Source organism: Brevundimonas basaltis (assembly GCF_014202075.1).
GTDB lineage: Bacteria > Pseudomonadota > Alphaproteobacteria > Caulobacterales > Caulobacteraceae > Brevundimonas > Brevundimonas basaltis.
Genome location: NZ_JACHFZ010000004.1, coordinates 165,789 through 223,149, shown reverse-complemented (window position 1 = coordinate 223,149; position 57,361 = coordinate 165,789). Strand labels below are relative to the sequence as shown.

The following is a 57,361-nucleotide window of genomic DNA, read 5'->3' as shown; positions in this document are numbered from 1 at the left end:
TCAATGTCCGAGAACAGAAGACAGAAGGCATGATTGAATAGCGGACCTGAACCAGCAGTCGCTTGCCCGCCTTCGGCAGCTGTCCTTTGTGGACGCCGAATGTGTCTTCCATGAAGGCGTCTCCTGGCCGCCCACGCATTGTCAGCATCCGTTCCGCGCCAAAGGCCTCCTCCACTTCCGCATCGGTCAGTCGGCGGCGATCGAGGACCCGCGGCTCGACATGCGAGCCGGAGACGAAGCGGTGCGGGCCGTCGTCGTCTCCCACATCCGTCAGGTACAGGAAGAATTTCAGAAAGCGGATGCTGTCATTGTCACGGTGAAAATTTTCCGCTTCCTCGGGCTCGGTGTTGCCGCTCAGGGACCACCAGGCCTGGACGCTATCGACGTAGGGCCGGCTCCCGAAGTAGCGCGCCGCCATGCGGAGAAGGCTGGGATCAAACGCGATGTCATGGAGAGCGCGCAAGGTGGGTGCCGCTGGAATATCCGCGACGTGGGTGTTGGGTGGCGCATCCTCGACCATGAACGCGCCGCGCTCCGGCTTCCATGGGTCCTCACACTCGAAGGTCTCAAGCAGATTGCGCAGGGACGTTGCGCCCGCCGGGGCCAGATAACCCGGAAAATGGGTGACGCCGTCGCGGCGCAGTTCGCGGTCCGCTTCGGTCTCATCGGGACATGCGAGCGGGCGGCCGAGCGCGACCAGCCGCGCCAGGTGCGCACGGTGCTCCGGGTGCCGGATCCGCTCCTGCAAACGGTGGAAAGCTCGTATCCAGTAACGCGGCGGAACGCCCCGCCTTCCGACTGGCAGTTGCTCGGTGGAGATAGGATGTCCGCGCATGTCAGCCCGCAATCGAAAAGATGATGCCTACGTTGGACACCCGATCAACCAGTCCTTCAGCCGAGTGGGATACCCGCCTCGGTGCGTCATGCTCAAAATATACGCGGTCAAGTTGGTTGGCGAACAGGGTCCGGAAGTCGGCCGTCGAATTGAGCCGTCGTCCGATTTTGTCGAACTCCTGAAGTTCGTAGCCCAACAACTGCATTTCGTCCTCCGGCCCCATGTTCGAATACTCGACGCCGATCGCGATGAGACCGGCCGGCCTCGTGACCCGCACCATTTCCTCAGCCGCGCGCGTCGGGTTGGTGCTGTAGCTTATGGTCCAGCCGCAAATCACAGCGTCAAAATGATCGTTCGGAAAGGGAATGTCGTGCATGTCTCCGAGCACGATCTTGGAGCTGTAGCTGATCAGATCGAGTCCAATCACATTCTCGCGCTTGAAACCCAAGCCGACGAGTGAAAGGAGGTCGTTCTCGTTGCGCGGTCCGATGATGAGGATTCGCGCATTGCGATCGAGCGTCTCGATTACAGATAGTGGATAAATCAGCAAGTTCATCCGGTTGTTGACGCCATAGATCGACTTCATGTTGTGCATAATGTTCGCCTTGACGACATCTGCACTTTCTAAGGTCTTTAATTTTCTCAGAACATTGATCCGAATCCATGCGCGCGCATAAACGACATAATGTCTGATTGTCGGCTCTATCAGCAAGTTTATCCGCGAGAGTGACTTTACAAACTTGACAATCATGGGCTTGTTTTCGATTTCCTATTTGGAATGACTTCGCAATTTTACGGCGCTTCCATACAACTTGTATGGTTAGATTGAATTTCTCTGAAGATAAAACCGAAACAGGCCTAGTCGGGCCGAAGCAATACCAAGCCCAGTGATCAACTGCGAAACCACAGCGCCGGTCATACCGAACATGGCGACAAGGACGATGCCTAAGAGCAGCGATAGTCCGAGAAGGGCAAGGGACATTCGCATCAAGGCCCTGTCCCTGTGAGCCCCATAAAGCGCAAGATGGACCGGTTGGGTCGCCATTTGAGCGATTTGGCCAGTAAGCAGGAACAGCAGAATCCATATCTGGGGCAAATACTCCAGGTGTGCGGTCAGGACCGACAGCCCAATCGAGCCGCCCAGGATTCCGACGCTGGTGAACAGGCTGACCGCGACAGCCCGCTTGACCACGCGCATTAGGATGGCGAAGCGCTCGGAGCGAACCTGACCGAAAACGCCCAGCAAATTGGGGAGCCATAGATTGAGTACCGCAGCCTGGACGAAGGCGGGCAAGGTGTTTGCAAGGTTCTGGAAGAAAGCGAAGATGCCGACCGCTTCGGGGCCCAGGAAGCTCTGGATGACAAAACGCTCCATGTTGCCCTGAAGGACCGAGGCGCTCGCCGTGATGTGATAGTTTCGGGCGACATTCAGGCCATGGAGCATATAGTTTGGTCTGATCCGGTGGGGCCTCCAGACTGCGCTACGCAGTACCCAGACACCTAGCAGGAGACTTAGAAATGCGGCGATCGCCCAACACAACAGAATCCACTGCAAAGGGCTAGCCAGCCCGACGAACAGCAGGGCGACAGGCATCCAAACGGCTTGGCGGACAAACCCCACGGCGATCGACATGACCGGGTTACGCGCCATGACTATAAAGCGCGTAAGATCCTGGACAATCGTGCCTGTCGCAATGACCACCATGAACGCCGCAAGTTCGAGCGCTGAAAGTCCGATATTAAGGGCCCAGGTCGCAGCGCCCGATCCGATCATAGCTAGGGGCACCGACAACAGCAGGAGCCGGCGGTGACCGGCCAGGCTGCGCCCAAGGCTCTCTTCACTTGGACGGCGGGCGTATCGTCGCGTAGTGAAGGTATGGAACTCGAACCCAGCCAAGTAGATGGCTACGACCTCGATCGACACCAGTAGTCCGTATTTGCCAAGGAGCGCGGGACCGCTCCACAACAAGACCGCGAACATGAAGCAGAGGCGGATTCCCAGACCCATCCCATGCAGCATCGCCGAGGGCAGTCCGGGCCATTTCCAGAGTGCGACGATCGTCAGACGCAGATTTGGAGATCTCATAGCTTCTACGCTAGGAGTCCCCAGCTCACCGGCGTCCCAGCGGGCGCGTCGCGCGCGGCACGACGACCGATCACCGAATCGATGAACTTCGGCGGCAACCCGAAGCCAGGACGAACAGCACGTACATTCGTATCGTCGAACAGATCGCCCTTCTTTACATCCATCGAGACATAGAGAGAGCGGCGGAAGGCCAGCGACTTCATTTCAGATGGCGTCGGACCATAGTTGACCTGACCTAATGCCTGCCTCGCGTTCTCCACCTCGGCGCAGAGTTGCTTCAGCTCATGCGGCTCCATGGAAAACGCGGAATCGACTCCCCCATCGGCTCGCGCGAGCGTGAAGTGTTTCTCGATCAGTGAAGCACCCAGAGCCACCGCGGCGACCGCGACTCCGGAACCCATTGTGTGGTCGGATAGGCCGACCTCGCATCCAAACATCTCGCGCATGTGCGGGATGGTCTGTATGTTGGTGTTTTCAGCTTTTGCCGGATAAGTGCTCGTGCACTTGAGTAGCATCAGATCTGCACAGCCGGCGCTGCGTGCGGCGCGTACTGCATCGTCAATCTCGGCTGCAGTCGCCATGCCTGTCGACACAATCATTGGCTTGCCAGTTGAGGCCACCTTGCGGATTAGCGGCAGATCGACAATCTCAAACGATGCGATCTTGTAGGCCGCGACCCCGAGGGAATCGAGAAAATCAACGGCTGTCGGATCGAAGGGTGAACTGAAGCAATCCAGCCCTTGGGCTGCGGCCCGCTCCATGATGGGCCTGTGCCAATCCCAAGGCGTGCAGCCTTGCTCATACAACTCATAAAGTTGGCGTCCGGCCCACAGGCTGGCTGGATCCTCGATTACAAACCCAGGCATCCGCACGTTCAGCGTCATCGTGTCGGCGGTGTAAGTCTGTAACTTGACCGCATCGGCGCCATTCGCAGCAGCGGCATCGACGATCTCGAGCGCGCGATCCAGCGATTGATTGTGGTTCCCCGACATTTCGGCGATGACGTACGGGCGATGCCCTCGCCCAATAGTGCGACTACCAATTTTCATGAACCTGAATTCCGCTGGTGGATGGGTTTATCGTAGCGGAGTGGACCTCCGGAGTATCCACAGTTGATAAACAGCCTTGCCGAGGCTTTGTTCTCGCGGAGAACGGACGCCGTAAATCGCTTGAGGCTTGGCCGCTCCGCTATCACGGCACGCTCCCCCGCGAGCAGGAGGTGCGGACCCAGACCCAAGCCGGTGCAATCAGGGTCGAGATAAAGGGAGACCTCAGCGTCCCCATTCCCCTGCTGGTCGAATCGTATGCAGCCGGCCGCAACTTCGCCCAGCATCGCGACAAAAATCCAGCAATCATCTGCCGCGATCTTCCGCTTCAGCCAGTCGATGTGACTGGTGAAGTCTATCAGCCCATCATTGTTTGAGAGCGCTCGGACAGTGGGATGGTTTCGCCATGCATGGAGCTGGTCGCCATCGGCCAGCTTGGCAGGCCTCAACGTTAGAGATTCGCCAAGCAAGCAGGCCGCTACACGATCAGCGCCGCGAGCATCAACCATACTCATCCCCAGTTCGGAAAGGGTCTGACGAGCGGCGGGGTCGGCGACGAGGTCGCGGACGACGTCGGCCAGCTCCGGGGCGGACTCGAGCAAACTGGTTACCGGCTTGCCGGTAAGCCGTGCCTCACGGTGAATCCCAAGCGCGGTCAATTTGGGGATGACGGCCAACTGGTTGGGCGCGACTGCGAGCGCAATTGCAGGGGCTCCCATGCAGCAACGCTCGTAGGTAGCCGTGCCGCCTGCACCCACATGCAGATCGTGGCGCGCATAGAAAGCACTCAGATTCTGAAGATCCAGCGACAAGGTGGTATTCGGCGACGCGATGCAGGCTTGTCGTAGAGCGGCGAGGTGCGGATTAGCTGAAATCGACACGACTTCGATCGGGCCGCCGAAACCGGCGTCATTGCGACATACCTGGAGGACGTCGGCGCTGATGCCGCCGGGATCTGTTCCGCCCATGAAGATGCCGATGCTGCGAACTTCAGGATGAAACTGATGACGAGGCGCCGTGCGGTAATCTGCAGCCAACAGCGCATACCGCGGCCCGGAGAGAACACGGCACTTGCCGGTCAGCCAATCGCTATATTTTTCTTTTCCGCTTTCGGCGAGGTTGGCATCCACAAGAACTTCGACGGACAGTGGGCGGTCGGCAAGATCGTCAATCGCCGCCACCTTGCAATCGAGCTCCCGTCGAACCCGGTCATGCCAGCGGGCATCGAAAGAGTAGTGATCGACAACTAGCCAGTCCGGTCGGAAGTCGCGCAGCGCACGGATTGTCTCGTCGGCGTCGACTTCCCAGCTTGTTCCGGCCCAGTGTGCGTGGGGGGAGGCTGAGGGTGAATGTTCGACGCTCTCTTCTGAACGCGGCCGGTCAAGCCACGAGGTAGAGTGAGCTTGTTCACCGAAAGCGATCTCGCTTACGCGGTCATGACGTCGGGCGACGAACTTTGCGTCAGCGCCCATGCATCTCAAGGCCGCTGCCAACGACATGCAGCGGCGCACATGTCCTGTACCGATCGCAAGCGACGCGTCTACCCGTAAGCCGACCCGCATCGCTAGGCATCCTGACTGGGCTGATAGCTCTTTCGAACGGGAATGCCCGCCGCAGCCAAGGCCGCCTTGGCTCCTGCCGGAGTCTGTTCGGTGAAGTGGAAGATGCTCGCCGCGGCCACAGCCGACGCCCCTGCCTGGGTCACGGCGGCCACCATGTGCTCATAATTACCCGCTCCGCCCGATGCGATGATGGGGATCCGCACCGCGCTGGCGAGGCTTTCGACAAGCGAGAGATCGTAACCTTCCATCGTGCCATCACGTTCAATCGAGGTGATGAGAATCTCACCAGCGCCTCGGTCCTCGAGCTCCCGCGCCCACTCGACGACATCGCGGCCGGTATCCTTGGCGCCAGCATGGCTGAAGCAGCGCCAGCCGCCACCCGGCCGCGCTTTCGCATCGATGCTGGCCACAACGCATTGGGTTCCGAAACGGGTCGCGATCTCGGTTATCAGGTTCGGATTATCGTAGCCGGCGGTGTTGATTCCGACCTTGTCCGCCCCTGCCCGTAAGAGGCGTTGGACCTGTAGCAGTTTGGTGATTCCGCCGCCCACGGTCAGCGGCACAAAACAGTCTTGGCCAAAGTCGTTGACGGACTCGAAGTCTGGATCGTCTCCGGTATCGTGGGCGACGATGTCGACGAGGATGAGTTCGTCCACCTCGCGCTGATTGTAGACCTTGATCGCTGGTAGCACCGGACCGACGCGGCGCCAGCTATCGAAACCGATCCCTTTCACCAAGCCGAAATTCTTCCAGAGCAAGGTGGGAATGACGCGGACCTTCAGCATTGGGGCCCGGCCAGGAAATTTTGAAGCAGCCGAAAGCCGGCCTTCGAGCTCTTCTCGGGGTGGAACTGGGTGCCCCAGACGTGACCGCGCCTCACCGCCGCAGTCACGGGCACCCCGTAGTCGGCAGTCGCGAGAACATCCTCCGGATGCTCGGCGACGAAGGCGTAGCTGTGCACGAAGTAGAAGTCCGTACCGTTCGGAATGCCGGCGAACAGGCTGTCCCCTGGAGCGGTGTTCATGATCCCGTTCCAGCCGACATGCGGCAGGCGCAACGAACAGCCGAGGGTGCCCAGATGTTCGACCCTGCCCGGCACAAAACCCAATCCCGGGGTGCCTTCCGGATTCTCCGGACCGGCGCCTTCGAGACCGACATCGGCCAGCAACTGCATCCCGACGCAGACGCCCAGAAGCGGACGGTTGTAGCCCAACACCTCCTCACGCAGCGCATCAATCCATCCGCCCTCTGCAAGGAGACGCGCGCAATCAACGAAATTGCCTACCCCCGGAAGGATTAGGCAATCGTTCTGGTGCATGTCCACGGCCCGGTCTACCAGAACTGGCGACACATCGAGCTCTTCCACGGCCCTGAGGACGGAGCCAAGGTTGCCTACGCCGTAATCGAGAACCCCTACCTTCATGGGTTATCAAAGTTCAACTTGCTTAGGTTGCCGTCGCGATCCTTTACCAGCGCACCCGAGACGTCGCGTTTGAATATCTTCTTGTTAGTGAACTTGTCACAGACACGGATAAACTCGTCGACGGTGATATCCAACGGCCTGAGAATTTCCTCGAGGGACTTCCCGAGGTATTCCCAAGGGAACAGCCCATCCAGCCGCCGGACCGCATCAAGACCGTCCTGACGCGTCAGTCGGCCGCGCCGAATGTGCAGGCAGGCCAAGTCGGTAGCGCGTCCAAACCCGAACTTGAGGTACTTGAAGTAGTCGTGGATGCCGGTCTGATAGTTGTCGAGGTTTTCGTAGTTCACCATCGACCCCTCGACCACCTTATCATATGAGTGGAAGCCGTTGGCGGTGGCAATGAGCGTGTTTGCCAGACCATCCCAAGGAATATAGTGGCCCAGGAACAGCCCCGTCACGCCGACGCGCGCAAGCTCCTCATCGCTCGGATACGAGTAGTTAATAAGATGCTTGCCTTCGATACCTTCCTGTCCGATCAGATCCGAGACACGCATACCAAGCAAGCCTCCAAACTCCTCCAGCCAGCGGCGCGTGAGGATGTTTCCTTCGGCCGCCGCCGCGGGCCCCCCGTATTCGTTCTGGGAATTCTCGCCCCAGACGATCAGCGGAACATTGAACTGCACGGCCGCCCTCACTGGAATGGTGAAGATGCCAACGTGCTCAGGCCAGGAGATGTCACCAACCTGCAGCAGACCCACCCGGTTCAGCTTGGCGCGGACGAGCGGGTTGGGAGAGACCTCGATATAGTCGACGCCGAGGTGCTTCAAATTCTCGATGTTCTTTCGTCCCAGGTCGCTGAGATCGCAGGTCGTCGAGGTAACGCAGAGAGGATTCAGCCCGTACTGCAGCATACGAACGACCTGGTAGGTGCTGTCCTTGCCGCCGCTGACAGGCACAATGCAGTCCCAGTTGTCGCCGTCGGGCCGACGATACTTGTCTAGCAGCTTGACCAGTTCCTCGTGCCGTCGATCCCAGTCGACGACCTTGCGGTTTTCGTAGCTGCGACAGGCATTGCAGACGCCTTCCTCGTCTAGATGTAAGTCCGGCTTGGTGTCCGGCATGACGCAACGTCGGCAGTAATTGAGCATCGCCTGCTTGTCCTAGAAGTTCAGTGCTTTTCCATCAGGAACCACGTGATGTCGTCCTGGGGGAAGTCGGGATCGCGCCTGTAAGCGAAGCCATAGTCCACGAGTTTCAGTGAAGGATGGCGCTCCATGATCTCACCGGCGAAGTCGCGCTTGAACAGCCGGTCGTCGTGACCACGGTACGGAATCGCGACGGGAGTGGGATTATAATACTCTGCGACCACCAGATACCGACCGGTCGTCGCCACAAGCCGGTCGTAGACCTCCGTCAGTACATCAGGGTTCAGGTGTATCAGGACGCCCTTGATCAGTGTCAGATCATAAGTCTTGGCGGGCTTGAAATCTAGTATGGACTGGTTGAACACTTGGTCTGCGGGAATGCTCTCCGCCAGTTGCCTTGCAGCATCGACGTTTATCTCTATCGCCGAAGCGTCGATCTCCGGGTAAAGGAGCTTTAGAGCTCTCAGGTTCATGCCGATGTTGGCCCCGAACTCAATGCAGCTATCCGGGTTGCGCGCACCGCGTAACACCTTCGCAAAGAAAGCCAGATTGGAGGCCAGCAGCCGGTCTCCCTGGTTTCTTGCGATGTAGTCCGAGCCGAACTCACCGGCCCAGAACGACTCTTGCTCAGTCCTGAAATGGTCTTGTTTCATGGCCTTAGGCATTTCCCTTTTTTGATCGCGCACGGAGAGCGTTGAAGATCAACTCAGCGCGGTCCCAGTCCTCGATTGTGTCGATGTCCTGCACACGCTGGCGCTCCAAGGCAAGCGCCACTGATCGCGGGCCGAAGATCGGCCGACCGGCCAGCCAGGCGTCCGCTCGGCCCCAATAGAATTGGCCTGCATCATGAAATGCCGGCTCAAGATCTTGGGAGCGCGTCAACATATGCTTCGGCTGAAACATCGAAACATGTCCCCGCCCGTCGATCCGAATTGCACGCTGGACCGGAAATTCGAATGTCGTCGCCGCAAAGGCGTAGTCGGCCGCCTCCTCAGCGAGCAGGGTAAGACCGGCGCGCAAATCTTCCGCTTGTATAAAGGGCGCGGTGGCGTAGATGCAGCACGCTCGTTCCACCGGTGCCGTCTGTTGTTGCCACCGGATCGCGTGCGCGACCACTGGAACCGTCGGAGTGAAGTCGTCCGAAAGATCGGGAGGTCGGCGAAATGGAACATCCGCGCCACAGCTGACGGCGACCTCGCGGATCTCGTCGTCGTCCGTCGAAACGATTACACGGTCGAAGCAGCCGCTTTTTAAAGCGGCGTCGATCGACCACGCGATCATCGGCCTCCCGCAAAAGTCCTTCACGTTTTTCCGAGGTACACGTTTGCTTCCGCCACGCGCCGGGATCACGGCGATGATCATGCGCTCACCGCAATCCTGAGAGCGGCCACGACTTGATCCTGCTGGGCGTCCGACATCGCTGGGAATAGAGGCAGGCTAATAGCTTCGGCGTAGTAGCGCTCCGCTTCGGGATAGTCGCCAAGTTCGAATCCCTTTGCCCGGTAGTAGGGCTGGAGGTGAACCGGAATATAATGAACGTTAACCCCGATCCCGGCCTCGCGGAGGCTCTCGAACACCGCTCGCCGGTCTGCCTCGGGCACGCGAACCGGGTAGAGATGATAGGCTGAGTAGGCCTCTATCGTCTGCATCGGTCTGACGATCGGCATATCCGCGAGAAGCGCATCGTAGCGGCGGGCGAGATCGTGCCGGCGAGCGACATAGGTCTCGATCCGGTTCATTTGACTCACACCGAGGGCCGCCTGCATCTCTGTCATTCTGTAATTGAAGCCGAGATCGGTCTGTTGATAGTACCAAGGCCCTTCGGAGGCGCCATCCATCAACGACGGGTCGCGGGTAATCCCGTGACTGCGCAGAAGAGCCATCTTCGCGGCTAACTCCCCGTCATTGGTCAACGCCATTCCGCCCTCGGCGGTTGTGACGATTTTTACCGGGTGGAAGCTGAAGATGGTTATGTCGCTGTATCGGCAGTTTCCAATCAGGCCATTCCGATACTTGCCGCCGATCGCGTGAGAGGCGTCCTCGATCACGCGGAAATGAAAACGCTTCGCCAAATGAGCGATCGCGGTCATGTCACATGACTGGCCGCACAGATGGACCGGCACGACGATTTTTGGAAGTCGACCCTCACGTTCGGCCGTCTCAAGTTTCCGCTCAAGACTTTCAACGCTGAGATTGTAGGTGTCCGGATCAATATCGACGAAGTCCACGCGCGCTCCACAATAGAGCGCGCAGTTTGCCGACGCGACGAAGGTAATAGGAGAGGTCCACAGCCAGTCACCGGGACCCAGGCCCAACGCTAGACAGGCGACGTGGAGAGCTGAGGTGGCGCTGTTCATCGCAACGGCGTGAGAGGCGCCGACGTGATCGCTGACCACTCTCTCGAAGCGTGGCACTGCCGGTCCTTGGGTGAGGAAATCGGACCGCAACGTCGCGACCACGGCTTCAATATCCTCCGCTGCTATGTCCTGACGGCCGTACGGGATCATGGATCAGATACTTCCGATCTTGTCATTATGGTCGACGATCCAGGCCTGCAGTTCCTCCGGTCGCATCCAGTGAGGGTTGTTGTCGCTCGTATAGCTGAAACCGGGCGCAACCTTCGCGCCGTCCTTGATCCGCTGCTCGTCGCTTCCCCAGTTGTTGATCGCCGGCAGGATCTTGAAATGCTCGGGGTATTCGTAGGTGAAGTAAGAGTCCTCTTCGCTGATCATCTGCTCATGCAGCTTCTCGCCCGGTCGAATCCCCACGATCTCCTGCTTCGCTTCAGGGGCTACCACGCGGGCCACATCCACCACCTTCATGGATGGGATTTTCTTCACATAGATTTCGCCGCCTTCCATGTCGGCGAACGCGTGCCAGACCAGTTCGACGCCCTGCTCCAGGGAAATCATGAACCGGGTCATGCGTTCATCGGTGATCGGCAGGGAGCCCTGATCCCGAATAGACATGAAGAACGGGATTACGGACCCTCGAGAGCCCATTACGTTGCCATAGCGGACCACGGCGAACCGGGGGCCGTCCCCCCCCGCATATGAGTTGCCGGCGATGAAGAGTTTGTCTGAAACCAGTTTGGTGGCACCATATAGGTTGGCGGGGCTGCTGGCCTTGTCAGTTGATAAGGCGATGACTCGCTTTACGCCGCTGTCGATACAGGCGTCCACGAGGTTCATTGCGCCGTTAATATTCGTCTTGACGCATTCGAACGGATTGTATTCTGCGGTGGGGACAATCTTGGTTGCTGCGGCATGGACTACATAGTCGACTCCGTCCAGCGCGCGGTACAGACGGTCCTTATCCCTCACGTCGCCGATGAAAAAGCGGACACGCTCATCACCTTGGAACTTCTTGGCCATCTCCCATTGCTTCATCTCATCTCGTGAGAGCACGACGATGCGTTTGGGATTATACCTAGCCAAGGTCATTGGCACGAAGGTGTGCCCAAAAGAGCCCGTGCCACCAGTCACCAAGATGCTGGAATTTTCTAACACTGCTCGACCCCATTGATAAGGCTGCTTCAGGCAGCCGGATGCGTTGCCAGCCGGCGATCACGCTGGATCGGAGAAGCTGCAAACCGGATTTGACCGAACGCTTAAAGGAGTTTGTCAGGCTGGGAAAGCGGTGACGAGTTGCTCAGAGCCAAACCCCTCGCGCCCCCCCCTCCGCGCGTTTGTCTATCTCGTGACCAGGTTGCGTCGAGGCCTTTGTGGGCTAGCGAGCGCCATTTCCCGTTACCAAGGTTATGATGGTTCGAAGCAGGATCTGCACATCCAGCGCAAACGAGAGATTCTTGATATAGAATAAATCGTATCCGACCTTGACCTTGGTTTCCTCGAGATCTCCCGCGTACCCTGATCGCACCTGCGCCCACCCCGTGATACCGGGTCTCACCAGATGTCGATACGCGTAAGCCGGGAAGTGCTTTTGATACTCCTCACTGAGCTTGGTCCACTCTGGTCGCGGACCTATGATGCTCATATCTCCCTTCAGCACGTTCCAGAGTTGGGGAAGCTCGTCGATCCGAAACCGCCGGAGCCACGCGCCGACCGCGGTCACACGAACATCTCCATGAGAAGTCGTCTGCGCTTTCTCGTCTGGGCGCAAGCCTCTCATCGTGCGTAGCTTGTATATCTGGAAGGGTTCTCCCGAGACGCCGGTGCGGCTTTGAACGAACATGACCGGCCGGCCCATGCTGACGAGGACCGCAACGACTCCGGCGAACGTGAGGACCAAGGTGATCGGCGCGGTGACGACGATGAGCAACACATCCAGTAGGCGTTTTCTCAATCGGTAGGACGTGAGCCCGCCCAAGGGAAGGTGATCGAGATCGAAATGCTCAATCGAGACGATCCCGTCCGCCTCTTCCAGAAACTCGGCGACATGTCGTACTGGGACACCGGACAGCATGGCTCTGGACACAAATGACGCCCAAGATGGCGTAAGCTCGGCCATACTTGGCGTGAGAATGAGGTCGCATCGCCGGACGTCGAGATGGGGGTCTTCGAGGACTTTAACGTTCCCCTTGTAGATTTCAGAAAGTCGACGATGTGCGCCGGTTCTGGGGCCGATGACAGCCACCTGAGGCTGCGCGGTTGTATGTTCGAAAACCATATAGAGTGGTGCGAGCAGGGCGGACACCAGAAACCCGGTTATCATCACATGGTTCGAGTGGACAAGATGCAGGAGCAAGATCGAGAACGCGAGGGACCCGTGAACAAGTAAAGCTCGGCTGAGAACCGCCGCAAGTTTTCGGTCAAGGCGACCTTTCAGATGCGCAGAGGTCATGAATACGGCAAAATTGGCCGCGCAATTCAATAGAACATGGTCCAGATAGGGGCCCGGAAAGGCCAGCATATACTGGGGTCCGAATGCTAGGCGCCCATACATTAGCGGCAGCACAAGAAAGCAAAAAACTGAAGTCGGAATAGCGAGCAGCCATAGCGGCACCCGTTTCGAGGAAGCGGCCGCTACAAAAGGATGAGCCGGGGCGAATTTTTCTCGGGTCGAGAGTTGCGTCATCGGGCTATTCCGGTGGCTTGGCCCTGCCCCAAAACACGCCCCCCAAAGCGCGTTTCCTTTATCTCCGATCCAAGTCCGATCAACCCGTGACCCCAAGAACGCTTTTGCGCAGGTAGGCGCTGTAGTCGGACTTGCCGTATGCCTCGATCAACCGTTCCAACTGGGAGCGGTCTATCCAACCCTGCAGGAAGGCTACCTCTTCCGGACATGCGATCTTGAAGCCTTGCCGACGCTCCAGCACACGAACCAGTTCCGCAGCCTCAAGGAGACTCTCCGGGGTCCCCGTGTCCAGCCAAGCATAGCCCCTGCCCATCAACTTCACATTCAATCCGCCACTGTCAAGGTAAGCCCGGTTGACGTCAGTGATCTCAAGTTCCCCTCGGGCTGAAGGCTTGAGTGCACGCGCAATCTCCACGACGCTGGCATCATAGAAATACAGTCCCGTAACGGCCCAGTTGGATCGAGGCCACTGCGGCTTCTCCTCAATGGAGAGAGCCCGCATTTCGGCGTCAAACTCGACCACCCCGTACCGCTCCGGATCACGAACCTGGTAGGCAAAGACGGTGGCTCCTTGCTGGGCTTGTTTCGCCGTACCCAGCAGTCCCTTGAGGTCGTGGCCGTGAAAGATGTTATCGCCGAGGATCAGCGCCGACGGCTCCGTGCCTACAAAATCCGCCCCGATGATATAAGCCTGCGCCAAGCCATCCGGACTCGGTTGTTCGGCGTACGAAATCTGCAGTCCCCAATCGGAGCCATTACCCAGTAGCGCACGGAAGTTTGGCAGATCGCGGGGAGTTGATATAACCAAAATTTCCCTGATTCCAGCGAACATCAGTGTGGTGAGCGGGTAATAAATCATCGGCTTGTCATAGACAGGCAGAAGTTGCTTAGACATCACCTTGGTCATGGGATGCAGGCGCGTCCCCGAGCCGCCGGCCAAAATTATCCCTTTCACCAGCCTCGCCCTCCATTCACGTCCGCAACGATGTCGCCTATCGCCTCCTGCCAAGGCCTTAACCGTATACCGAAACCATCCGCGATCTTGTCGGTTTCCATTCGCGAGTTTTTCGGCCGCGCGGCGGGCGTCGGATAGTCCGCCGTTGTGATCTCCTCAACGACCGCACTGGGACCGTTGCTTGCGGAGCTCGCGGTGAAAATCTCTCGCGCAAGACCAGCCCAGTTGGTGTAGCCCCGGTTCACAAGGTGATAGACGCCGGTTGGTGCGGCCGCATCTTCGTCGAGGCGAGACATCACCTTGACCACCGCCTCGGCGATATCTGACGCCGAGGTTGGGGACCCATACTGGTCAGCCACCACCCGCACCACGTCTTGATCTTTAGCCAGACGAAGCATGGTCTTGACGAAATTGGAGCGGTGGCGGCTAACGACCCAGGCCGTCCTCAAGACTACTGACCTAGGGTGGGCCATCAAAACGGCGCGTTCTCCCGAGAGTTTCGACAAACCGTATATGCTCAGGGGGTTTGGGGTATCGGCTTCCCGGTACGGGCGATCCAGCCGGCCGTCGAAGACGTAATCCGTCGAAAAATGGACCATCGGAACGCCTGCGTCATGAGCGATCTCGGCCAGTCTCGCAGGCGCCAAGGTATTTGCGAGGAACGAGGCGGAAACATCCGTTTCGGCTTTGTCGACCGCCGTGTAAGCAGCCGCGTTGATCACCCCCGCAAAGGGTTTGGATGCGAGCACTGTGGCGACTGCTCCACTGTCACTGATGTCCAGCTCTTCGCGCGTCAAGGCATGCAAAATATAGTCCGGCCCCCACGCCGCTTCGCGCAACGCCAGACCGATCTGTCCGTCAGCGCCAGTGAGGAGGAGGTGTCTCGGCTTCGGAATCACCTCACGCTACTCCCAGCCGCATTGTGCTGTATCGGGCGTCCAAGATCGATTGCCACCAATGTCGGTTAGCGAGGTACCAGCGAATCGTCAGGTCGATGCCCTCCTCAAAATCGACCGAGGGTTTCCAGCCCAGTTCGGTGCGAATCCGAGAGGAATCGATAGCGTACCTCTGGTCGTGCCCGGGTCGATCCTGCACAAACTCGATCTGGTCGAGATAGGAAGCGCTATCGTTTCTGGGCAGAAGTTGGTCCAGCAGGGTGCAGATCGTACGGACGACATCTAGGTTCGTCCGCTCCGCGTTTCCGCCGATGTTGTACGTTCGGCCAGACGTACCTTTTTCAAAGACAGTCAGCAGAGCGCGAGCGTGGTCATCGACGAACAACCAGTCGCGAATATTCGAACCGTCACCGTATATTGGCAGCGTTTCTCCGTTGATCGCGCGAATAATAATCAACGGAATCAGTTTTTCTGGGAAATGGAAAGGGCCATAGTTGTTGGAGCAGTTGGTCACAAGTACAGGGAGTCCGTATGTATGACCCCAAGCTCGCACCAGGTGGTCCGCCCCCGCCTTGGAAGCGGAGTAGGGAGAACGTGGATCATAGGGCGTGGTCTCGCTGAACAGCCCCTCGTCTCCCAACGACCCGAAGACTTCATCTGTAGAGACATGATGGAATCGGAACGCGTTCCGAGCCTCGTCCGATAGGCTCCGCCAGTGAGCCGTTACCTCCTGCAGAAGAACATAGGTGCCGACCAGATTAGTCTGAATGAATGCGCCGGGCCCGTCGATGGAGCGATCAACGTGGCTTTCCGCGGCTAGGTGCAGAACGCCGTGTGGCTGAAACGCGCGGAGCGACGCCCCCACCGCTTCGGCATCGCAAATATCAGCGTGCACAAACTGGTAGCGGGGGCTGTCGCTTACCGGGCCCAGTGAGCTGAGGACGCCAGCATAGGTGAGCTTGTCGAATACGAGGACTTCGTGGTCGGTATGGTCTATCAGGCGTCTGACGACAGCCGACCCAATAAAGCCGGCACCGCCAGTTACAAGGATGCGCATCGGAAGACCTCAGGCGGGAAGTAATGGACCAAGTAGGTGTCCGTCGTACATAAACGGGCTGGTGAGGTCCGTCAGCTTAGGGAGAAGCAAATCCTTTTGCGACAGCGCCGGCGAGAGGGCCTCCAACGGCCAGTCAATCGCGATCGTCGGATCGTTCCAGATGACACCCCCCTCGCATTCGGGGGCGTAGAAGTCTGATACCTTGTATGCGACCTCTACGTCCGGCTCAAGCGTGATAAAGCCGTGACCGAAACCAACTGGAACGTAGAGTTGCTCTCCGCCTCCGGCGGTCAGCTTTGCTGATACGTAGCCTCCATAAGTGGGCGATCCGCACCTCAGATCCACCGCGTAGTCCATTATCGATCCCCGGAGACACCGCACCAGCTTGGCCTGCGCATGGGGAGGGCGTTGGAAATGCAAGCCACGGACGGTGCCGGAGGCTGCGGAGAAAGACTGATTGTCCTGAACGAATCGGGTTGCTATGCCGATCTCCGCATGGTGGCGCTCGGAATAGGTTTCCGAAAACCAGCCCCGGTCGTCCCCGAAGCGGGGAGGCTGCAGCAGTCTTACGGGCGAGGTTGGGTCGTTCAGCGTGCCCATGTTTGTCCCATTGGTTTATACCCATTCATATGACCGAACACGGTACCAAGCGAGGTTCTTGCAGGAGAAGGATGATAACGCCAGGCAGTGATCGAGCAGGCGAGCAACCTCCGCTCCGGTTTCGGCGCTGCAACAAATAACGCCAGGATGTTCGGTAAAACGCTCGCGGCGTTCTCAATCATCGGCGAAAAGCGGGGCAGCTTCGGGAACCTCCGCAAGTCCCCTTCACAGCGGTGCGTCTCCGGGAGATAATACCTTTCTTGCCTCGTGCTCGGAGGCGATCCTTCAACACAGAGTAGACATGACGGTTCTGTTGCTTGCCCTGAACGAAGTCAACGTCGACTATGTCCGGGCCTATGTGGCGAAGGGCAAGCTTCCTGTCCTCGGCCGGCTCATTGATCAGTACGGCGTGGCGGAGACAACCTCTGAGAAAAGCTACCATGAACTTGAACCTTGGATTCAATGGGTCACAGCCCATACCGGAATGACCTTGGCGGAGCACGGCGTGTTCCGGCTGGGAGATATCGTCCGTACGGACCTTCCGCAGATATGGGAGGTCCTTGAATCTCAGGGGCTCACGGTAGGCGCCGTGAGCCCGATGAATGCCAAAAATAGCTGCTATTCGCCAGCGTTCTTTATCCCCGATCCTTGGACCGAGACACCCGTAACCGGCTCGCTGCTGATGCGGAAGTTCCATAGGGCTGTAGCCCGATCGGTGAATGAGAATGCGGCCGCCAAGCTTACGGCATCTTCCGCTTTCTGGTTGGCGGTTGGGATGGCGGTCTACGCGAGGCCGGCCAACTATCCGCGATACGGCTCTATGATCCTGTCGGCCCTGCGGGGAAGATCTTGGGCCAAGGCGTTAATTCTGGATCAGATTCTGGCCGACATTTTTGTGTCTCAGGTGAGGCGAAGTGGGGTGGGGTTCGCTTCTCTGTTTCTGAATGCGGCAGCACATATTCAACACCACTACATGTTCAACTCGAGCTGTTATGACGGGGTTCATGTAAACCCGGACTGGTATATTTCCCCGGAGGTCGACCCAATCCTGCAGGTTTACGAGATTTACGACGCTATAGTTGATCAAATTCAGAATCTTGTTCCAAGTGCGCGATTGATTCTGGCGACTGGATTGCATCAGGACCCCCATTCCGAAACAACTTATTACTGGCGACTGAGAGACCACGCCGGTTTCTTGAAGCGGATCGGCGTAGTGATGGATCGGGTTCACCCGCTGATGTCCCGTGACTTTGTGGTGGATTGCCCGGATGCCGAGGCGGCCGAGGCGGCTGAGCGCCTGTTGACGTCTGTCCGAAGCGCAGACGGGACGTCCCTTTTTGAGGTTGACAATCGCGGCCGCGATCTCTTCGTCATGCTAACTTGGCCGCATGATATCCCATTAGACTTTGTGTATTTCGTCGACGGCGTGCCGCATCATGGGCTGCGTGAAGAGGTAGGGTTCGTGGCCATTAAGAACGGCAAGCACAATGGAATGGGTTACTTGGTGGATACAGGCTCCCCGAAGGTGGCGAACGAAGTAATACCATTAACGGAACTGCCTGCGAGAATCGCTGCGGCCTGCGGAGTTTCTTGGTCCCTCCCAACCGCTGAACGTCTACACTCTGCGGCGTGATAACCCTTAACCCTACGTCCTTCGGCTCTCAGCGCCTTGAAGCCGATTTAGCGCACCGTGGTCAGGCTCCCGTTCCGGATTCACTGCTTCGTTGTCCTTTTCGGGGAGGTCGGTGAACAGCCCGTCTCCGTCCATCCATTCAAGGCTCAGCCCCGCGATGCCGCCAGCCGAAACCGGCCACGCCATCTGAAGCGTCCGGCACTTCCGGCAAAGTGGTCACAGTCGACGAGACCCCGCGCGGGACGTTACCCGGGGACAGCCCCCAGCCCGCGATTCCGTGCGCGAGAATAGCCAGCTTGGTGCCGGCGTCCGGTCTCCTCGGCCGACGGGGCATCATACGAATCGGCCTCTCGCCGGCCCCAAGCCACCTCAAAGGCCTGCCCCTCGGCCAAACGATTGGGAATGAAAGTGCAAGGTGCCCGTAGCCGCCTTTCATCTGGGCTGGCGTCTCGGCCAGCACATCACGCGTCGGATTGCCGATCGCACGCCGGTCGAAACTGGAGTTCGACGAACTCAACACTTCCGGCGCTCCAATCAAATCTATTGCAGGTGGGAAGACGGCCGGCTCACATCTCGCCGCCCCAACCCCCCGCCAGCGCCTTGAACAGGGCGATTTGATAGGTGGTGACCAGGGCGTCGGAGCCGGCCAGCTGAGCCTCGGTGGCAGCCAGGGTGCGTTCGGCGTCGATCACCGCGAACAGGCTGTCTTCCCCCGCGCCGAAACGCAGACGCGTCAGCCGCGCCGCCCGCGCCGCCTGGTCCCGCGCCTTCCGCAGGGCCGTGCGCCGGTCCAGCTCATTGGCGTAGTCAGCGAGCGCCGTCTCGGTCTCCTGCAGGGCGGCCAACACCGTCTGGTCGAAGGTCGCCAGCGCCGCGTCGGCTCCCGCCCCCGCCTGTTCGAGTCGCGCCCGCGCGGCGAAGACATTGGGGAAGGACCAGCTGATCAGCGGCCCGACCGCGAAGCGGAAATTCTCGCTGTTTCCCAGGCCGCCGGCGTCCAGCGCCGTCGCCCCCAACGAACCGCCCAGGGTGATGCGCGGATACAGGTCAGCTGTCGCTACATTCACCCGCGCCGCGGCGCTGGCGAGGTTGCGTTCGGCCTGACGCACGTCCGGACGCCGCGCCAGCAGGGCCGCGCCGTCGCCGATCGGGATCGGCTGCGACAGCTGCGGCGGACGCTGACAGGCGCGGGCCGCGTCGCTGACCTCGCCCGGGGTGCGCCCGGTCAGGGTGGCGAGACGGAACAGGGCCCTGTCACGCTGGGCCCGCAAGGGCGACAGCGCGGCGCGGGTCGTCTCCAGTGTCGAGCGGGCGCGCGCTGTATCCAGCCCATTGCCCGAACCGGCGTCCAGCAGGCGCTGGGTCAGGTCGACGGTCGACGTCTGCAGCTCAATGGTTCGCTCGGCGACCCCGATCGAGGCGTTGGCCGAACAGGCGTCGGCGTATGCCCGGGCCGTTTCGGCGGCGACGCTGACGCGCACTACATTCAGGGCTGCTTCGGCCGAGTCAGCGTCTGCGCGGGCGGCGCGGATGGTCGACCCGACACGGCCGAGCAGATCGACCTCATACGAGACGTCCAGCCCGGCGTCATAGACATCGGCCTCAGGCGCGTTCGTCCCGGCCGACAGGCTGCCCGCGGGCAGGGTGGCGGCCGACGGACGGCTGTTGGCGAAGCCGGCAGAGGTGGTTGTGGCGGGAAAGCGGCCGACACGGGCCTCGCCGAGGGCGGCGCGGACGCGGCGCAGATTGGCCGCCGCGGCCTCGAGCTCGTTGTTCTCGGCCAGGGCCTGGCCGACCAGGTCGTCCAGCACCGGATCGTCATAGAGGCGCCACCAGTCGCTTCGCGCCGCGAACGGTGAGACGGCCGGGGTCGCGGCCCCGATGAAGGCGCCCGATGCGAGGGGGGGGAGGGCGGCATCGGGCGCCTTCGGCCCGACCGCGCACGAGGCCAGCAGCAGGCTGGCGCCGGCGGTTGCGGTCAGGAACCGGACAGGGGATCGGGTCGTCATAAGGCGTCTCCCGGCCGCGGCGTGGCCGGCGCGGGCTTGGCGTCATGCGGCGGCAGGCCATGGGTGGTCGGAACGGCGGTCGGCTTCTCCGGCCGCTGCGGCATCTTCGAGGCGAGCCAGCGGCTGACGACGTAGAACACGGGGGTGAAGATCAGGCCGAACAGGGTCACGCCCAGCATGCCCGAGAACACCGCGGTGCCCAGCGACTGGCGCATCTCGGCGCCGGGACCGGTCGCCAGCATCAGCGGCACGACGCCGAAGATGAAGGCGAAGGAGGTCATCAGGATCGGACGCAGGCGGGTGCGGGCGGCCTGAACGGCCGCGTCCCACCGGTTCAGCCCCTGCTGCTCTTCGGCCTGTTTGGCGAACTCGACGATCAGGATGGCGTTCTTGGCCGCCAAAGCGATCAGCACCACCAGCCCGATCTGGACCAGGATGTTGTTGTCCAGACCGCGCAGATTGACCCCGATCATCGCCGCCAGCACGCACATCGGCACGATCAGGACGATGGCCAGCGGCAGGGTGAAGGCCTCGTACTGCGCCGCCAGCACCAGGAAGACGAAGACCACCGCCATCAGGAACACCAGGGTGGCGCCGCCGGACGACATCTTCTCCTGCAGCGCCAGCTCGGTCCATTCGTAGGAGAAGCCGGGCGGCAGGGTCTCCGCGGCCAGTTTCTCCATGGTGTCCAGCGCCTGGCCGGATGACACCCCCGGCGCGGCCTGACCCTGCAGCTCCGAGGACGGGAACAGGTTGTAGCGAACCACCCGGGCCGGGCCGGAATCGTCCCTCAGCGTCGCCACCGAGCCGATCGGGACCATGGCTCCCGAGGCCGCGCGGGTCTGCAGATTGGCGATGTCGGCGACGTCGTCGCGATAAGCCGGCTCCGCCTGCGCCGTGACCCGGAAGGTGCGGCCCAGGAAGTTGAAGTCGTTGATGTAGGCCGAGCCCAGATAGATGCCGAGCGTGTCGAACACGTCGTCCGGCTGGACGCCCATCATCAGCGCCTTGTCGCGATCCACGTCGGCGGAGATGCGCGGCGAGCCGGTGTTGTAGAGGGAGAACACCTGCTGCACCCGATCCGGCTGCTGCGCGGCGCCGCCCATCATCGCATAGGTCGCGCCCTCCAGGGCGCGATAGCCCTGACCGGTGCGGTCCTGCACCATCATCTTGAAGCCGTTGCCGTTGCCGAGACCCTGCACGGAGGGCGGGGCGATGACGAAGATGTTGGCGTCCTCGATGCCGAAGGTGGCGCCGGTGATGGCGCCGGCCAGCGATGCGGCGGCCGTCTCGCGGGCGGTCCGCTCGTCGAACGGGTCCAGCCTGACGAAAATCGTGGCCGCGTTGGAGCCGAACGAGAAGCTGGCCCCGTCCAGCCCGGCGAAGGCGACGGTGCCGTTGACGCCCTCGGTATCCGCGATGATCTTGCTGGCCCGGGCCATCACCGCCTCGGTGCGGTCCAGCGAGGCGCCGGCGGGTAGCTGGATGACCCCGATCAGGAAGCCCTGGTCCTGGTCCGGAATGAAGCCCGTGGGCGTCTCGACCACGCGCCAGGCCGTCGTGGCCAGCAGGGCGACATACACCGCCAGCACAATGCCCACCGTCCGCACCAGACGGGCGGTCAGCCGGCCGTACTTTTCCGACAGCCAGTCAAAGCCCTCGTTGAACCGGCGTCCGGCCCAGCCGCCATAGTAGGCCGCCGCGCCCAGCAGGCCCGGCTTGCGTTCCGGGGCGTGGCTCAGGTCGTGCGGCTTCAGCAGCATGGCGGCCATGGCCGGAGACAGCGTCAGCGACACCAGCAGCGAGATCACCGAGGCCGAAGCGATCGTCACCGCGAACTGTTGATAGAAGATGCCGGGGATGCCGGGCACGAAGGCGGTCGGCACGAACACCGCCACCAGCACCAGGCCGATGGCGATCAGCGCCCCGGAGACCTCCTTCATCGAGCGGTAGGCCGCCTCCTTGGGCGTCAGCCCCAGGCGGATGTAGCGCTCGACGTTCTCGACCACGACGATGGCGTCGTCGACCACGATGCCGATGGCCAGCACCAGTCCGAACAGCGACAGCGAGTTGATCGAATAGCCCAGCCCCAGCAGCACCGCGAAGGTGCCGACCAGGGACACGGGAATGGCCACAATCGGAATGATGGCGGCGCGCCAGGTCTGCAGGAAGACAATGACCACCAGGACCACGAGGATCATCGCCTCGAGCACCGTGTGCTCGACGGCCTTGACGGATTCGGCGACGAATTCGGTCGGATTGTAGGGGATCGAGATCGACATGCCTTGCGGCAGCTCGGCCCTGACCGCCTCGATCTCGGCCATGACGAGCCCGGCCGTTTCCAGGGCGTTGGCGCCCGGCTGCTGCTGGATCGCCAGACCCACGCCGCGCTCGCCCTCGAAATAGCCGCGGATGCCGTAATCCTGCGCGCCCAGCTCGACCCGGGCCACGTCGCGGACGCGGGTGGTCCGCCCCTCGACGTCAGTCTTGATGACGATGTCGCCGAACTGCTCGGGATCGCTCAGCCGCGATTGCACCTGGACCGGCAGCTGGAAGGCCGCTGCATTGGTCGGGAAGGGGGGTTGGCCGATGGCGCCGGCCGCCGACGAACTGTTCTGTCCGCGCAGCGCCGCGACGATCTCCTGGGCCGTCAGATTTCGGGCGGCCGCCTTGTTGGGGTCGATCCAGACCCGCATCGAATAGTTGCCGCCCCCGAACACCTGCACCGCCCCGACGCCGTCGATCCGCAGCAGCCGGTCACGCAGGATCGACTGGGCGTAGTTGCCGACATAGTCGTTGCTCAGCACCCCATTGGGCGATGTCAGGCCGGCGATCAGCAGGAAGTCCTGCTGCTGTTTGTTCACCGTCACGCCGATCTGGCGCACCGGCTCCGGCAGCCGGGGTTCGGCCAGCGACACCCGGTTCTGGACCAGCACCTGCGCGGCGTCGAGGTCGGTGCCCGGCTCGAAGGTGGCGGTGATCGTCGCCACCCCGTCCGAGGTCGAGGACGATGAGATGTAGAGCATGCGCTCGACGCCGTTGATCTCCTGCTCGATCGGCGCGGCCACGGTCTCGGCCATGGTCTCGGCCGAGGCGCCCGGATAGACGGCGGTTACCGCGATCGTCGGCGGCGCGATCTCCGGATACTGCGACAGCGGCAGCAGCGGATAGGCGAACGCCCCCAGCAGGGTGATGAACACCGAGATCACGGCCGCGAAGATCGGCCGGTCGATGAAGAAGCGCGAGATGTTCATGTCCGGCTCAGTCGCCCGAGGGCAGGCTGTTGGCGAGGGTCGCAGTCGAGGCCGGCGCCGCCTGGGTCACCGGGACTTGGGCTTCGCGGGCGACGGGGCGGATCTGGCCATTGCGGGGTTGCACCTTCATGCCCGGCTGCTGGATGCGCTGGACGCCGTTGATGATGACGCGATCGGTCGGTTCCAGGCCGGAGCGGACGACCCGCAGGCCGTCGACCAGCGGCCCCAGCTGCACCGGCTTCGGCATGACCGATCCGTCCCCGGCCACGACATAGACGATGCGGCGGGCCTGGTCGGTGGCGATGGCGGCGTCAGGCACCAGCATGGCGTCGTAGACGCCGGCGCCGGCCAGTCGAGCCTGACCGAACATGCCCGGCTTCAGGAAGCCGTCGGCGTTGGCGATCACAGCCCGCAGCCGCACCACGCCCGAGGCGGTGTCGACGGCGTTGTCAGTGAAGTCGAGCGTGCCCGAGCGGGTGAAGGTCGTCTCGTCCTGCAACCGCACCTGGATCGGCGCCGCGCTCCGCCGCGCCTGCCGCTGATATTTTAGCAGCACCGCCTCGGAGGCGTCGAAGACGAAGTGGATCGGCGCGCTGGAGACCACGGTGGTCAGCACGTCCGCCGCCGACGATCCGCCTGCCACCAGATTGCCAGCATCGACGCGGCGGTCCGAGACCCGGCCCGAGATCGGCGCCGTGACGCGAGTGAACTCCAGATCCAGCTGCCGCGCCCGCACATTGGCGTTGGCGGCGGCGATGGCCGCCTGCGCCGTCTGCAGGGCACCGCGCCGGGTATCGACCTCGGCCTGCGACACGGCCTGGGCCTCCAGCAGGGTCTCGGCCCGCTCCAGCTCGCTCTGCGCCAGCGTCAGCTGGGCCTGGGCCTGCGACAGTTGCGCGCGCGCCGAGGCCAGCGCCGCCTGCGCCGGGCGCGGATCGAGACTGAACAACAGCTGCCCGCGCCGCACATAGTCGCCGTCGCGGAAGTGGACCCCCGTGATGTAGCCGCCGACGCGCGCCCGCACCTCGACCGACTGGGTCGCCTCGAAGCGACCGGTGAACTCGTCCCAGTCCTGCACCGCCTGCACCAGCGGGACCGCGACCGTCACCGACGGCGCCGGCGGGGCCTGCGCCTCGCTCTTCGAGGAACAGCCATAGAGCGCGGCCGCCATGACGGCGCACGCGGCCACGATCTTCACCGTGCGCATGAATTCGGTCTCCGTAGGGGAGAAATCCCTGACTTTGTCGACGGCGGCGATCGGGGAGGAAGCCGGTAGTCAACGCCCGGTGACTTAATGGTGACCCACTCGGCGCTTGTCAACGGCCGATGACAAAGCCATATAGGCGCTGGGGCCTTTTCAGGAGCTATCCTGTTGTTTTGTCATGTCGCGCCTCGGCCGAGAAACGCCGAGGCGACCCGCGCCGCCATCCTCGAGGCCGCGCGCGAACGGTTTGCGCGTGAGAGCTACGACGACGTCGGCATGCGCGATATCGCCCGCGACGTGGGCGTCGACGCCGCCCTGGTGTCCCGGTATTTCGGCTCCAAGGAAGACCTGTTCATCGCCGTGCTCAACGCCTCCGGCGACAAGACCCGGATCATCGAGGGCGACCGCGCGACCTTCGGACAGCGCATGGCCCGCGAGGCCATCTACAAGGAGCAGGGCCCCGGAAAGCTCGAGCACATGCTCATCATGCTGCGCTCGATCGGCTCCACCAAAGCCGCGGAACTGGTGCAGCGCAACGGCCAGGACCGCTTCTTCGGTCCCTTCGAACAGTGGCTGGGCGGACCCGACGCGCCGGTGCGCGCGCGCCTCGCCGCCAGCATCATGATGGGCGTCTTCATCGGCAGCGAACTTTGCCCCGACGACCTGACGCCGGACCAGTGCGCGGCGATGGAGCAGCGTATGGCCGCCATCCTTCAGGCCCTCATCGACGGCTGAGCTTTAGTCCCGCGGCTGAAACTTCCGGATCACGCCCGAATAGGTCATCAGAATACGCGCGCCGGTGCAGATCTGGCCGCGCACGAAGATCAGGCTCTTGCCAGCCCGCACCACCTCGCCCGTCGCCTCGACCAGCTCGCCGACATAGGCGCCGTCGATGAAGGTCGAATCCAGCGACACCGTTACGCCCGACGCCCCCTCCATCTCCTGATAGGCGGTCTGGAACATGGCGATGTCGGCGAAGGTCATCAGGCACCCGCCATGCATCCGGTCGCCGGCGTTCATGTGCTTGGGCTCGGCCCGGAAGGCGCAGCGCATCCGCCCGTCCGGGTCCGGCCGGAAGTAGAACGGCCCGACCACCTGGTCGAAGGTGCCGTGGAGGTCGTACATCTGCCAGCCGGCGAATTCGCCCTCCGACACCGTGACTTTCGCGACCATGGAAAACTCCGCCTTCTTTCTGATCCCGCAATGCACCATACAGGCGCGATGAGCGACCCCATCGAAACCGCCATCCTCGAAAAACTGGCAAAACTGCCCGCCGGCAAGAGCATCGAGCCCGCCGAGGTGGCCAAGGATCTCCAGCCCGAACAATGGCAGCGCATGCTGCCCAAGGTGCGCGCCTGCGCCCTCGGCCTGATGCGCCAGGGCAAGCTGACCATCACCAAGAAGGGCAAGCCGGTCGACCCGACCGCCTTCAAGGGCGTCATCCGCCTGCGCCTGCCCACCGAGGCCGAGACCGCCGCGGCGTTGGCGGCGCTGCCGCCGAAGCCGGAGAGCGATGAGGACTGATCCGGCCGGACTGGAGGCGATCCTCGCCGACATCCGCGCCTGCCGGGCCTGTCTCGGCCGGCTGCCGCACACGCCGCGCCCGGTGGTCCACGTCTTCCCCGAGACCCGGCTGCTGATCTGCGGTCAGGCCCCCGGCCGCCGCGTGCACGAGAGCGGCCGGCCCTTCACCGACCCGTCCGGCGACCGCCTGCGCGACTGGATGGGCGTGGACTACGAAACCTTCTACGCCGACTGCCGCCTCGGCGTGGCCGCCCAGGCCTTCTGCTACCCCGGCACGGCCCCCAAGGGCGGCGACTATCCGCCGCCGCGCCGCTGCGCCGAGCTGTGGCGGCCGCAACTCCTCGCCGCACTGCCGCAGGTCGAGCTGACCCTGCTGGTCGGCGGTCATGCCCAGACATGGGCCCTCGGCGACCGGGCCGGGGCGAGCATGACAGACACCGTCCGCGCCTGGCGCGACCACGCGCCCGCCATCCTGCCCCTGCCGCATCCGTCATGGCGTAACACCGGCTGGCTGAAGCGCAATCCGTGGTTCGAGGAAGAGGTCGTGCCCTATCTCAAGGACCGGGTTCGGGGCATTCTGGGGTCATGACTGATCGCCGCAACGTCGTCCTTCTCCCCTCGGGGGAGAAGGTGGCCCGGAGGGCCGGATGAGGGGGATGCCCGATCCGGACCGTCTGGCGGCCGTTCCGCGTCGAACAGCCCCCTCATCCGGACGGCTCCGCCGCCCACCTTCTCCCCCGAGGGGAGAAGGATCGATCCTCGCCCTCCTGTTTGCCCTCCTCCTCGCCGCCTGCGCCACGCCCGCCATCCAGCCGCCGATGACCCCGCCGCCCGGTTTCACCGGCCCCGAACTCACCGCCAACCATGTCGTCATGGACGACGGCGCCCGCCTGCGCCTCGCGCGCTGGACCCCCGAGGCCGAGCCCTGGGCCGTCATCGTCGCCCTGCACGGCATGAACGATTCCCGCGCCGCCTTCCGTCTCGCCGGCCCGTGGTGGGCCGAGCAGGGCATCGAGACCTGGGCCATCGACCAGCGCGGCTTCGGCGAGTCCCCCGGCCGCGGCGTCTGGGCCGGCGAGGCCCGCATGGTCCAGGACCTGCGCACCACCGTCGCTCTCGCCCGCGCCCGCCACCCGAACGCGACCATCGCCGTCGCCGGAGAGAGCATGGGCGGGGCCGTCGCCGTCGCCGCCTTCGCCTCCGACGACCCGCCCGACGCCGACCGCGTCATCCTGCTGGCTCCCGCCGTCTGGGGCTGGACGGCGCAGGGGCCGATCAATTCCGCCGGCCTATGGTTCGCCGCCCGGACCATGGGCGCCCGCGCCGTCGAAGCCCCGAAATGGGCCGTCCGCGACCGCCTCGCCTCCGACAACCGGCTCGAGCTGTTCCGCAACTACCGCGACCCCAACAGCCTGATCTCGACCCGGTTCGACGCCCTCTACGGCCTCGTCGACCTGATGGAGACCGCCTCGCAGCGCCTCGGCGACGTCCGCGCCCCGACCCTGTTGCTCTACGGCGCCCACGACAACGTCATCCAGGACCAGCCGATGCGTCAGGCCCTCGCCCGCGCCGGCGCCCGCCCCAACCTGCGCACCGCCTTCTACCCCGACGGCTGGCACCTCCTGAACCGCGACCTGCAGGCGGAGAGAGTCTACGCGGATGTCGAAGCCTGGCTCCTCGACGCCGGGGCGCCGCTCCCCTCGGGGGCAAGGGAGGTCCTGCCGGAACTGGCGGGGCGGTAGCAGACCGCCGGCATTCCCCTCCCGTCATCCTCGGGCTTGACCCGAGGATCAGACCATCCGGTGCTCCGTCGACGATCGCACGGTTACGCTCTCCGGGCCGTCCGCACCGCAGAGCCCGCCTCTCGCCCCTGATCCTCGGATCAAGTCCGAGGATGACGCCGGGGTGAGATTGGCAGGCAAGTGCCGGGAGCAGGCCCTGTGAAGGTCCCGCAAGGGGTGGAAAGCGGACCCGCCCCCGACTAATAATCTGCGGCAGACGCAACTCCGAACGGCCTTGCTGCGTAACTTATTGGCGGATTTGAGCGAATGAGAGTTTGTCGTAAATCGCAACGATCCTTCGGACGACGAGATTGATGAACTGCCGTCGCCACAACCTGCTCGCTTTGACGGCTGGTGTTGTTGCGCTTCTGGCGACGTTTTTTGTGACGACCGCGACCCTGGCCTCAAGCTCACCGCATCAGGTCGGGCATGACGTAGCGATGTCGTCGGATATGCCCTGTGAGCCAGAGGCGACCGTCTGTGCGCCAGATTGCGCAGTTTTTTGTCAGGCTCTGGTGATGCAGCCGCCGATGACTGATCACATCGCGAGCCACCTCAGGGCCACCTACCGCGGCCGAACCACTGTGCTAGGATCGCTCAGCGTTGAGGCGGAAGACCCGCCGCCCCGATAATCGGCGGTGTATTGCCTGATTTCGAACTTCTTCCACTAACGAACTGGATTTCATCATGAAAAGAACTCTGACCATCGCGGGCCTGCTTCTGCTGGCCTCCGGCACTGCCGCTATGGCCGCCTCCCCTGAGGCTGTCGCTCAAGCTATCTGCGCCTGCTGCGAAGCGGTCGCTGCGGCTTGTTCCTGCTGCTAGGTTAGCCGTCGAGAAACGTGGAACGCCCGGTCGAAAGGCCGGGCGTTTTGCATTGCAGCAAGCCTCGCACCCTGAGTCCGCTTTGGGTCGAAGCAGTTTTTGGCTTCTGATCGACATCGGACATCGTCGCCCTCGCCGACCGGATTCCTCACCCTACGCCCGCCCCGTCTTCTCCCGATGCGGACATCCCGGCCAGCAGCACGGCCGGCGCTTGCCGTCCCTCAGGTTTTCCCGCGCCTGTTCCACGTGCTTCAGCCGCGTCTCCGGCTTCTTCACCGACTGGACCCAGCAGATCCATTCGTTGCGCGCCAGCGGGGTGATGTCCTCCCACGTCGCCCGCGCCGCCGGCTCGGCGACCAGCATCGCCTCGAGGTCGGCTGGCAGGTCGTGGACGACGCCGCCGCTGAGGGTCGTTCCGGTCATGGAAGCGGCTCCCTTCTGTCCGTCGAGGTTAGCGACCCCGCGCCGGCCTCCGCAATGGCCGCGACGCGAAGGGCGCCCTCTCCGGTCCGTCATTCCGGGGCCGCGTAGCGGAACCCGGAACTCAGGAGAGCGCACCGGCAGGGTCGAGACCTGCAAGGCCGGTTCCCGGACGCCTGGGTTCCGGGTTCTGGTCCCGGATGCGCCGGTTCCAGCCCCGGAATGACGGATGGAAGGTATCGGACCGGATTCGCCTGGCCCGCAGCCCCTGGCCCCTGGCTCGCCCCCAAACCGCCATGCTTGCCCTTCATCGCGCTCCGGCGTATCAGCCGCCGCAATAAAAAATACCCCGGGAGACGCCTGTCATGGGTAAGACGCTGTTTGATTCCCCGTCCTTCGCGAACCATGAAGGCGTCCACGCCGTCTTTGACGAAAAGACCGGCCTCCGCGGCATTATCGCTGTTCACTCGACCGCGCGCGGCCCGGCCGTCGGCGGAACCCGCATGTGGAACTACGCCTCCAGCGCCGAGGCGCTCGAGGACGTGCTGCGCCTGTCGAAGGGCATGAGCTACAAGAACGCGGTCGCCGATCTGGAGATGGGCGGCGGCAAGTCGGTCATCATCGGCGACAGCCGCACCCAGAAGTCCCCCGAACTGTTCCAGGCCTTCGGCCGCGCCGTCGACACCCTCGGCGGCCGCTACTACGCGGCCGAAGACGTCGGCGTCTCGGTCGCCGACATCGCCGAGGCCCGCAAGGTCACCCCCTATGTGCTCGGCCTCAACGACGGCCCCGAGGCCTCGGGCGACCCGTCGCCGGTCACCGCCGAGGGCGTGTTCCGCTCGACCCTGACCGTGGCCCGCCGTCTGTGGAAGCAAGACGACCTGACCGGCCTGACCGTGGCCCTGCAGGGCATCGGCCACGTCGGCGGCTACCTCGCCGACAAGCTGCACGCCGCCGGGGCGAAACTGGTCATGACCGACGTCAACGAGGCCCTGCTGTCGGAGGTCGCCGCCCGCACCAACGCCGAGATCGTCGCTCCCGACGTCATCTATGACGTCAAGGCCGACATCTACGCCCCCTGCGCCCTCGGCGCGACGCTGAACCCCCAGACCCTCGACCGTCTGTCGGCCAAGGCCGTCGTCGGCGCCGCCAACAACCAGCTGGCCACGCCCGACATCGGTCAGATGCTGTTCGAGCGCGGCGTGCTCTACGCCCCCGACTACGTCGTCAACGGCGGCGGCATCATCAACGTCGCCTCGGAACTGAACGCCCGCAACACCGGCGGCGCCTACGATCCCGCCTGGGTCGAGGCCAAGCTGTCCCGCCTGATGGAGACGCTCGAGGAAATCCTCGAACGCGCCGCCGCCGAGAAGCGCCCGACCCACCAGATCGCCGACGCCATCGCCGAAGCCCGCATCAACGCCGCCCGCGACCAGAAGGCCGAACAGCTCAAGGCGGCCTAGGGCTTCCGTCTCCTCCCCACGCAGTGGGGAGGGGGACCGCGAAGCGGTGGAGGGGCGAATCCGCCGCACAGTCGCGAAGCCGCTTCACCCCTCCACCATCCTCGCCTGCGGCTTCGGATGGTCCGCCTCCCCATCGCTGCGCGGCGGGGAGGAGATGGATTGCCCATGTCGCTCTGCTGGCAATCCGCGAATTTATAGTCGGGTTCAGCGGAAAACCTCCCGCCTTTCCAGCCACATCGCCGAATCTAAAGCCAATCTTCCATCCGGATAAGCCGGCGGGCGCATAATGCCGCCCGTTCTGTCGACCCGGCAGGCGCCGGTCTTTGAAAACCGCATCCCCGCCGCACCGCCCGAGGCGCGCCGATGTAGACTCTGGCGACTCTGCCACACCGAATTCCGGCGCCGACTCTGCCGACTCTGACACACCGTTCTTCGGAATTTCACCCGGGTGAAACCCGCCGCACCACCCGCCCCTCCGGCCAGGGCCGCGCCGGATTCGCACCCGGCGCGCATCCAGCCCACTATCGCCGGAAACGCCCCAATGATTCGGGCCGAGGCGACATGACCGCAACCGACCGCAAGGGCATCGATCCGCTGCTGATCATCATGGCGATCGGCTTCGTCGTGGCGGTCGGGGCCCTGGCCTATCCGGCCTTCCGCGCCGACCCGATGAGCGCGCCGGGGCTGGTGCTGATCTTCACCGTCGGGGCCGTGGCCCTGATCGGCCTGTTCGCCTTCGCCCGCGGCGAGAGCCGCAAGCCGGTGGGCGACGCCACCGTCGATCTCCTCGACGCCATGGCCGAGCCCGCCGCTCTGGTCTGGGCCTCCGGCCAGGTCCTCGCCTTCAACGCCGCCTGGGCTGAAAGCAACGGCGCCACCACCAGCCTGCCCAAGGGCCGCTCGGCTTCCGCCCTCTACATGGCCTTCGCCCAGGCCCGCGCCGGCGAACAGGGCCGCGCCATCGTCGTCATCGGCGAGCGCGAGCAGGAGGTGCTGATCGGTCTGGCCGGGGAGGGGCGCTTCCTCGTCCGCGCCGCGCCCGAGGCCGCCCTGCCCGTGGTCACCGGCGGTCCGCCGGCCCCGGGCTCCAACGCTGTCGAGAGTCGCGCCATGGCCGCCGGCGCCCCGTTCGGCTCGGCCGTCATCGCCGCCGACGACCTGTTCGCCGGCAAGGTCGAGGAGGCCAACGCCGCCCTCGCCATCCTGACCGGCCCCGCCGCCGCCCGCGACGCCGCCTTCGGCCACCTGTTCGATCCCGCCGGCGTGACCGAGGCCCGCGCCAAGCTGGCCGCCGGCTCCTCCGGCCCGATCGAGCTCGTCGCCCGGGCCTTCCCCGACAGGATGCTGCACCTCTACGTCGCGCCCGAGGGCGACAAACGGCGCATCTGGCTGTTCGACGTCTCGGCCCAGAAGTCGATGGAATTGCAGCTGTCGCAGGCGCAGAAGATGCAGGCGGTGGGCCAGCTGGCCGGCGGCGTGGCCCACGACTTCAACAATCTGTTGACCGCCATCCAGCTGCAGCTGTCCGGCCTGCTGGAACGCCACCCGGTCGGCGATCCCTCCTACGAGGGCCTCAACGAGATCCGCCAGACCGCCATCCGCGCCGCCGATCTGGTGCGCAAGTTGCTGGCCTTCTCGCGCAAGTCCACCGTTCGCAGGGAGCGGCTCGACCTCGGCGAACTGGTCGGCGAGTTCGCCGTCCTGCTGCGCCGCCTGCTGCGCGAGGACGTTCGGCTGGAAACCGACTACGGCCGCGACCTGCCGGTGGTCCTTGCCGACAAGAGCCAGCTCGAAACCGCGGTGATGAACCTCGCTGTCAACGCCCGTGACGCCATGCGCGGCGTGGTCGAGCCTGGCGCCGGCGTGGTCACTATCCGCACCGCCCGCCTCGGCGCCGACGAGGCCCGCGCCCTTGGTTGGGCCGCCCCGACCGCTGACGCCGTCGCCTTGATCGAGGTCTCGGACACCGGCCCCGGCGTCCCGCCCGAGATTCTCGGCAAGATCTTCGAGCCCTTCTTCACCACCAAGGCGGTGAACGAGGGCACCGGCATGGGCCTGGCCACGGTCTACGGCATCGTCGAACAGGCCGGCGGCCACATCAACGTCACCAATCTCGAGGGCGCCGGCGCCGCCTTCCGCATCTTCCTGCCCGAGGCCGCCGAGGCCGAACTGGCCGAGACGCCGGTGGTCGAGATCAAGCTCAAGGCGCCGCGGGACCTGTCGGGCGCCGGCCGCATCCTGTTCGTCGAAGACGAGGCGGCCGTGCGCGGCATCGCCGCCCGCCTTCTGCGCCAGCGCGGCTATGAGGTCATCGAGGCCGCCGACGGCGAAGAGGCGCTGGAACTGGCCGAGGAACACGCCGGGACCATCGACATGATGATCTCCGACGTCATCATGCCCGGCCTCGACGGCCCGTCCCTGCTCAAGAAGGCCCGCCCCTTCCTCGGCGACGCGCCCGTCATGTTCATCTCGGGCTACGCCGAAAGCGACTTCTCCGACCTGCTGCAGGACGAGGTCGGCGTCTCCTTCCTGCCCAAGCCGCTGGACATCAAGACCCTCGCCGAACGGGTCAAGCAGGAACTCCGCGCCTGAGCCTACCGCTTGCGGCTGTCGTGGCCGTGGTCCCGGTCGCGCCTGCGCTCCCGATGGCGGTCCCGGTGGTCGTGATCGCCCCGCCGCCGCCAGTAGGGCGAATCCGGCGGGATGTAGATGTCCCGATAGCCGTAGTCGCCCGGGCAATACCGCTGATTGGCCCCGTAGGGCAGGCCCGGCGGCGGGGCCCAGTAGCAGTAGGCGTTCTGGTATTCGAGGTCCGCCGCCGCCTGGTCCAGGCCCTTCGAGACCGCCTCCCAGAACTCGGGATCGGTGCTGCAGCCCCCCGCCGCCATCGCTGTCGCCAGCGCCAGCGCCGCCCGCGTTCGCCTGTTCATCGATCTGCTCCCGTTCGCCGAGCCATGTTGGCGGAGACCGGCGTTGCGGAAACCCACGAAAGCTGACGCTTGTCGAAGCGCCGCCGTTCGGCTCAATCTAGCGCCAAGACCGGAGACCGAGCCCATGATCGACCGCCGCCGCCTGCTTCAGACCGCCGCCGCCGGAGTCGGTCTCGCCGCCGCCGGGCCGGCCTTCGCCCGTAGCGATGCGGACGACCGCCTCGACGCCATGCTCTCCCGATGGTTCGACGCGGACATCGACAGTTCGCCCGAGACCGCCACCAACCTCGGCCTCGACCGCGGCGAGCGCGCACACCTGGCCTCGAAGCTGTCGGACCGTAGCGAGACGGCGTGGATGGCCGACCGGGCCGAGGCCAACGCCCGCCTGCAGGCGCTGGCCGACTTCGACCAGACCGGCTTGACCCGGCCCGGCACGATCAACCTCGCCGTCGCCGCGTTTCGCGCCCGGACCGCCTCGACCGGGGCCTCCTTCGACTACGGCGCGGCCATCGAGGGCGGCCGGATGGGCCCCTATCTCGTCAGCCAGATGACCGGGTCCTATTTCACCGTCCCCGACTTCATGGACAGCCAGCACCGGGTCGAGGACCGCGACGGCGCCGAGGCCTTCCTCGCCCGCCTGTCCGCCTTCGGCCCCAACATCGACGCCGAGACAGGCCGAATCGAACGCGATGCGGGCAAGGGCGTGGTTCCGCCGGACTTCGTCATCGACCTGACGCTCGGCCAGTTGAAGGCCCTGCGGGGCCAGCCCGCCGCCGACATGGCCATGATCCGCACGCTGGAGCGCAAGGCGGCGGCGCTCGGCCTGTCTGGCTACGGCGACCGCGGGGCCGCCCTCGTCGAGACCGGCGTAAAGCCGGCCCTCGATCGCCAGATCGCCGCCTTCGAACGCCTGCGCCCCGGTGCGGTCCACGACGCCGGCGTCTGGCGCCTGCCCGACGGCGAGCGCTTCTACGCCCACGGCCTGAAATACTGGACCACCACCGACATGACGCCCGACGAGGTTCATGCCGTCGGCCTCGAACAGGTCGCCTCGATCACTGCAGAGATCGACACCATCCTCAAGGCCCAGGGCATGACGCAGGGCACGGTCGGCGAACGCATCGACGCCCTGAACAAGGACCCGGCCCAGCTCTGGCCCAACACCGACGAAGGCAAGGCCGCCCTGATCGAGAGTCTGAATCGTCAGGTCGCCGCTCTCGACCCCCTGCTGCCCCGCCTGTTCGGCCGCCTGCCGCGCACCGGGGTCGAGGTCCGCCGCGTGCCTCCTGCCATCGAGGCCGGCGCTCCCGGCGGCTACTACCAGGGCCCGCCGCTCGATGGCTCCCGGCCGGGAGCCTACTACATCAACCTGCGCGACACCGCGAACTGGCCGAAATTCGCCCTGCCGACCCTGACCTATCACGAGGCCTCGCCCGGCCATCACCTGCAGGTCGCCCTGCAGCGCGAGACCGAGAGCCTGCCCGCCTGGCGCCGCGCCAACGGCTTTTCCGCCTACAACGAGGGCTGGGCGCTCTACGCCGAGGCGGTGGCCGCCGATGACCTCGGCGTCTACGCCGACGATCCGCTCGGTCGGGTCGGTTTCCTGATGTCCTACCTGTTCCGGGCGGTGCGGCTGGTCGTCGACACCGGCCTGCACCACAAGCGCTGGAGCCGCGAGCGGGCCGTCGACTACATGGTCGCTTCCGGGGCCAAACCGGTTGGCGCCGCCAATAGCGAGATCAACCGCTACTCCGTCATGCCGGGCCAGGCCTGCGCCTACAAGATCGGCCACACGGTCATCGCCCGCCTCCGGGCCGAGGCTGAGGCGAAGCCCGGCTTCAACCTGCGCCGCTTCCACGACGCCGTGCTGGTCAACGGCTCGACGCCGCTGTCGGTCCTCGAAGATCTGATGCGGACCTGACCGCTCGGATCACCCGGCCGAGCCATTCGCCTGGCGTCAGGCGATCATCTCGCCGTCGGCGCGGCGCAGTGCGTTGTGGATGGCGGTCGCGGCGATGGCGGCCTCGGCCCCGGCGACGGCGATCTGGTTCAGTCCGCGGACCACGTCTCCCGCCGCATAGAGGCGCGGGACCGTCGTGGCCTGATGATCGTCCACGACCAACCTCCCGTCGTCGCCCAGCGCCGCGCCCAGGTCCTTCGCCAGATCCGCATTCGGCGTTGTTCCGAGCGCGGAATAGACCAGGTCAAAGACCCGGAAAGCGCCGCCCCAGCTCAGGGCGGTGACCCGGTCGTCCTCCAGTCGCACATTGTCGATCGGCGCGCGCACCAGTTCGATGCCGAGACGGGCCAGTTCGTCCTCCTGCGTCAGGGCCTCCGGGTCACCGACGTGGATCAGCGTCACGCGGTCGGAATAGGTGCGCAGAAAACTCGCCTCACGCGCCCCGCTGTCGTCCCGGCCAATGACCGCGACCGCCCTGTTGATCGCCTCGTAGCCGTCGCAGATCGGGCAGATGCGCACCAGCGCCCGCTCGATGGCCTGCTCCACTCCTGGCAGGTGCGGGCGATGGTCGGTCACTCCCGTCGCCAGGAGTACGGCGCGGACCGGGACGTCCCGACCGTTCAGGCGCGCGGTGAAGCCGTCGCCCGTCCGGGCGACGCTCTCGACCCTTCCCGGCTCGACCACGGCCCCGTACTCCTCGGCCTGCTCGGTCATGCGTTGCAGGATGGCCTCGCCGGTGATGCCCACCGGAAATCCCGGCATATTGTGGCTGACCGGGATCCAGCAGGCCCGCGGCGCGCCTCCGTCGGCCACCAGCACCCGGCGACGGAACCGGGCCAGATAGGTCGCGGCCGTCAGCCCCGCCGGGCCCGCGCCGATGACCAGAACCTCGGCAGCCGTCACTGCGTCGACCATCGGTCAGCCCGACGCCCGGGCGGTTGACCGGAGCCGTCGGCCCAGGTGAGCGATCTGATGGTCATCGGGAGCTCCAGAGTGACGGCCAAATCGGGGGGTAAAGAGCGTTGCAGCTCGTCATCGCCGTCTCGCTCTGCAATTGGAAGCCGTCGTTCGTCCAGATCCAGGACTGAGCCCGCCCACAATGGCCCCATTTGTTGCCCCACTCTGTCTGGCTCAGCGTGCGCGTATCGGCGTCGTAGGCGGGATTTACGAAACGGCTGGTTTCTTCCAACGCCCCGCGAAGCTTCAGCCGGACGGGATCGCGTCCGCCGGGGCCGGTGAGATAGAGCAGGTAGCCGGCGTTGAAGGTGGTCAGGGAACAGGGCGCGCCCCAGAGCTCGGTTTCGGCGGTCAGGCGCGCCGAGATCACCTTCAGTGGCCTGTAGGTCTCGCCCCACTCCGCCTTGCAGGCGACGAGATCGGGCATTGCCGAGACCGTGGCCGGGAGGGCGGAGCCGACGCCGAAGCCGGCCTGGTCTACGGCGGGGGCCGGGCGGATCGCCGGCAGGGCCGGTACAGCGGGGATTGCTGTTGAGGGTTGATCCCCGCGATCTGACAAGGCCGTGGGCGTGTCGCTCCGGCCCTGACTACGGTCGATCCATTGTAGAGCCCGGACCAACCCCTCGACCGGAACGGGACCCGAAGCCGCGCCGTTCGAAACGTCCACCGAGCGGGCATCGGCGAGGGCCGTTATCAGGCGGCGGGCCGCCTGACCGTGCAGCCTTCCGAGTCCCTCGCGCATCAGCTCGGTCGACAGGTCCAGCGGATACCGGGCGCCGTCGACGTGCACTTCATACCCGGCGCCCGGCGTCGATCTGATCGTTCCGGCGAGGACCTCAGGGGCGGCGTCAGCATCGGCGGCCATCGCGATCCGGATCCAGCTGCCGGAGTCCGGTTGGGTATTCCAGGCGAAGCAGTCCCGCCGGTTGTTGCACGCCGCCCCCCAGTGCCCGAAGAGGCGCTCGGCGGGTGCGGCGGTTTCAACGGGGTTGAGGACAGGCTGAGCCTGTGCCTGCCAAGGGACGATTCCGCGCGTTCGCCACAGGGTGGGCCACAACTCCGGCGGCAGGCCCCAGCATTCGTCCATGCGCTTTTCCAGCGCCAGCTCGAATCCGCGCCGCGCCCAGCGCCATTGCTGGATCACGCCGCAGTCTCCCAGCCCGCGGGCGCGGACGGTGTTGGTGAGGGTGTACCCGGGCAAGACGTTGGTGAAGACCTCGATCGTCTCGTCGAGGCCGGCCAAGGTCAGGGGACGGACGCCTCCTCCAAGATGATCGGTCAGAAACAGGACGTGGCCGGTGTTGTAGGCGGCGAGGAAGCACCGCAGGCCCCAGAGCCGGGTCTCGGGGCCGAGTTCGGCGTAGAGCAGCCCGTCTTCATCCGCCCCGGCGTATCCCCAGTCTTCCCTGCAGGTTTTGATTTCGGGACGCGACGCGACGCTGTCGGGAAGGGGTGGCGGATTGTCCCGAGTGAACTGGCTGATGGACGCCGGCCGGGCGTCGATCTCCGGCAGCATCGCGGGCGGTGGGACGTTCGTGGCGGGGTGGTCGCCGCGGCGCAGCAAGGCCGTGACGGTCCCAAGGCGACCTTGGCGTTCGTCGATCCACAGCAGGGCGGCCGAGACGCCCGCCAAAGAAAGCGACCCGCTCGAGTCGTCGATCGACAGGACCAGGTCGCGCCCGGCGCCCATCGCCGTGATCAGGGCGCGCGCCGGCGTACCGCGCGTCCCGGCGATGCCAGCCCATTCGGACAGGGGGGTCATGGTGAGCCGATGGGCCGCCCCGTCAATGGAGAGCTCGAACCGCTCGGCCGTTTCCAGTCCCCAGGCTCCGGCCACCACTTCGGGCTCGGCGTCGGGGCCTGCGGGCATGCGGAGCCGTACGAAGGCGGCCGCGCCGATGTCGCCGCCGGTAAGTGCGATACAATCACCGCTGTTGTCACAGGCGACGCGCCAGTCGCGGAACGTTCGGACTTCAGGGGTCGCGTTGACGGGCGGGGGGCGCGTCTGTGGCGCGGGGGACGTCGCATCGGCGACGCCTCCGGCTGCTCCGGATCCGCCTCCACATACGGCGAGCAGGGCGGCTATGGTGATTGAACAGATCATGCGTGTCTTGCCTCCCGTCAGGCCCGACCGCGTGCCCGGTCGGGCCGCCACCCTAACGACCGATGTTCTCGCTGTCAGGTTTCGGCCTGCTCCGTCGTCTCTTCGACGTCGGCGAGCATGCGTCGCATCAGGACGGGATCGACCAGGACGGGGGCTTCGCAAAAGGCGATGATCCAGCGCTGGACCAGCGCGGCTGTCTCCTTGTCCAATCTGCTTCTCCCCGCTTGCGGAGCACGCGCTCCGCCACTGGAAACGAGGCGGGGTGGTTGGGGTTCAGCTTGGCCTTGGCAATCTTTTGGCAGGAAAGTTAACCCCGCGGCGCCTGCCCTTTGCGCCTGCGCCCCGCCGCCGCTATACCGCCCGCCACACTCCCCATCCGTAGACAGAGGCGCGAAACCGCATGGCCAAAATCAAGGTCGCCAACCCCATCGTGGACATCGACGGCGACGAGATGACCCGGATCATCTGGCAGATGATCAAGGACAAGCTGGTCTTCCCGTTCCTCGATCTGGAGCTGGACTACTACGACCTGGGCATGGAACATCGCGACGCCACCGACGATCAGGTGACGATCGACGCGGCCCACGCCATCCAGAAGCATGGCGTCGGCGTGAAATGCGCCACCATCACGCCGGACGAAGCCCGGGTCGCCGAATTCGGTCTCAAGAAGATGTGGAAGTCGCCGAACGGCACCATCCGCAACATCCTCGGCGGCGTGGTCTTCCGCGAGCCGATCATCTGCTCGAACGTGCCGCGTCTGGTGCCGGGCTGGACCCAGCCGATCGTGGTCGGCCGTCACGCCTTCGGCGACCAGTACAAGGCCACGGACTTCCTGTTCCCGGGCAAGGGGACGCTGACGATCAAGTTCGTCGGCGAGGACGGCAAGGTCATCGAGCACGAGGTCTACAAGGCGCCGGGCGCCGGCGTTGCCATGGGCATGTACAACCTCGATGAGTCGATCACCGAGTTCGCCCGCGCCAGCTTCTCGTTCGGCCTGCAGCGCAATTTCCCGGTCTATCTGTCGACCAAGAACACCATCCTCAAGGCCTACGACGGTCGCTTCAAGGACATCTTCCAGAAGGTGTTCGACGAGGAGTTCGCCGACCAGTTCAAGGCCGCCGGCCTGACCTATGAGCACCGCCTGATCGACGACATGGTGGCCGCGGCCATCAAATGGTCCGGCGGCTTCGTCTGGGCTTGCAAGAACTATGATGGCGACGTCCAGTCCGACGTGGTCGCCCAAGGCTTCGGCTCGCTGGGTCTGATGACCTCGGTGCTGATGACGCCGGACGGCAAGGTGCTGGAATCGGAAGCCGCCCACGGCACCGTCACGCGCCACTATCGCCAGCACCAGAAGGGCGAGGCGACCTCGACCAACTCGATCGCCTCGATCTTCGCCTGGACCCGCGGCTTCGCGCACCGGGCCAAGCTGGACGGCAACGACGATCTGGCGAACTTCGCCGCCACGCTCGAGCGCGTCGTGGTTGAGACCGTCGAGGCCGGCTACATGACCAAGGACCTGGCGCTTCTGGTCGGCGACCAGCAGAGCTGGCTGACCACCGAGGGCTTCCTCGACAAGGTGGCCGAGAACCTGACCAAGGCGATGGAAGCCTAGAAGGGCGCCAGCGCTAGCGGCGCGGCCACTCGCTGCTTGAGCGCATGGCCGCGCCAGGCGCCAGGCCGCGTCGGGTCGGGAGGTCCCGAAGGGCCGACGACCGCGGCCCAAAAACATGCCCCGCCGGATTCGCGTCCGGCGGGGCTTTCGTTGAGCCGAACCGGCGTTCGTGCATTGATGACGTTAACCGTGGAGACGCCGTCGTGAAGAAGCTGTTTGGCAATCTGCTGCTGCTGGCCGTCGTCGCGGCCGTGATCAGCTTCTTCGCCGCGCCGGCGGTGGCCTTCTTCGGAATCCGCTCGGCGGCGGACGCCAATGATGTCGCCGGCCTGTCGCGGCTGATCGATTTCGGGGCCGTGCGCCAGTCGCTGCGCCCTCAGCTGTCCGGCAACCCGGCGGCCATGGCCCCGGCGCCGACTTTCCTCGAGGATCCGATCGGCGCCGTTCGCCGGCAGTTCGAACCCGGTGACGGGGGCACGGCCGCCGACGCCGACGCTTATCTGTCGCCCGCGGCGCTGGCCGGCCTGACCCGCGGCGACGGGCGCTACGCCTCGCAACGGTCCAGCGTGGCCGAGGGGACGTCCAATCCCACGCCCACGCCGGTTTTCTGGGGCGTCAATCGCGCGCGGATGGCGGTGAGCGACGAGGGCGGCTCGCGCACCGTCTTCACCTTCGAGCGCAAGGGGCCGTTCGAATGGAAGCTGGTCCACATCGGCCTGCCCGACGGGGCCGCGCCCGCGCCCTCGCCTGAAGCCGCCGCCCCTGCGCCGGCCCCCAAACGCTAGGCGGACCCTTCGACTCGCGGCAACCGTAGCCGTGGGAAGGCGTTCCGACGCCGGAGGGTAGCATGAACAATAAACTCGTCGTCGGCCTGGTCATCACGGCCATCATGGCGTTGGCCATCGCCTGGGCCGCGGCCCCGGTGTTCGCCGCCCAGGCGCTTATCCGGGCGGCCAAGGCCGGCGATGCCGACCGGATTGAACAACTGGTCGACTTTCCGGCGCTGCGTCAGAGCCTCAAAGATGAACTGACCTCGGAGGTCGCCGCCGAGATGCGGCGCGACCCGCGCCTGGCCGACAGCACTCTCGGAGGGCTCGGTATGATGCTGGCCCCCATGCTGCTGTCGGGCGCCATTGACGCCACGGTCACCCCCGAGGTGGTGGCCCGGATGGTCACCACCGCCGAGGCGCCCGATCCGACCGTGCGCGACCAGCCGGAGCCGGGCGACGCGGCCGACAGCGACGACATTCATCAGGCCTGGGGCTATCGCGACCTGAACGCCTTCGCCGTGACCCTGACCGACCGCGACCATCCGGACCAGCGGCTGGCGCTGATCCTCGAGCGGCGGGGCCCGTTCACCTGGAAGCTGGCCGCCGTCGATATCCAGCGCGGCGGGTCGGCCTGATCAGCCGCCCAGCGCCGACCGCACCGCCGCCAGACCGTCCTCGGCCCGGGACCCGTCCGGCGCGCCGCCCTGGGCGAAGTCAGGCTTTCCGCCGGCCCCCTGACCGCCCATGGCCAGAACCGCGGCGCGGGCCAGATCGGCCGCATTGACCTTGCCGGTCATGTCCGCGGTCACGGCCACGGTCACCGCCGCCTTGCCCTCGGTGACTCCGATCAGGGCGACGACGCCCGAACCGACCTGTTTGCGGAAGTCCTCGGCCACGCCGCGCAGACCCTTGCCGTCGACGCCGTCGAGGACGCGGGCGATCAGTTTGACGTCGTTGATCTCCTCCGGCGCGGCGTTGGCGGAACCACCGCCGCCGAGGGCCAGCTGCTTCTTCAGCTCGGCGACCTGTTTCTCCAGCGCGCGCCGGTCGGCGGTCAGAGCCTCGACCCGGGCGGGCACGTCCGCGACCTGGACCTTGAACGACTGGGCCAGCGCCTTCGCTACCCCGGCCTGGGCCAGAAGATGCTGGCGCGCCGCCTCGCCCGTCAGGGCCTCGATGCGGCGCACGCCGGCGGCGATGCCGGTCTCGGAGACGATCTTGAACAGGGCGATGTCGCCGGTGCGGGCGACATGGGTGCCGCCGCACAGTTCGACCGAATAGGGTTTGTCCGCCTCGGTCAGCGACCGGCCCAGCGTCAGGACGCGGACCTCGTCGCCGTATTTCTCTCCGAACAGGGCCACGGCGCCGGCGTCGATGGCTTCCTGCGGGGCCATCATCCTGGTCTCGGCGGGCAGGTTCTGGCGGATAACCGCGTTGACCTCGTCCTCCATGGCCGCCAGCTCGTCCTCGGTGACCGGGGCGTTGTGGCTGAAGTCGAAGCGCAGGCGTTCGGCGTCGACCATCTGACCCTTCTGGGCGACGTGGCCGCCGAGCACATTGGACAGCGCCTTGTGCAGCAGGTGGGCGGCCGAGTGATTGGCACGGGTGGTCAGGCGGGCGTCGGCCGTGACACGCAACTGGACGCGGGCGCCGATGGCCAGCGTGCCCGAGGTGATCTCGACGCGGTGGGCGAACAGGTCGCCGGCGTGTTTCTGGACATCGAGAACAACGCCGGCGCCCTGCTGGCCGGTGGCGTCGGTCCATTCGATCTCGCCGCGGTCGCCGGCTTGGCCGCCGCCCTCGCCATAGAAGGGGGTCTGGTCGAACAACACTTCGGCGGTCTCGCCGGCCCCGAGTTCGTCGACTGACCGGCCGCCCTCGACGATGGCCAGGACTTCGCCGGAGCCGTCCACGGCGTCATAGCCGGTGAAGACGGTCGGGCCGAGCCGGTCGCGCAGGGCCAGCCACTCGCCGGCGGAGGCGGTCTGGCCGGATCCCGTCCAGTGCTCGCGCGAGCGAGCCTTCTGCTCGGCCATGGCGGCGTCGAAGGCGTCGGTGTCGACGGTGAAGCCGCGGCGGCGGGCCTCGTCCTGGGTCAGGTCGAGCGGGAAGCCGTAGGTGTCGTACAGGGTGAAGGCGGTCTGGCCCGACAGGACGCCGCCCTCGCCGAGGTCTTTGGCCGCGTCCTCAAGCAGACCCATGCCGCGGCCGAGGGTGGTGCGGAAGCGGATCTCCTCCTGCTTCAGCGTGTCCTCGATGAAGGCCTGGGCGCGCTTCAGTTCGGGATAGGCGTCGCCCATCTCGGCTACCAGCGTCGGCACCAGCCTGTGCATCAGCGGGTCGGCCGCGCCGAGCAGGTGGGCGTGGCGCATGGCCCGGCGCATGATGCGGCGCAACACATAGCCCCGGCCTTCGTTCGACGGTGTGACCCCGTCGGCGATCAGGAAGGACGAGCTGCGCAGGTGGTCGGCGATGACCCGGTGCGACGGGGCGCGGTCGCCCTCGGCCGCCGTGCTGGTCGCCTGCTCCGAGGCCGCGATCAGGGTGCGGAACAGGTCGGTCTCATAGTTGGAATGGACGCCCTGCAGCACGGCGGCGACGCGTTCCAGCCCCATGCCGGTGTCGATCGAGGGCTTGGGCAGCAGCGAGCGCGAGCCGTCGGCCTGCTGGTCGAACTGCATGAAGACCAGGTTCCAGATCTCGACCCAGCGGTCGCCGTCCTCCTCGGGCGTCCCGGGCGGGCCGCCCCAGATGTGATCGCCGTGGTCGTAGAAGATTTCGGTGCAGGGGCCGCACGGGCCGGTGTCGCCCATCGACCAGAAATTGTCAGAGCCGGCGATGCGGGTGATGCGGCTCTCGGGCAGGCCGGCGATCTTCTTCCACAGGTCGAAGGCCTCGTCGTCGTCGATGTAGACGGTGGCCATCAGCCGGTCGGCTGGGATGCCGAAATCCTTGGTGACCAGGTTCCAGGCCCGCTCGATGGCGTGTTCCTTGAAATAGTCGCCGAAGGAGAAATTCCCCATCATTTCGAAGAAGGTGTGGTGGCGGGCGGTGTAGCCGACGTTGTCGAGATCGTTGTGCTTGCCGCCGGCGCGCACGCATTTCTGGGCGCTGGCGGCGCGGCTGTAGGGGCGGCGCTCCTGGCCGGTGAAGACGTTCTTGAACGGCACCATGCCGGCGTTGACGAACAGCAGGGTCGGATCGTTCTGCGGCACGAGCGGCGCCGACTGGACCTTCTCGTGGCCGTCGGCCGCGAAATAGTCGAGGAAGGTCGAGCGGATCTGGTTCAGGCTGGACATGAAGAGGCGTCAATCGGGGCGGCGAAAAGGAACGGGCGTCATATAGGGCTTTCGGCCCGAAAGCATCACCCGGCCGTGATCGACGTCGCAGCTCGCCCGACGAAAAAAGGCCGCCCGACCCCGGGTGGGAGGTCGAGCGGCCGCTCCGTCCGGCCCGGCCCGTCGGGGTCGGTGGCGGGTCGGCGGACCCGGCCGGAGAAGTTTCGGGGGTTTTACCCGGGTAAAACCCGGAAAACAGAGTCCGCGGAGTCCACGGAGTCCGCCGGATCAGCCCTCGAGGTCCTGGCCCTCGTCGGGTTCGGGCGTGCCCAGCAGGTCCTCGGCGATCTTGTTGGTCGAGGCGCGCACGGCCTTCTCGATCGAGTCAGCGACGTCCGGATTGGCCTTGAGGAAGTTGCGCACGTTCTCGCGCCCCTGGCCGATCCGCTGGCTGTCATAGGAGAACCAGCTCCCCGACTTCTCGACGATGCCGGCCTTGACCCCCAGGTCGATGATCTCGCCCAGTTTGGAGATGCCCTCGCCGTACATGATGTCGAAGATGACCTCGCGGAACGGCGGCGCGACCTTGTTCTTGACCACCTTGACCCGGGTGGTGTTGCCGACGACCTCGTCGCGGTCCTTGATCGCGCCGGTGCGGCGGATGTCGAGACGGACCGAGGCGTAGAATTTCAGCGCGTTGCCGCCCGTCGTCGTCTCGGGCGAGCCGTACATGACGCCGATCTTGTGGCGGATCTGGTTGATGAACAGGACGATGCACTGCGACTTGTTGATCGAGCCGGTCAGCTTGCGCAGCGCCTGCGACATCAGCCGGGCCTGCAGGCCGGGCAGGCTGTCGCCCATCTCGCCCTCGATCTCGGCCCGCGGCGTCAGGGCGGCGACGGAATCGACCACCACGATGTCCACGGCGCCCGAGCGCACCAGGGTGTCGACGATCTCGAGCGCCTGTTCGCCCGTGTCGGGCTGCGACACCAGCAGGTCGTCGAGATTGACGCCCAGCTTCTGCGCGTAGCCCGGATCGAGCGCGTGTTCGGCGTCGACGAAGGCGGCGGTGCCGCCGGATTTCTGGATCTCGGCCACGGTGTGCAGGGCCAGGGTGGTCTTGCCCGAGCTCTCGGGCCCGAACACCTCGATCACCCGCCCGCGCGGCAGGCCGCCGATGCCCAGCGCCATGTCGAGACCCAGCGAGCCGGTCGACACCGAGGGGATGGCCTCGGTCACGCCGTTCTTGCCCAGCTTCATCACCGAGCCCTTGCCGAAGGCGCGGTCGATCTGGGCGATCGCCGCCTCGAGCGCGCGCTGCTTGTCGCCGTCGTCCTTGCCCACCAATTTCAATGCCGCCTGCGATGCCACCTTGCCACTCTCCCTTGCCATGATTCCCGTTCGGTACCCGGGGGAGAGGCCCGCCTTCGGCCCAATGACCGTGACCCGCTCCCTGTGAGACGACATATGTGCACGGTTTGTTCCGGTTGCCAATATGTTCTTTTCGGCCCGATCGACGGATACGACCGATTTTGACGTATGGAGCCTGACCCTTGGGCCTGCGTAGTCTAGGCGTCGAGCGGGTCGAGGCCGTCCATGACGGCGGTCAGGGCGATCACCGTCTGGCCCTCGAGCGCGCTGTGGCCGGCGTTTGTCTTGATGAAGGTGCGGACCGGCGATCCGGCCGCCTCGAGCGCCGCCACCAGGGTGGAGGCCTGGGCCAGCGGGGTGACCTGATCAAAGCGGCCGTGGACGATGTGGATATCGATGCCCGCCAGGCGGTGGACCTGATCCAGCACGTAGCCGGGCTCGATGAAGAGATCGTTGGCGAAATAGTGGGCCTCGATCTGCGCGAAGCTCAGGGCGAAATCCGCTTCGGCGTTCTGGCCGGGATCGGCGGTCGGCGGCACGGTGTAGGAGATGACGCCTTCCCAGACCGACCAGGCCAGCGCCGCCGCCAGTTGCGCGGCGCGCCCGGCCTCGCCGGGATTTCTGGCGTCGAAGATCGCCTTGTAGGCGGCCATCATGTCCCCCCGGTCCTCGGGCGGGATGACCTCGACAAAAGCCTTCCACTCGTCCGGATAGGCGACGTAGCTGCCCGGCCGCGTCAGGGCGAACGGCTGGTCCGCCCAGGTCCCGGCGTTGCCCTGATACATGTAGAGCAGGTCTTCGCGTTCGCCCAGGAAGATGCCCCGCAGGACCAGCGATGCGACCGCCTCCGGGTGGCGGATGGCGTAGACCAGCGCCAGGGTGCTGCCCCAGCTGCCGCCGAACACATGCATCTTCCCGGTGATGTCCAGGGCCTGCCGGAGGCGGTTGATGTCGGCGACCAGTTCATCCGTGGTGTTCTTCGCCAAGGCCGCGTCCGGCCCGTCGCGCGCGACATTCGGCCGGCTCTTGCCGCAGCCGCGCTGGTCGAACAGGACCACCCGGTAGCGCGCGGGATCGAAGAACCGCGACAGCACCGGCGAACAGCTGCCGCCCGGCCCGCCGTGCAGGAACATCACCGGCTCCCCGTCCGGATTGCCGTACTCCTCCCAGTAGAGCGTGTGATCCGGCTCCTGATCGACCGGCAGCATCCCCGATCGGCGCGGGTCTTTCTGGGGATAGCGCCACTCGTCAGTGACCTTGCTCGTGGTCTGGAGTCTGGCGAAATCCATGGCGTCGTCCTTCCTGGCGGAGCGTCGGGGGGGGGACCTGAAATGCGGAAAGAGTTTCAAAGCCCGGCGCCAAAGCGGTCGTTTCCCCCCGAACGCATGTCACCCTCTCCCATAAATGGAGACCTGACACGAATGAACCAGACCCGCCCCCATTGATCCCCAAGCGTCGCCGTGCGTTCTGCCCCCATGACCAAAACCTCAAAACCCGCCGTCCTCACCATTCGCAACGCCCGCCTGTCCGATGTGGACGCGATCACCGCCCTTGTCGCCAAGGTGTACAAGACCATGCCGGCCTATACGCCGGGAATGCTGAGGGGGCAGATCGCGGCGTTTCACGACGGGCAGTTCATCGTCGAATACGACGGCGAGGTCGTCGGCTACGCGGCCGGGTTCCGCATCGACGAGAAGACGGCCATGGCGCCGCACACCTGGACCCAGATCACCGGCGGCGGCTATGCGGCGCGGCACGACCCGGTGGGGGAGTGGTTCTACGGCATGGAGGTGTGCGTCGATCCGGACCGCCGCCGGCTGCGCATCGGCCAGCGCCTGTATGACGCCCGCCGGGACCTGTGCGAGGCGCAGAATTTGAAGGGCATCGTGTTCGGCGGGCGGATGCCCGGACTGGCGCGCAAGAAGTCCACCTATCCCACGGCGACCGAATATCTGGACGCGGTGACGGCGCGGAAGCTGAACGACCCGGTGATCGGGTTTCACCTGCGCTCGGGCTTCGAGCCGATCGGGGTGCTGGAAAACTATCTGACGTCGGACACGGCCTCGATGGGCCACGCGGCGCACATGGTGTGGCGCAATCCCTATTACGCCGAGGCGACCGGCAAGGGGGCGGCGTTCACGACCAAGGAGACGGTTCGGGTGGCGACGGTGCAGCTCCAGGCGCGCAAGGTGTCGAGCTTCGACGAGTTCATCCACAACGTGGAATATTTCGTCGACGTGACCTCGGACTACCGCTCCGACTTCGTGGTGTTCCCGGAGCTGTTCACGCTGCAGCTGCTGTCGCTGGAGAAGAAGAAGCTGACGCCGGCCGAGTCGATCGAGCACCTGACCCGCTACACGCCGCGCTTCGTCGAGGCCCTGCGGAAGATGGCGGTGTCGTACAACATCAACATCATCGGCGGCTCCCACCCGACCCAGACCGACGACGGCGACATCCAGAACGTGGCCTATGTCTTCCTGCGCGACGGCTCGGTGCATGCGCAGGAGAAGATCCATCCGACGCCGAACGAGCGGCACTGGTGGAACATCAAGGGCGGTGACATGGTCCACGCCATCCCGACCGACTGCGGGCCGATCGGGGTGCTGATCTGCTATGACTCGGAGTTCCCGGAACTGGCGCGGCGGCTGGTCGACGAGGGTGCGCGGATGCTGTTCGTGCCGTTCTGCACCGACAACCGGCAGGGCTATCTGAGGGTGCGGTACTGCTCGCACGCCCGGGCGATCGAGAACCAGTGCTATGTCGTGCTGTCGGGCAATGTCGGCAATCTGCCCAATGTCGAGAACATGGACATCCAGTACGCCCAGTCGTGCATCCTGACGCCGTGCGACTTTCCGTTCGCGCGGGACGGGGTGGCGGCCGAGGCGTCGGAGAACGTCGAGACGGTGACGGTGGCCGACATCGACCTGTCGGACCTGGCCTGGGCCAAGTCGCAGGGCACGGTGCGCAACCTGCGCGACCGCCGCTTCGACCTGTACAAGACGGTGTGGACCGACGGGGGGTGAGGCGTCAGGCGGCCGGGCGGCTCCAGGCGACGATGCCGAGGTTGGATATCTGAACGGGCTCGCCGTGCTGGTTGCGGGTCTCGTTGCGGGTGCGGACCATGCCGCGGTCCGGCCGCGACTTCGACGGGGTGATCGCCAGCACCTCGATGTGGACCGTCAGCGTGTCGCCGGGCCGGGTCGGGCGCGGCCATGTGGTCTCGCCGCCGACGCCGATCAGGCCGCCCGCGAACGGCAGGCCGTCGACCAGCAGCCGCATGCTCAGCGCCGCCGTATGCCAGCCGCTGGCCGCCAGCCCGCCGAACAGGCTGTCGCGGGCCGCCTCCTCGTCGAGGTGGAAAGGCTGGGGGTCGTAGTCGCGGGCGAAGGCCTTGATGGCCTCGGTGGTGACCGTGACCGATCCGGTGGTGAAGGTCTGACCGAGGTGGAGGTCTTCCAGATAGAGCCTGGCGATCACCCCGGGTTCCCTTCGGCGGCGGGCGGTTCGGCCGGCATGGGCTCGGCGATGCGGGCCCCGGCCGAAACCGCCGCGCCCAGCGCCAGCACCGCCAGCGCCGCCATCAGCCACGGGCGGGCCGCGCCGCGCTCCGGCGCCAGCGGCCTGACCAGCATCAGGCCCAGCAGGCCGAGCAGCACCAGCACGCCGGGCATGTCCATGCCGATGCCGAGAAAGACCGGGTGCGACAGGCCGACCAGCCAGGCGCCGCCGGCGGCCGCCGCGACGGCGATCGGGACCAGCGAGCGGACGCGGGTCAGGCCCGGGTCGACCAGGCTGGCCAGCGCCGCCGCGACGGCCGCCAGCAGCCCCGGCCACAGGAACAGGAAGGCGGTCTCGGGCGCGGCGGCCTGGGCCGCCAGGCCGAAGACCAGCACCAGGCCGATCAGGCCGATCCAGCCGCCCCAGACCGTCCGCGCCGCCAGCCCCGGAGCCAGCGACAGGCCGATGGCGACCAGCGCGGCGACGATAACGACCGGGTTGTTGAATCCGCCCAGGACGAGGGCGACGACCCCGCCCGCTGCGAGGGCGAGGGCGGTTATGCGCCGGTCGGGACGTGTCCGCCCGCCCAGTACGGCCATGGCGAGGGCGAGCACCGTCAGGGCCGCGCCGGCCTCCATCCACGGCAGGCGGCCCAGCAGGGTGTAGTAGGCCTCGGCGCTGTCGGCGCGGCCGGACATCGGCCCCGCCAGCGTCCGCACCGCCTGGGTCAGGACCAGACCGGCGGCGACGAACCACACGCCGTCCAGCGCGCCGCGCCCGGCGTCCGCCAGGGTCAGCCCGGCCCGCGCCTGCGCCCGCCACGCCGCCCCGCCGAGCAGGACCAGCGCCAGCGCCAGCAGGCCCCAGCCGGCGGCCGGCGGGTGGCTGATGATCGTTCGACCGAACAGATCGGCGTAGACGGTGTTGGCGGTTCGGGCCGGCAGGACCCCGGCGCGAAGCAGGGCGTCGGCGCTCTCCAGCGCCTGCGAGCCGATATGCTGGACCGCGCCCCGGTCCAGCATATCGGGCGGGGAGTCGCCATGGTACTGAGCCGGCCGGCCGATGAAGGCCAGGTTCAGTCCCTGGACGCCGCGATCCTTGGGAATGGTGAAGTCGGTGCCGTTGGGCATCCGCTCGTAGACGAAGCCGGCCAGAGAGTTGGCGGTGACGCCGCCGTCGGCGCGCGCGCCGGCCTCGCCGAAAAGGGCGATGGTCTCGGCGTTGCCGCGCCCGGTCTCGAACATCATGGCCCGCCCGCCGCCGCCCCGCGCCTCGAGATTGACGACGGCGCCGATGCGGTCGCGCAGGGGGTGGCCGCCCCAGAAGATCCGCGCCCCGTCGAGGCCGATCTCCTCGGCGTCGGTGAACAGGATCACCAGGGTTCGGTCCGCCGGGCCGCGGGCCTGGATGGCGCGGGCAGTCTCGAGAATCGCCGCCACCCCCGCGGAATCGTCCGCCGCCCCGGCCGACATCGGCACGGTGTCGTAATGGGCCATCAGGGCGACAGCAGGCAGGGCGGGATTGCGCCCCGGCAGCACGCCGATCAGATTGGTCGCGGTGAACGCCGCCGCCTCGGGGTCCCCGCCCATGCGGCGCAGATAGCGGGCCGAGCCGCGCGAGATCGGGCCGCTCTGGGTCGAGACCTGCAGCCCCAGGTCGCTCATCCGCTGCTGCAGATAGAGGCGGACCCGGCCGTGATCGGCCGAGCCGACCGGATGCGGCCTCTGGGCGATTGCGCGCACGTCGGCCATGGCCCGTTCGGCGGAAAAGGCCGTCGCGGGCGCGTTGACGCCGGCCGGCGCCGGAACCTGCAGGGACAGCACCCCGACCAGCAGCGCGAGCGCCAGCGATCCGACCAGCCAGAACAGCCGCATGAGACATCCTCCCCGATGACAGGGCGAGCCTAGCGGCGTCGGCGGTCCGCGTCACCCGGGCGGGGGGCTGGGTTTCGGGTCAAGGATTGGTTAGAGGCTGCATCCTGTGCGGAGATGCGTGAGGAGGGCGACCCGGTATGTTCAAGGCTCTGAAGGCGATCGTCCGTCAGTGGCGCTGCCGCCGACACCGCTGGCGTCCGGACCGGCGCCGGCCGGCTGGAGAGTGGTGCGATCTGTGCGGCGCACGTCGGAGAGCTTCTGAAGGTTGACGTCGACCGGCCGACGGCGGTGTCGGCCGGGGCTCATCGGTTCCAGAAGCGGGGCCGAGCCTAGGCCGCCCGACGCAGCGCCGGCGGAGACTTCACGAACAGGCCGGGGCGACCGGCGACCGGGCGGAAGGCGATGCTGTCGCCCTCGAGGACCTCTTCGACGCCGAGGAACAGGCAGCCGTCGTCGACCAGCCGGCGCTCGAGATTGTCGAGAACCTGACCGCGCCGCGCCGGCTCCATGTCGCCGAGCACATGGCGGCAAAAGATGACGTCGAAGCGGTGGTCGTCGGTGGGCGGATCCAGAAGATTGGCGCGGGCGAAATGGGCCACGGCGCGCAGCTGCGGCTTGGCGATCCAGTTCTCTTCCGTCTGGTCGAACCAGGTCAGCATGGTCCCGGCCTTCAGGCCGCGCTGGATTTCGAAGCCGGTATAGGCTCCGGAGCGAGCCTTCTCGAGCGCCCGCTGCGACAGGTCGGTCGCGACGATCTCGACCGGGAAACCGGCCTCGAGCGCGCCGATGGCCAGGGACCAGGCTTCCTGGCCGGTGGAACAGCCCGCCGACCAGACCTTGACCGGCGCTCCGCCGCGCGCCGCGGAAAGGGCTGGAAGCAACTCGCCGGCGAAGGTGTCGAAGGTCGGCCGGTCGCGGCGGAACCAGGTCTCGGGATTGAGCAGGGCCTCGATCACCGCCCAGGCCAGGGCCGCCACCGGCTTGGCCCACAGCGAGGCCAGCATGGCCTCGACGGTCTCATAGCCCTCGCGCCGCGCCAGCGGTCCCAGCCGGTGTTCGGCCAGCTTCATCCGGTCGCGGGTCAGCCGGAAGCCGGCGCGCGACGCCATCAGGGACTGCAGGCGGTCGAAGGCTTCCGGCGACATGGGTTCAGACGGCCCCCACCTCAGCGAGTTTCGATGTCAGGATCTCGCCGTCGAACGGCTTCATCACATAGTCGTCCGCGCCGGCGGACAGGGCCTCGGCGATGCGTTCGGCGCGGGTCTCGATGGTGCAGAACAACACCTTGGGGCCGGCCCCGCCGGCCAGGGTGCGCAGCCGGCGCAGGAAGGTCAGTCCGTCCATCACCGGCATCGACCAGTCCAGCAGGATGACCTCGGGCATGACGCCGCTGCAGAAGGTCAGGGCCTCGGAGCCGTCTGCGGCCTCGTCGACCTCGAAGCCGAGACCCTCGACGATGCGGCGCGCGACCTTGCGGATGATCCGGCTGTCGTCGACGATCAGGCAGGTTCTGGGGGTCAAGGACGGGTTCCAGCTACATACGGCGCCCGCGCGCACGTTATCCTTATCATCGCCGCGACCCGGTTAATGACTCCTTGGGAAACCGGCTTAAGCGTCAGTTAGGCATGTGGACCGTCAGGGCCACGCGGCCCTCGTCGGTCTCGACCGCGAGTGAGCCGCCGGCGTCTCGGGCGGTCAGCCACAGCCAGTAGGGCTGGATCCATTGCCCGGGCAGGCCCTCGCCCAGCGGCTGTCCCGCCATGCCGGCGATGGCCTCCGGCTTGAGGCGGGCCCGCGGGCCCTCAGCCACGCCCGAAATCCTCAGGCGCTCGCCCCGTTCGCTCGAGATCGTCGCCACGCCCCCTGAGGGCAGGGCGGCGACGGTCAGATAGGCCAGGTTCACCAACGCCCGGGCCTGGGCCTTGCTGTAGTCGCCGCCCTCGACCCGCCACTCCAGGGTGGCCCGCCCGCCTGCGGTCAGGCCGGCGACCAGGTCGCCCAGATCGGCGCCCGAGAACCGCTCGGCCGAGGTGGACGCTCCGAAGGCGACGCGGGCGAAGGCGACCAGCGCCACCATCTTCTCCGCGCTGGCCTCGATCAGCCCCATGGCGTCGTCGCGCATGTCCTGGGCGGTCGGGTCCTTGAGCAGGTCGAGGCCGGAGCTGATCGCCCCCGCCGGGCTGATGAAGTCGTGGCACAGCTTGCCGGCGACCAGCGCCGCGAGCGCCTGGCCGTCGGGGAGGGGGGAGAAGGCGGTGTCGGTCATCGGGCTCGAAAACAACAGGTGATCGGTTGCGCGGACGCTGCCCTGATTTGCCGGTTCTTCAAACCGTCGCGATGGTCTATCGGAGCGCCTATGAGCAGCCGACTGACTTCCGACCTCGCCTCGGGCGCATTGACCGAGGCGCTGGCCGACATCGCCGAGGACGCCGCCCGCGTCATCCTGCCCTACTGGCGCAATGGGGTCGTGGCCGAGGCCAAGGCCGACGACAGCCCCGTGACCCGCGCCGACCGGGAGGCCGAGGCCCTGATCCTGGAACGGCTGGAGGCCCTGTACCCCGGCGTGCAGACCGTGGCCGAGGAGGCCGCCGCCGCCGATGGGGTTCCGGCCGAGGCTGCCGACTGGTTCTGGCTGATCGATCCCCTGGACGGCACCCGCGGCTTCATCGAAGGACGCGAGAGCTACACCGTCAACATCGCCCTGGTGCGCCGGGGCGCCGTGGTCGCCGGCGTGGTCACCGCGCCGGCCACGGCCACCACCTGGCGCAGCGGCAAGCCCGGCGAGGGCGCCTTCCGGCGCCGCTTCGGCGAGGCCTGGCAGGCGGTCAAGGTGCGCAACCGCCCGGCCGCGCCGATGGCCCTGCTCAGCCATTCGATGACCGACGAGGAGGCTGATCGCCTCGCCTCGCGCCACGGCTGCGTGCAGTGGCAGGGCACGGATTCATCGCTGAAATTCTGCCTGATCGCCGAGGGTCGGTTCGACGCCTATCCGCGCACCGGCCCGACCTCGGAATGGGATACGGCAGCGGGCCAGGCGGTGCTCGAGGCCGCCGGCGGCCGGGTCATGGCCGAGGACGGCCAGCCGCTGCGCTACGGCAAGCCCTGTTTCGCCAACGGCGGGTTCGTGGCGCTGGGGGGGTAGGTCCTGGGGCTTAGGGCTTAGGGCTTAGGGAGTAGGGAGTAGGGAGTAGGGAGTAGGCAGAAAGGGTCAGGAATGTCTTGCCGCCTTCGCCGCCCGAGTTCAGCCAGCCAAGCCCTAAGCCCTAAGCCCTAAGCCCCAAGCCCCAAGCCCTAAGCCCTAAGCCCTAAGCCCTAAGCCCTACGCTCCAACCTCCGGCGTCGCCAGCACGGCGCGCCGCATCAGCGCCGGCGCGCCCCATTCGCGGGCGGTCTCGATGGCCTCGGCCAGCATCAGCCCGACGGCGCGCGGCTCCGTTCCGGTCAGACGGCCCCTGGCCATGGCCAGATGGGCCATGCCGATCTGGTCGGCGGCCCAGTCGAGCGGCTCGGTCCTGGTTCCGGCCGACAGCCGGCGGCGGATCACCGCCTCGAGACCGGTCAGCGCCTCCACGTCGCCGGTGGACTCGGCCAGAACGGCCTCGGCCGCCAGCCGCCGTTCGCGCGCCAGGGCGCCGAGGATCAGCCCCGGTTCGCGACCCAGGGCTTCGGCCTCGGCCAGCAGCAGCAGGGGCGTATCGCCCCCGGGTTCGGCGAGGCGCACGGCGATCCAGTCGAGCGGGCTGTGATCAGGCGTGAACTGGTCGGCGGCGGCCTCGAACAGCTCGCGGCCCTGCATCCGGGCCGCGTCGGAGCCGGCCAGATCGGCGAGGGCCATCAACCCGGCCCCGGCCAGCGCCAGGGCCCGCGCCCGGGTCAGGGGCCGATAATCGGGCGAGGCCGACTCGACCAGCGCCCGGAGGTCGCGCCCGGCCTGATCCAGCAAACGGGGATCCCGCCGCGCCACGCCCGCTTCCAGCGCCAGTCCGGCGCGGTCCAGCCGCAGCTCGTCTGCGGCGACGGGCGGCAGGACCTTCGCGCCGTGCAGTGCCGCGTCCAGCAGCGCCGCCGCGTCGAGCAGACTGGCGGGCAATCCCGACAGCCGGGCCCGCCGCGCGCACAGCCGCGCGTGCAGCGCCGCCGCCGCCGCCCGGGTGACGGGCCGCTCGGCCGTCAGGGACTGGGCGTCGGCCAGGGCGGCCGTCAGCGTCGCCGGCCCGCCGAACAGGTCGAAGCGCAGCAGATGGATCTCGCCGGACTCGATCGCGGCCGCCGCGGTCTGGTCGGGCGTTGTGGTGTGCCGGGTCGCTTCCGAAGCGCATTTCGCGGCCCGGTCGAGGCTCTCGCGCCGTCCGGTCCGCCGGGCGTGTTCGCGCCACAGGCCGGACGCCCTGAGCCAGCTGTCGAACGGCCGGGTGCAGGACACGCGGCCGGCGTCGATCGCCTCGCGGCGCGCCTCGGCCTCGACCAGGTCGGCGCCGATCAGCTCCAGCCAGCCGAGGTCGTCGCTCTCGCGCGCTTTGTCGAACAATTTCCTCAGGTCCCGGCCGAATTCAAACATGGGGTGACCCGCGCTCCGTCCCGCTTCGGGACTGACAGTGGTCCCTATCGCGTGCATTGCAAACGCAGCGCCGCGAGGGTGGTTCGGCTTGGCCGTGGGGGCGAGCCCTACCCCCGCTCCTTCGTCTTCGTGAAGGCCACGTTCGGGAAGCGCTCCATGACATAGCCGGTCTCCCAGCTCGACTTGGCGAGGAAGACCGGGTCGTCGTCGATGTCGCGGGCCATCTGGCCGCGGTATTTGCCCATGAAGTCTTCGAGGTCCCCCTTGGCCCCACCGATCCAGCGGGCCTCGGCCCAGGGCGAGGGTTCGAAGATGACCTCCAGCCCGTATTCCTCGCCCAGCCGGTCGGCCATGACCTCGAACTGCAGCTGGCCGACGGCGCCGACGATGAAGTCACTGCCCACCTCGGGCCGGAACAGCTGGGTCACGCCCTCCTCGGCCAAGCCGTCCAGCGCCTTCTTCAGGTGTTTGGCCTTGAGCGGATCCTTGACCCGCACGCGCTGGAGGATTTCGGGGGCGAAATTGGGCAGGCCGGCGAAGCGGATCAGGCCGCTCTCCGACAGGCTGTCGCCGACGCGCAGCACGCCGTGGTTGGGAATGCCGATGACGTCGCCGGCAAAGGCGTCTTCGGCCAGTTCGCGGTCCGAGGCGAAGAACATGATCGGGGCGTTGACCGACAGCTGCTTGCCGGTGTTCTGCACCTTCAGCTTCATGCCGCGCTGGAACTTGCCCGAGGCCATGCGGAACATGGCGATGCGGTCGCGGTGGTTGGGGTCCATATTGGCCTGGACCTTGAAGACGAAGCCGGTGACCTCGGTCGAGCCAGGTTCCACGGTGGTCGCGACCGGCTCGGCGGGGTTGCGGGTTCCGGCGGGCGGAGCCTTGTGCGCCTTCATGGTCTTCGGCGGCGGGGCCCATTCGCCGATGGCGGCGAGCAGTTCGTCGATGCCGAAATGGCGCAGGGCCGAACCCCACAGCACCGGCGTCATATGGCCCTCGAGGAAGGACTGGCGGTCGAAGGCCGGATAACCGCCCTCGACCAGTTCCCGCGCCTCGACCAGGGCGGCGTGCTCGCCCTCCTCGAAATATTGCGCGGCCTCGGCCAGCGGCAGGGCGTCCGGATGCGGCACGTCCTCCGCCGAACCGGCCGGCTTCTTCGCATAGGGCTGGAAACGGCCGGTGCCCATCTCGACCATGCCGCGCAGGCGATTGCCGCTCTCGGCCGGCCACCAGATCGGGGCGGGGTCGAGCTGTAGCCGGCTGGCGATCTCGTCCAGCAGGGCCATGGGGTCCTGGGCCTCGCGGTCCAGCTTGTTGATGAAGGTGATGATCGGAATGTCGCGCAGGCGGCAGACCTCGAACAGCTTCAGCGTCTGCGGCTCGATGCCCTTGGCGGCGTCCAGCACCATGATGGCGCAGTCGGCGGCGGTCAGGGTGCGGTAGGTGTCTTCCGAGAAGTCCTCGTGGCCCGGGGTGTCGAGCAGGTTGAACATCTTGTCGTTGTGCTCGAACGTCATCACCGACGCCGAGACCGAGATGCCGCGTTCCTTCTCGATCTTCATCCAGTCGGACTGGGTGCGGCGGTTTTCGCCGCGCGCGCGCACGGCCCCGGCCGCGCGGATGGCGCCGCCGGCCAGCAGGATGTGCTCGGTCAGCGTGGTCTTGCCGGCGTCCGGGTGCGCGATGATGGC

General features: G+C 65.9%; 49 protein-coding genes (2 of these 49 only partly in view). 13 read left to right on the top strand and 36 right to left on the bottom strand.

What is annotated here, in order from left to right; all coding sequences use genetic code 11:
- The 17 genes from HNQ67_RS10745 to rfbC all read right to left on the bottom strand — a co-directional run.
- A protein-coding gene (locus HNQ67_RS10745) for a phytanoyl-CoA dioxygenase family protein (RefSeq protein WP_183255212.1) crosses the window boundary here: on the bottom strand, window positions 1–748 show its 5' portion. Its footprint begins 71 nt before the window's first position; only the first 748 of its 819 coding nucleotides appear in the window; its start codon is at window positions 746–748; its stop codon lies beyond the left edge, outside the window.
- A gap of 88 nt (window positions 749–836) precedes the next feature.
- Window positions 837–1,421, bottom strand: coding sequence for a class I SAM-dependent methyltransferase (locus HNQ67_RS10740; protein WP_183255210.1), 585 nt, complete (start codon window positions 1,419–1,421; stop codon window positions 837–839).
- 234 nt (window positions 1,422–1,655) lie between these two features.
- Entirely contained in the window at window positions 1,656–2,843 is a 1,188-nt protein-coding gene (locus HNQ67_RS10735; protein WP_183255208.1) for a lipopolysaccharide biosynthesis protein, read from the bottom strand.
- An 83-nt stretch (window positions 2,844–2,926) separates the two neighbouring features.
- Complete coding sequence (gene pseI, locus HNQ67_RS10730; protein WP_183255206.1) at window positions 2,927–3,970, bottom strand: pseudaminic acid synthase; 1,044 nt, start codon at window positions 3,968–3,970, stop codon at window positions 2,927–2,929.
- Window positions 3,967–5,529 carry a UDP-2,4-diacetamido-2,4,6-trideoxy-beta-L-altropyranose hydrolase gene (pseG, locus tag HNQ67_RS10725; protein WP_183255204.1) on the bottom strand — a complete coding sequence of 521 codons (1,563 nt, stop codon included), beginning with the start codon at window positions 5,527–5,529 and terminating at the stop codon, window positions 3,967–3,969. Before pseG ends, pseI begins: the two co-directional genes overlap by 4 nt.
- Before the next feature lie 2 nt (window positions 5,530–5,531).
- Window positions 5,532–6,314 (bottom strand): imidazole glycerol phosphate synthase subunit HisF, encoded by a 783-nt coding sequence (hisF, locus tag HNQ67_RS10720; protein WP_183255202.1) that lies wholly within the window; start codon window positions 6,312–6,314, stop codon window positions 5,532–5,534.
- The gene (gene hisH / locus HNQ67_RS10715; RefSeq protein ID WP_183255200.1) at window positions 6,308–6,952 is read right to left on the bottom strand and encodes an imidazole glycerol phosphate synthase subunit HisH; all 645 of its coding nucleotides are present in this window, start codon (window positions 6,950–6,952) and stop codon (window positions 6,308–6,310) included. Before hisH ends, hisF begins: the two co-directional genes overlap by 7 nt.
- Window positions 6,949–8,100 (bottom strand): N-acetyl sugar amidotransferase, encoded by a 1,152-nt coding sequence (locus HNQ67_RS10710; protein WP_183255198.1) that lies wholly within the window; start codon window positions 8,098–8,100, stop codon window positions 6,949–6,951. Before HNQ67_RS10710 ends, hisH begins: the two co-directional genes overlap by 4 nt.
- A 20-nt stretch (window positions 8,101–8,120) precedes the next feature.
- The gene (locus tag HNQ67_RS10705; RefSeq protein WP_221247853.1) at window positions 8,121–8,783 is read right to left on the bottom strand and encodes a pseudaminic acid biosynthesis-associated methylase; all 663 of its coding nucleotides are present in this window, start codon (window positions 8,781–8,783) and stop codon (window positions 8,121–8,123) included.
- Window positions 8,755–9,459 carry a pseudaminic acid cytidylyltransferase gene (gene pseF / locus HNQ67_RS10700; protein ID WP_183255195.1) on the bottom strand — a complete coding sequence of 235 codons (705 nt, stop codon included), beginning with the start codon at window positions 9,457–9,459 and terminating at the stop codon, window positions 8,755–8,757. The genes HNQ67_RS10705 and pseF overlap by 29 nt, the downstream gene beginning before the upstream one ends.
- Complete coding sequence (gene pseC, locus HNQ67_RS10695) at window positions 9,456–10,604, bottom strand: UDP-4-amino-4,6-dideoxy-N-acetyl-beta-L-altrosamine transaminase (RefSeq protein WP_183255193.1); 1,149 nt, start codon at window positions 10,602–10,604, stop codon at window positions 9,456–9,458. The genes pseF and pseC overlap by 4 nt, the downstream gene beginning before the upstream one ends.
- A 3-nt stretch (window positions 10,605–10,607) precedes the next feature.
- On the bottom strand, window positions 10,608–11,606 hold the full coding sequence (gene pseB / locus HNQ67_RS10690) for a UDP-N-acetylglucosamine 4,6-dehydratase (inverting) (RefSeq protein ID WP_183255191.1): 999 nt from the start codon (window positions 11,604–11,606) through the stop codon (window positions 10,608–10,610).
- A 220-nt stretch (window positions 11,607–11,826) separates the two neighbouring features.
- Complete coding sequence (locus tag HNQ67_RS10685; RefSeq protein ID WP_183255190.1) at window positions 11,827–13,134, bottom strand: sugar transferase; 1,308 nt, start codon at window positions 13,132–13,134, stop codon at window positions 11,827–11,829.
- Between the two features lie 79 nt (window positions 13,135–13,213).
- A complete protein-coding gene (rfbA, locus tag HNQ67_RS10680; protein WP_183255188.1) occupies window positions 13,214–14,089 on the bottom strand; it encodes a glucose-1-phosphate thymidylyltransferase RfbA in 876 nt (291 codons plus the stop codon).
- Window positions 14,086–14,988, bottom strand: coding sequence for a dTDP-4-dehydrorhamnose reductase (rfbD, locus tag HNQ67_RS10675; protein ID WP_343054895.1), 903 nt, complete (start codon window positions 14,986–14,988; stop codon window positions 14,086–14,088). Before rfbD ends, rfbA begins: the two co-directional genes overlap by 4 nt.
- A gap of 1 nt (window position 14,989) precedes the next feature.
- The gene (rfbB, locus tag HNQ67_RS10670; RefSeq protein WP_183255186.1) at window positions 14,990–16,042 is read right to left on the bottom strand and encodes a dTDP-glucose 4,6-dehydratase; all 1,053 of its coding nucleotides are present in this window, start codon (window positions 16,040–16,042) and stop codon (window positions 14,990–14,992) included.
- A 9-nt stretch (window positions 16,043–16,051) separates the two neighbouring features.
- On the bottom strand, window positions 16,052–16,642 hold the full coding sequence (gene rfbC / locus HNQ67_RS10665; RefSeq protein WP_183255184.1) for a dTDP-4-dehydrorhamnose 3,5-epimerase: 591 nt from the start codon (window positions 16,640–16,642) through the stop codon (window positions 16,052–16,054).
- Window positions 16,643–16,943: 301 nt separating this feature from the next.
- Between rfbC and HNQ67_RS10660 the strand changes: the two genes are divergently transcribed.
- Window positions 16,944–18,275, top strand: a complete 1,332-nt coding sequence (locus HNQ67_RS10660; RefSeq protein ID WP_183255182.1) for a hypothetical protein — start codon at window positions 16,944–16,946, stop codon at window positions 18,273–18,275.
- Window positions 18,276–18,841: 566 nt separating this feature from the next.
- Here the strand turns inward: HNQ67_RS10660 and HNQ67_RS10655 are convergent.
- Genes HNQ67_RS10655 through HNQ67_RS10645 form a run of 3 tightly spaced genes read right to left on the bottom strand, consistent with a single transcriptional unit; the run spans window position 18,842 to window position 24,745 of the window.
- Window positions 18,842–20,284 (bottom strand): efflux transporter outer membrane subunit, encoded by a 1,443-nt coding sequence (locus tag HNQ67_RS10655; RefSeq protein WP_183255180.1) that lies wholly within the window; start codon window positions 20,282–20,284, stop codon window positions 18,842–18,844.
- Window positions 20,281–23,538, bottom strand: a complete 3,258-nt coding sequence (locus HNQ67_RS10650) for an efflux RND transporter permease subunit (protein WP_183255178.1) — start codon at window positions 23,536–23,538, stop codon at window positions 20,281–20,283. Before HNQ67_RS10650 ends, HNQ67_RS10655 begins: the two co-directional genes overlap by 4 nt.
- Window positions 23,539–23,545: 7 nt before the next feature.
- Window positions 23,546–24,745 carry an efflux RND transporter periplasmic adaptor subunit gene (locus tag HNQ67_RS10645; protein ID WP_183255177.1) on the bottom strand — a complete coding sequence of 400 codons (1,200 nt, stop codon included), beginning with the start codon at window positions 24,743–24,745 and terminating at the stop codon, window positions 23,546–23,548.
- 165 nt (window positions 24,746–24,910) lie between these two features.
- Between HNQ67_RS10645 and HNQ67_RS10640 the strand changes: the two genes are divergently transcribed.
- Entirely contained in the window at window positions 24,911–25,477 is a 567-nt protein-coding gene (locus HNQ67_RS10640) for a TetR/AcrR family transcriptional regulator (RefSeq protein WP_246347552.1), read from the top strand.
- A gap of 3 nt (window positions 25,478–25,480) precedes the next feature.
- Here HNQ67_RS10640 and HNQ67_RS10635 read toward each other — a convergent pair whose 3' ends face one another.
- Window positions 25,481–25,915, bottom strand: coding sequence for a PaaI family thioesterase (locus tag HNQ67_RS10635; RefSeq protein ID WP_183255175.1), 435 nt, complete (start codon window positions 25,913–25,915; stop codon window positions 25,481–25,483).
- 48 nt (window positions 25,916–25,963) lie between these two features.
- Between HNQ67_RS10635 and HNQ67_RS10630 the strand changes: the two genes are divergently transcribed.
- The 3 genes from HNQ67_RS10630 to HNQ67_RS10620 all read left to right on the top strand — a co-directional run bounded on the left by HNQ67_RS10630 (window position 25,964) and on the right by HNQ67_RS10620 (window position 28,008).
- On the top strand, window positions 25,964–26,266 hold the full coding sequence (locus HNQ67_RS10630) for a DUF3253 domain-containing protein (protein WP_183255174.1): 303 nt from the start codon (window positions 25,964–25,966) through the stop codon (window positions 26,264–26,266).
- Window positions 26,256–26,855 (top strand): uracil-DNA glycosylase family protein, encoded by a 600-nt coding sequence (locus tag HNQ67_RS10625; RefSeq protein ID WP_183255171.1) that lies wholly within the window; start codon window positions 26,256–26,258, stop codon window positions 26,853–26,855. Before HNQ67_RS10630 ends, HNQ67_RS10625 begins: the two co-directional genes overlap by 11 nt.
- A 229-nt stretch (window positions 26,856–27,084) precedes the next feature.
- Window positions 27,085–28,008, top strand: a complete 924-nt coding sequence (locus HNQ67_RS10620; RefSeq protein WP_221247851.1) for an alpha/beta fold hydrolase — start codon at window positions 27,085–27,087, stop codon at window positions 28,006–28,008.
- Between the two features lie 1,017 nt (window positions 28,009–29,025).
- Here HNQ67_RS10620 and HNQ67_RS10615 read toward each other — a convergent pair.
- Window positions 29,026–29,295, bottom strand: a complete 270-nt coding sequence (locus HNQ67_RS10615) for a YdeI/OmpD-associated family protein (RefSeq protein WP_183255169.1) — start codon at window positions 29,293–29,295, stop codon at window positions 29,026–29,028.
- Between the two features lie 362 nt (window positions 29,296–29,657).
- On the opposite strand from HNQ67_RS10615, the gene HNQ67_RS10610 reads away from it, so the two are divergent.
- Together HNQ67_RS10610 and cckA are read left to right on the top strand one after the other, a co-directional pair.
- Window positions 29,658–30,755 (top strand): Glu/Leu/Phe/Val family dehydrogenase, encoded by a 1,098-nt coding sequence (locus HNQ67_RS10610; protein ID WP_183255167.1) that lies wholly within the window; start codon window positions 29,658–29,660, stop codon window positions 30,753–30,755.
- A 561-nt stretch (window positions 30,756–31,316) separates the two neighbouring features.
- Complete coding sequence (gene cckA / locus HNQ67_RS10605) at window positions 31,317–33,347, top strand: cell cycle histidine kinase CckA (protein WP_221247850.1); 2,031 nt, start codon at window positions 31,317–31,319, stop codon at window positions 33,345–33,347.
- Window positions 33,348–33,349: 2 nt separating this feature from the next.
- Here the strand turns inward: cckA and HNQ67_RS10600 are convergent, their stop codons facing one another.
- Window positions 33,350–33,685: a hypothetical protein gene (locus HNQ67_RS10600; RefSeq protein WP_183255165.1), complete on the bottom strand. Its 336-nt coding sequence runs from the start codon at window positions 33,683–33,685 to the stop codon at window positions 33,350–33,352.
- A gap of 124 nt (window positions 33,686–33,809) precedes the next feature.
- Between HNQ67_RS10600 and HNQ67_RS10595 the strand changes: the two genes are divergently transcribed.
- Complete coding sequence (locus HNQ67_RS10595; RefSeq protein WP_183255163.1) at window positions 33,810–35,606, top strand: DUF885 domain-containing protein; 1,797 nt, start codon at window positions 33,810–33,812, stop codon at window positions 35,604–35,606.
- Between the two features lie 36 nt (window positions 35,607–35,642).
- Here HNQ67_RS10595 and HNQ67_RS10590 read toward each other — a convergent pair whose 3' ends face one another.
- From HNQ67_RS10590 to HNQ67_RS13760, 3 genes are all read right to left on the bottom strand, one after another.
- The gene (locus HNQ67_RS10590; protein ID WP_183255161.1) at window positions 35,643–36,560 is read right to left on the bottom strand and encodes an NAD(P)/FAD-dependent oxidoreductase; all 918 of its coding nucleotides are present in this window, start codon (window positions 36,558–36,560) and stop codon (window positions 35,643–35,645) included.
- A gap of 61 nt (window positions 36,561–36,621) precedes the next feature.
- Window positions 36,622–38,706, bottom strand: coding sequence for a DUF1176 domain-containing protein (locus tag HNQ67_RS10585; protein WP_183255159.1), 2,085 nt, complete (start codon window positions 38,704–38,706; stop codon window positions 36,622–36,624).
- Between the two features lie 74 nt (window positions 38,707–38,780).
- Window positions 38,781–38,915, bottom strand: coding sequence for a hypothetical protein (locus tag HNQ67_RS13760; protein WP_281380685.1), 135 nt, complete (start codon window positions 38,913–38,915; stop codon window positions 38,781–38,783).
- A 191-nt stretch (window positions 38,916–39,106) separates the two neighbouring features.
- On the opposite strand from HNQ67_RS13760, the gene HNQ67_RS10580 reads away from it, so the two are divergent.
- The 3 genes from HNQ67_RS10580 (at window position 39,107) to HNQ67_RS10570 (ending at window position 41,726) form a co-directional block, all read left to right on the top strand.
- Window positions 39,107–40,321, top strand: coding sequence for an NADP-dependent isocitrate dehydrogenase (locus tag HNQ67_RS10580; protein ID WP_183255158.1), 1,215 nt, complete (start codon window positions 39,107–39,109; stop codon window positions 40,319–40,321).
- Window positions 40,322–40,524: 203 nt separating this feature from the next.
- Window positions 40,525–41,106 carry a DUF2939 domain-containing protein gene (locus HNQ67_RS10575; protein ID WP_183255156.1) on the top strand — a complete coding sequence of 194 codons (582 nt, stop codon included), beginning with the start codon at window positions 40,525–40,527 and terminating at the stop codon, window positions 41,104–41,106.
- A gap of 62 nt (window positions 41,107–41,168) precedes the next feature.
- Window positions 41,169–41,726: a DUF2939 domain-containing protein gene (locus tag HNQ67_RS10570; RefSeq protein ID WP_183255154.1), complete on the top strand. Its 558-nt coding sequence runs from the start codon at window positions 41,169–41,171 to the stop codon at window positions 41,724–41,726.
- Here HNQ67_RS10570 and alaS read toward each other — a convergent pair whose 3' ends face one another.
- The 3 genes from alaS to pip all read right to left on the bottom strand — a co-directional run bounded on the left by alaS (window position 41,727) and on the right by pip (window position 47,029).
- Window positions 41,727–44,390, bottom strand: coding sequence for an alanine--tRNA ligase (alaS, locus tag HNQ67_RS10565; protein ID WP_183255152.1), 2,664 nt, complete (start codon window positions 44,388–44,390; stop codon window positions 41,727–41,729).
- A 267-nt stretch (window positions 44,391–44,657) separates the two neighbouring features.
- The gene (recA, locus tag HNQ67_RS10560) at window positions 44,658–45,740 is read right to left on the bottom strand and encodes a recombinase RecA (protein ID WP_183255583.1); all 1,083 of its coding nucleotides are present in this window, start codon (window positions 45,738–45,740) and stop codon (window positions 44,658–44,660) included.
- A gap of 197 nt (window positions 45,741–45,937) precedes the next feature.
- The gene (gene pip, locus HNQ67_RS10555; RefSeq protein ID WP_183255150.1) at window positions 45,938–47,029 is read right to left on the bottom strand and encodes a prolyl aminopeptidase; all 1,092 of its coding nucleotides are present in this window, start codon (window positions 47,027–47,029) and stop codon (window positions 45,938–45,940) included.
- Window positions 47,030–47,215: 186 nt separating this feature from the next.
- On the opposite strand from pip, the gene HNQ67_RS10550 reads away from it, so the two are divergent.
- Window positions 47,216–48,763 carry a bifunctional GNAT family N-acetyltransferase/carbon-nitrogen hydrolase family protein gene (locus tag HNQ67_RS10550; protein WP_183255147.1) on the top strand — a complete coding sequence of 516 codons (1,548 nt, stop codon included), beginning with the start codon at window positions 47,216–47,218 and terminating at the stop codon, window positions 48,761–48,763.
- A 4-nt stretch (window positions 48,764–48,767) separates the two neighbouring features.
- Here HNQ67_RS10550 and HNQ67_RS10545 read toward each other — a convergent pair whose 3' ends face one another.
- From HNQ67_RS10545 to chpT, 5 genes are all read right to left on the bottom strand, one after another.
- Window positions 48,768–49,217 (bottom strand): FAS1-like dehydratase domain-containing protein, encoded by a 450-nt coding sequence (locus HNQ67_RS10545; RefSeq protein WP_183255145.1) that lies wholly within the window; start codon window positions 49,215–49,217, stop codon window positions 48,768–48,770.
- Window positions 49,214–51,112: a M20/M25/M40 family metallo-hydrolase gene (locus HNQ67_RS10540; RefSeq protein ID WP_183255143.1), complete on the bottom strand. Its 1,899-nt coding sequence runs from the start codon at window positions 51,110–51,112 to the stop codon at window positions 49,214–49,216. The genes HNQ67_RS10545 and HNQ67_RS10540 overlap by 4 nt, the downstream gene beginning before the upstream one ends.
- 329 nt (window positions 51,113–51,441) lie before the next feature.
- Window positions 51,442–52,257: a CheR family methyltransferase gene (locus HNQ67_RS10535; protein ID WP_183255141.1), complete on the bottom strand. Its 816-nt coding sequence runs from the start codon at window positions 52,255–52,257 to the stop codon at window positions 51,442–51,444.
- Between the two features lie 4 nt (window positions 52,258–52,261).
- The gene (locus HNQ67_RS10530) at window positions 52,262–52,633 is read right to left on the bottom strand and encodes a response regulator (protein ID WP_183255139.1); all 372 of its coding nucleotides are present in this window, start codon (window positions 52,631–52,633) and stop codon (window positions 52,262–52,264) included.
- Between the two features lie 94 nt (window positions 52,634–52,727).
- Window positions 52,728–53,378, bottom strand: coding sequence for a histidine phosphotransferase ChpT (gene chpT / locus HNQ67_RS10525; protein ID WP_183255137.1), 651 nt, complete (start codon window positions 53,376–53,378; stop codon window positions 52,728–52,730).
- 90 nt (window positions 53,379–53,468) lie between these two features.
- Here chpT and cysQ point away from each other — a divergent pair, with 90 nt between their 5' ends.
- The gene (cysQ, locus tag HNQ67_RS10520) at window positions 53,469–54,254 is read left to right on the top strand and encodes a 3'(2'),5'-bisphosphate nucleotidase CysQ (protein WP_183255136.1); all 786 of its coding nucleotides are present in this window, start codon (window positions 53,469–53,471) and stop codon (window positions 54,252–54,254) included.
- Window positions 54,255–54,431: 177 nt separating this feature from the next.
- Here cysQ and HNQ67_RS10515 read toward each other — a convergent pair whose 3' ends face one another.
- Together HNQ67_RS10515 and HNQ67_RS10510 are read right to left on the bottom strand one after the other, a co-directional pair.
- Window positions 54,432–55,640, bottom strand: a complete 1,209-nt coding sequence (locus HNQ67_RS10515) for a hypothetical protein (RefSeq protein ID WP_246347551.1) — start codon at window positions 55,638–55,640, stop codon at window positions 54,432–54,434.
- A gap of 137 nt (window positions 55,641–55,777) precedes the next feature.
- On the bottom strand, window positions 55,778–57,361 hold the 3' portion of the coding sequence (locus HNQ67_RS10510) for a peptide chain release factor 3 (protein ID WP_183255133.1). Its footprint extends 48 nt past the window's final position; only the last 1,584 of its 1,632 coding nucleotides appear in the window; the start codon falls outside the window, past its right edge — the gene reads right to left on this strand; it ends in the stop codon at window positions 55,778–55,780.

Coding starts and splice junctions, on each gene's coding strand:
- HNQ67_RS10540 (WP_183255143.1), bottom strand. CDS start 51,112: ATGCGGCTGTTCTGGCTGGTCGGATCGCTGGCGCTCGCGCTGCTGGTC.
- HNQ67_RS10710 (WP_183255198.1), bottom strand. CDS start 8,100: ATGCTCAATTACTGCCGACGTTGCGTCATGCCGGACACCAAGCCGGAC.
- pseC (WP_183255193.1), bottom strand. CDS start 10,604: ATGATCCCGTACGGCCGTCAGGACATAGCAGCGGAGGATATTGAAGCC.
- rfbB (WP_183255186.1), bottom strand. CDS start 16,042: ATGCGCATCCTTGTAACTGGCGGTGCCGGCTTTATTGGGTCGGCTGTC.
- HNQ67_RS10660 (WP_183255182.1), top strand. CDS start 16,944: ATGACGGTTCTGTTGCTTGCCCTGAACGAAGTCAACGTCGACTATGTC.
- cckA (WP_221247850.1), top strand. CDS start 31,317: ATGACCGCAACCGACCGCAAGGGCATCGATCCGCTGCTGATCATCATG.
- HNQ67_RS10620 (WP_221247851.1), top strand. CDS start 27,085: ATGACCCCGCCGCCCGGTTTCACCGGCCCCGAACTCACCGCCAACCAT.
- HNQ67_RS10600 (WP_183255165.1), bottom strand. CDS start 33,685: ATGAACAGGCGAACGCGGGCGGCGCTGGCGCTGGCGACAGCGATGGCG.
- cysQ (WP_183255136.1), top strand. CDS start 53,469: ATGAGCAGCCGACTGACTTCCGACCTCGCCTCGGGCGCATTGACCGAG.
- chpT (WP_183255137.1), bottom strand. CDS start 53,378: ATGACCGACACCGCCTTCTCCCCCCTCCCCGACGGCCAGGCGCTCGCG.
- pip (WP_183255150.1), bottom strand. CDS start 47,029: ATGGATTTCGCCAGACTCCAGACCACGAGCAAGGTCACTGACGAGTGG.
- pseG (WP_183255204.1), bottom strand. CDS start 5,529: ATGCGGGTCGGCTTACGGGTAGACGCGTCGCTTGCGATCGGTACAGGA.
- hisF (WP_183255202.1), bottom strand. CDS start 6,314: ATGCTGAAGGTCCGCGTCATTCCCACCTTGCTCTGGAAGAATTTCGGC.
- HNQ67_RS10590 (WP_183255161.1), bottom strand. CDS start 36,560: ATGGTCGACGCAGTGACGGCTGCCGAGGTTCTGGTCATCGGCGCGGGC.
- HNQ67_RS10645 (WP_183255177.1), bottom strand. CDS start 24,745: ATGCGCACGGTGAAGATCGTGGCCGCGTGCGCCGTCATGGCGGCCGCG.
- HNQ67_RS10550 (WP_183255147.1), top strand. CDS start 47,216: ATGACCAAAACCTCAAAACCCGCCGTCCTCACCATTCGCAACGCCCGC.
- HNQ67_RS10535 (WP_183255141.1), bottom strand. CDS start 52,257: ATGTCGCCGGAAGCCTTCGACCGCCTGCAGTCCCTGATGGCGTCGCGC.
- HNQ67_RS10740 (WP_183255210.1), bottom strand. CDS start 1,421: ATGAAGTCGATCTATGGCGTCAACAACCGGATGAACTTGCTGATTTAT.
- pseI (WP_183255206.1), bottom strand. CDS start 3,970: ATGAAAATTGGTAGTCGCACTATTGGGCGAGGGCATCGCCCGTACGTC.
- HNQ67_RS10580 (WP_183255158.1), top strand. CDS start 39,107: ATGGCCAAAATCAAGGTCGCCAACCCCATCGTGGACATCGACGGCGAC.
- HNQ67_RS10610 (WP_183255167.1), top strand. CDS start 29,658: ATGGGTAAGACGCTGTTTGATTCCCCGTCCTTCGCGAACCATGAAGGC.
- HNQ67_RS10630 (WP_183255174.1), top strand. CDS start 25,964: ATGAGCGACCCCATCGAAACCGCCATCCTCGAAAAACTGGCAAAACTG.
- HNQ67_RS10595 (WP_183255163.1), top strand. CDS start 33,810: ATGATCGACCGCCGCCGCCTGCTTCAGACCGCCGCCGCCGGAGTCGGT.
- hisH (WP_183255200.1), bottom strand. CDS start 6,952: ATGAAGGTAGGGGTTCTCGATTACGGCGTAGGCAACCTTGGCTCCGTC.
- HNQ67_RS10650 (WP_183255178.1), bottom strand. CDS start 23,538: ATGAACATCTCGCGCTTCTTCATCGACCGGCCGATCTTCGCGGCCGTG.
- HNQ67_RS10625 (WP_183255171.1), top strand. CDS start 26,256: ATGAGGACTGATCCGGCCGGACTGGAGGCGATCCTCGCCGACATCCGC.
- HNQ67_RS10570 (WP_183255154.1), top strand. CDS start 41,169: ATGAACAATAAACTCGTCGTCGGCCTGGTCATCACGGCCATCATGGCG.
- HNQ67_RS10635 (WP_183255175.1), bottom strand. CDS start 25,915: ATGGTCGCGAAAGTCACGGTGTCGGAGGGCGAATTCGCCGGCTGGCAG.
- HNQ67_RS10735 (WP_183255208.1), bottom strand. CDS start 2,843: ATGGGTCTGGGAATCCGCCTCTGCTTCATGTTCGCGGTCTTGTTGTGG.
- HNQ67_RS10655 (WP_183255180.1), bottom strand. CDS start 20,284: ATGACGACCCGATCCCCTGTCCGGTTCCTGACCGCAACCGCCGGCGCC.
- alaS (WP_183255152.1), bottom strand. CDS start 44,390: ATGTCCAGCCTGAACCAGATCCGCTCGACCTTCCTCGACTATTTCGCG.
- HNQ67_RS10685 (WP_183255190.1), bottom strand. CDS start 13,134: ATGACGCAACTCTCGACCCGAGAAAAATTCGCCCCGGCTCATCCTTTT.
- rfbC (WP_183255184.1), bottom strand. CDS start 16,642: ATGGGCACGCTGAACGACCCAACCTCGCCCGTAAGACTGCTGCAGCCT.
- HNQ67_RS10585 (WP_183255159.1), bottom strand. CDS start 38,706: ATGATCTGTTCAATCACCATAGCCGCCCTGCTCGCCGTATGTGGAGGC.
- pseF (WP_183255195.1), bottom strand. CDS start 9,459: ATGATCATCGCCGTGATCCCGGCGCGTGGCGGAAGCAAACGTGTACCT.
- HNQ67_RS10615 (WP_183255169.1), bottom strand. CDS start 29,295: ATGACCGGAACGACCCTCAGCGGCGGCGTCGTCCACGACCTGCCAGCC.